The sequence below is a fragment of the Sulfurimonas sp. genome, assembly GCF_029027405.1.
Classification (GTDB): Bacteria; Campylobacterota; Campylobacteria; order Campylobacterales; family Sulfurimonadaceae; genus Sulfurimonas.
Window position 1 is genome coordinate 173,015 of sequence record NZ_CP093396.1, and the last position, 57,671, is coordinate 230,685.

53 protein-coding genes and 1 pseudogene (2 of these 54 running past the window's edge) are annotated in these 57,671 nt (G+C 31.4%); 21 read left to right on the forward strand and 33 right to left on the reverse strand.

The genetic code is table 11. From position 1 onward, the window contains the following. The 6 genes from MOV42_RS00855 to MOV42_RS00880 all read right to left on the reverse strand — a co-directional run. Window positions 1-218 carry the 5' portion of a thioredoxin family protein gene (locus MOV42_RS00855; RefSeq protein WP_324171933.1) on the reverse strand. It extends 172 nt beyond the left edge of the window, so 218 of the gene's 390 nt are visible here — the first part of the coding sequence; the start codon lies at window positions 216-218; the stop codon falls past the left edge of the window. After that, a complete protein-coding gene (locus MOV42_RS00860) occupies window positions 219-2,054 on the reverse strand; it encodes a multiheme c-type cytochrome (RefSeq protein WP_324171934.1) in 1,836 nt (611 codons plus the stop codon). It lies immediately after the preceding gene. After that, on the reverse strand, window positions 2,051-3,268 hold the full coding sequence (locus MOV42_RS00865; protein WP_324171935.1) for a cytochrome-c peroxidase: 1,218 nt from the start codon (window positions 3,266-3,268) through the stop codon (window positions 2,051-2,053). The genes MOV42_RS00860 and MOV42_RS00865 overlap by 4 nt, the downstream gene beginning before the upstream one ends. A 45-nt stretch (window positions 3,269-3,313) precedes the next feature. Then, window positions 3,314-4,132: an SDR family NAD(P)-dependent oxidoreductase gene (locus MOV42_RS00870; protein WP_324171936.1), complete on the reverse strand. Its 819-nt coding sequence runs from the start codon at window positions 4,130-4,132 to the stop codon at window positions 3,314-3,316. A gap of 104 nt (window positions 4,133-4,236) precedes the next feature. Continuing rightward, window positions 4,237-5,157, reverse strand: a complete 921-nt coding sequence (locus MOV42_RS00875) for a helix-turn-helix transcriptional regulator (protein WP_324171937.1) — start codon at window positions 5,155-5,157, stop codon at window positions 4,237-4,239. A gap of 10 nt (window positions 5,158-5,167) precedes the next feature. Further along, window positions 5,168-5,992: an SDR family oxidoreductase gene (locus MOV42_RS00880; protein ID WP_324173040.1), complete on the reverse strand. Its 825-nt coding sequence runs from the start codon at window positions 5,990-5,992 to the stop codon at window positions 5,168-5,170. Window positions 5,993-6,072: 80 nt separating this feature from the next. Here MOV42_RS00880 and MOV42_RS00885 point away from each other — a divergent pair, with 80 nt between their 5' ends. Continuing rightward, window positions 6,073-6,966 (forward strand): glycosyl transferase, encoded by an 894-nt coding sequence (locus MOV42_RS00885; RefSeq protein WP_324171938.1) that lies wholly within the window; start codon window positions 6,073-6,075, stop codon window positions 6,964-6,966. A gap of 164 nt (window positions 6,967-7,130) precedes the next feature. On the opposite strand, the gene MOV42_RS00890 is transcribed toward MOV42_RS00885, so the two are convergent. The 4 genes from MOV42_RS00890 to MOV42_RS00905 form a co-directional block, all read right to left on the reverse strand. Continuing rightward, window positions 7,131-7,427 carry a hypothetical protein gene (locus tag MOV42_RS00890; protein WP_324171939.1) on the reverse strand — a complete coding sequence of 99 codons (297 nt, stop codon included), beginning with the start codon at window positions 7,425-7,427 and terminating at the stop codon, window positions 7,131-7,133. A gap of 225 nt (window positions 7,428-7,652) precedes the next feature. Beyond that, on the reverse strand, window positions 7,653-8,021 hold the full coding sequence (locus MOV42_RS00895; protein ID WP_324171940.1) for a hypothetical protein: 369 nt from the start codon (window positions 8,019-8,021) through the stop codon (window positions 7,653-7,655). A 37-nt stretch (window positions 8,022-8,058) separates the two neighbouring features. Continuing rightward, complete coding sequence (locus tag MOV42_RS00900; RefSeq protein ID WP_324171941.1) at window positions 8,059-8,931, reverse strand: hypothetical protein; 873 nt, start codon at window positions 8,929-8,931, stop codon at window positions 8,059-8,061. 149 nt (window positions 8,932-9,080) lie between these two features. Then, a complete protein-coding gene (locus tag MOV42_RS00905; protein WP_324171942.1) occupies window positions 9,081-9,386 on the reverse strand; it encodes a hypothetical protein in 306 nt (101 codons plus the stop codon). A gap of 287 nt (window positions 9,387-9,673) precedes the next feature. On the opposite strand from MOV42_RS00905, the gene MOV42_RS00910 reads away from it, so the two are divergent. Next, window positions 9,674-10,879, forward strand: a complete 1,206-nt coding sequence (locus MOV42_RS00910) for an MFS transporter (RefSeq protein WP_324171943.1) — start codon at window positions 9,674-9,676, stop codon at window positions 10,877-10,879. Here MOV42_RS00910 and MOV42_RS00915 read toward each other — a convergent pair. Then, a complete protein-coding gene (locus MOV42_RS00915) occupies window positions 10,876-11,274 on the reverse strand; it encodes a hypothetical protein (protein WP_324171944.1) in 399 nt (132 codons plus the stop codon). The two genes, MOV42_RS00910 and MOV42_RS00915, sit on opposite strands and share 4 nt — an antisense overlap. After that, window positions 11,271-11,867: a bifunctional precorrin-2 dehydrogenase/sirohydrochlorin ferrochelatase gene (locus MOV42_RS00920; protein ID WP_324171945.1), complete on the reverse strand. Its 597-nt coding sequence runs from the start codon at window positions 11,865-11,867 to the stop codon at window positions 11,271-11,273. Before MOV42_RS00920 ends, MOV42_RS00915 begins: the two co-directional genes overlap by 4 nt. Window positions 11,868-11,970: 103 nt before the next feature. Between MOV42_RS00920 and MOV42_RS00925 the strand changes: the two genes are divergently transcribed. The 6 genes from MOV42_RS00925 to MOV42_RS00950 all read left to right on the forward strand — a co-directional run bounded on the left by MOV42_RS00925 (window position 11,971) and on the right by MOV42_RS00950 (window position 14,827). Continuing rightward, window positions 11,971-12,981, forward strand: coding sequence for an Lrp/AsnC family transcriptional regulator (locus MOV42_RS00925; RefSeq protein WP_324171946.1), 1,011 nt, complete (start codon window positions 11,971-11,973; stop codon window positions 12,979-12,981). Continuing rightward, the gene (locus MOV42_RS00930) at window positions 12,982-13,365 is read left to right on the forward strand and encodes a hypothetical protein (RefSeq protein WP_321779502.1); all 384 of its coding nucleotides are present in this window, start codon (window positions 12,982-12,984) and stop codon (window positions 13,363-13,365) included. It begins immediately after the preceding gene. Beyond that, window positions 13,366-13,527 carry a hypothetical protein gene (locus MOV42_RS00935; RefSeq protein WP_321779503.1) on the forward strand — a complete coding sequence of 54 codons (162 nt, stop codon included), beginning with the start codon at window positions 13,366-13,368 and terminating at the stop codon, window positions 13,525-13,527. It abuts the gene before it with no gap. Beyond that, the gene (locus tag MOV42_RS00940) at window positions 13,524-13,817 is read left to right on the forward strand and encodes a hypothetical protein (RefSeq protein WP_324171947.1); all 294 of its coding nucleotides are present in this window, start codon (window positions 13,524-13,526) and stop codon (window positions 13,815-13,817) included. The genes MOV42_RS00935 and MOV42_RS00940 overlap by 4 nt, the downstream gene beginning before the upstream one ends. Beyond that, window positions 13,814-14,509, forward strand: coding sequence for a hypothetical protein (locus MOV42_RS00945; RefSeq protein WP_324171948.1), 696 nt, complete (start codon window positions 13,814-13,816; stop codon window positions 14,507-14,509). The genes MOV42_RS00940 and MOV42_RS00945 overlap by 4 nt, the downstream gene beginning before the upstream one ends. 63 nt (window positions 14,510-14,572) lie before the next feature. After that, window positions 14,573-14,827 (forward strand): hypothetical protein, encoded by a 255-nt coding sequence (locus tag MOV42_RS00950; protein WP_324171949.1) that lies wholly within the window; start codon window positions 14,573-14,575, stop codon window positions 14,825-14,827. A 247-nt stretch (window positions 14,828-15,074) separates the two neighbouring features. On the opposite strand, the gene MOV42_RS13970 is transcribed toward MOV42_RS00950, so the two are convergent. From MOV42_RS13970 to MOV42_RS00970, 4 genes are all read right to left on the reverse strand, one after another. Next, window positions 15,075-16,007, reverse strand: coding sequence for an IS256 family transposase, variant Zn-binding type (locus MOV42_RS13970; protein WP_416385452.1), 933 nt, complete (start codon window positions 16,005-16,007; stop codon window positions 15,075-15,077). Window positions 16,008-16,358: 351 nt separating this feature from the next. Next, the gene (locus MOV42_RS00960; RefSeq protein WP_324171950.1) at window positions 16,359-17,951 is read right to left on the reverse strand and encodes a phospholipase D family protein; all 1,593 of its coding nucleotides are present in this window, start codon (window positions 17,949-17,951) and stop codon (window positions 16,359-16,361) included. Between the two features lie 345 nt (window positions 17,952-18,296). Next, window positions 18,297-19,079, reverse strand: a complete 783-nt coding sequence (locus MOV42_RS00965; RefSeq protein WP_324171951.1) for a patatin-like phospholipase family protein — start codon at window positions 19,077-19,079, stop codon at window positions 18,297-18,299. A 331-nt stretch (window positions 19,080-19,410) separates the two neighbouring features. Beyond that, entirely contained in the window at window positions 19,411-19,665 is a 255-nt protein-coding gene (locus MOV42_RS00970) for a type II toxin-antitoxin system RelE family toxin (RefSeq protein WP_324171952.1), read from the reverse strand. Between the two features lie 366 nt (window positions 19,666-20,031). Between MOV42_RS00970 and MOV42_RS00975 the strand changes: the two genes are divergently transcribed. The 11 genes from MOV42_RS00975 to MOV42_RS01025 all read left to right on the forward strand — a co-directional run bounded on the left by MOV42_RS00975 (window position 20,032) and on the right by MOV42_RS01025 (window position 45,805). Further along, window positions 20,032-20,196, forward strand: coding sequence for a hypothetical protein (locus tag MOV42_RS00975; RefSeq protein ID WP_324171953.1), 165 nt, complete (start codon window positions 20,032-20,034; stop codon window positions 20,194-20,196). Window positions 20,197-20,363: 167 nt separating this feature from the next. Beyond that, the gene (locus tag MOV42_RS00980; protein WP_324171954.1) at window positions 20,364-36,767 is read left to right on the forward strand and encodes a C80 family cysteine peptidase; all 16,404 of its coding nucleotides are present in this window, start codon (window positions 20,364-20,366) and stop codon (window positions 36,765-36,767) included. A 179-nt stretch (window positions 36,768-36,946) separates the two neighbouring features. Next, complete coding sequence (locus tag MOV42_RS00985; RefSeq protein WP_324171955.1) at window positions 36,947-37,213, forward strand: hypothetical protein; 267 nt, start codon at window positions 36,947-36,949, stop codon at window positions 37,211-37,213. 70 nt (window positions 37,214-37,283) lie between these two features. Further along, on the forward strand, window positions 37,284-37,553 hold the full coding sequence (locus MOV42_RS00990) for a hypothetical protein (RefSeq protein WP_324171956.1): 270 nt from the start codon (window positions 37,284-37,286) through the stop codon (window positions 37,551-37,553). Then, window positions 37,553-38,032, forward strand: coding sequence for a toxin-activating lysine-acyltransferase (locus MOV42_RS00995; protein ID WP_324171957.1), 480 nt, complete (start codon window positions 37,553-37,555; stop codon window positions 38,030-38,032). The genes MOV42_RS00990 and MOV42_RS00995 overlap by 1 nt, the downstream gene beginning before the upstream one ends. Before the next feature lie 5 nt (window positions 38,033-38,037). Then, complete coding sequence (locus MOV42_RS01000; protein ID WP_324171958.1) at window positions 38,038-39,264, forward strand: beta-ketoacyl-[acyl-carrier-protein] synthase family protein; 1,227 nt, start codon at window positions 38,038-38,040, stop codon at window positions 39,262-39,264. 9 nt (window positions 39,265-39,273) lie between these two features. Continuing rightward, window positions 39,274-39,507, forward strand: a complete 234-nt coding sequence (locus MOV42_RS01005; RefSeq protein WP_324171959.1) for a phosphopantetheine-binding protein — start codon at window positions 39,274-39,276, stop codon at window positions 39,505-39,507. 37 nt (window positions 39,508-39,544) lie between these two features. Beyond that, window positions 39,545-40,852 carry a TolC family protein gene (locus tag MOV42_RS01010; protein ID WP_324171960.1) on the forward strand — a complete coding sequence of 436 codons (1,308 nt, stop codon included), beginning with the start codon at window positions 39,545-39,547 and terminating at the stop codon, window positions 40,850-40,852. Beyond that, window positions 40,837-42,933 (forward strand): type I secretion system permease/ATPase, encoded by a 2,097-nt coding sequence (locus tag MOV42_RS01015; protein WP_324171961.1) that lies wholly within the window; start codon window positions 40,837-40,839, stop codon window positions 42,931-42,933. The genes MOV42_RS01010 and MOV42_RS01015 overlap by 16 nt, the downstream gene beginning before the upstream one ends. Beyond that, on the forward strand, window positions 42,934-44,352 hold the full coding sequence (locus MOV42_RS01020) for an HlyD family type I secretion periplasmic adaptor subunit (RefSeq protein ID WP_324171962.1): 1,419 nt from the start codon (window positions 42,934-42,936) through the stop codon (window positions 44,350-44,352). Between the two features lie 148 nt (window positions 44,353-44,500). Beyond that, complete coding sequence (locus MOV42_RS01025; RefSeq protein ID WP_324173041.1) at window positions 44,501-45,805, forward strand: IS4 family transposase; 1,305 nt, start codon at window positions 44,501-44,503, stop codon at window positions 45,803-45,805. 330 nt (window positions 45,806-46,135) lie between these two features. On the opposite strand, the pseudogene MOV42_RS01030 reads toward MOV42_RS01025, so the two are convergent. Next, a pseudogene (locus MOV42_RS01030) lies at window positions 46,136-46,366 on the reverse strand (integrase core domain-containing protein); the annotation flags it as partial. Window positions 46,367-46,534: 168 nt separating this feature from the next. Then, window positions 46,535-47,284, reverse strand: a complete 750-nt coding sequence (locus MOV42_RS01035) for an IS3 family transposase (RefSeq protein WP_324173006.1) — start codon at window positions 47,282-47,284, stop codon at window positions 46,535-46,537. A 105-nt stretch (window positions 47,285-47,389) separates the two neighbouring features. On the opposite strand from MOV42_RS01035, the gene MOV42_RS01040 reads away from it, so the two are divergent. Then, window positions 47,390-48,574, forward strand: a complete 1,185-nt coding sequence (locus MOV42_RS01040; RefSeq protein WP_324171963.1) for an IS3 family transposase — start codon at window positions 47,390-47,392, stop codon at window positions 48,572-48,574. Here the strand turns inward: MOV42_RS01040 and MOV42_RS01045 are convergent. The 4 genes from MOV42_RS01045 to MOV42_RS01060 form a co-directional block, all read right to left on the reverse strand. Next, on the reverse strand, window positions 48,555-48,779 hold the full coding sequence (locus MOV42_RS01045; protein WP_324171964.1) for a hypothetical protein: 225 nt from the start codon (window positions 48,777-48,779) through the stop codon (window positions 48,555-48,557). The two genes, MOV42_RS01040 and MOV42_RS01045, sit on opposite strands and share 20 nt — an antisense overlap. A 423-nt stretch (window positions 48,780-49,202) precedes the next feature. After that, window positions 49,203-49,838 carry an antA/AntB antirepressor family protein gene (locus tag MOV42_RS01050; protein WP_324171965.1) on the reverse strand — a complete coding sequence of 212 codons (636 nt, stop codon included), beginning with the start codon at window positions 49,836-49,838 and terminating at the stop codon, window positions 49,203-49,205. 1 nt (window position 49,839) lies between these two features. After that, a complete protein-coding gene (locus MOV42_RS01055; RefSeq protein WP_324171966.1) occupies window positions 49,840-50,079 on the reverse strand; it encodes a hypothetical protein in 240 nt (79 codons plus the stop codon). A gap of 3 nt (window positions 50,080-50,082) precedes the next feature. Further along, a complete protein-coding gene (locus tag MOV42_RS01060) occupies window positions 50,083-50,274 on the reverse strand; it encodes a hypothetical protein (protein WP_324171967.1) in 192 nt (63 codons plus the stop codon). Window positions 50,275-50,431: 157 nt separating this feature from the next. On the opposite strand from MOV42_RS01060, the gene MOV42_RS01065 reads away from it, so the two are divergent. Further along, window positions 50,432-50,626, forward strand: coding sequence for a hypothetical protein (locus MOV42_RS01065; protein ID WP_324171968.1), 195 nt, complete (start codon window positions 50,432-50,434; stop codon window positions 50,624-50,626). Here the strand turns inward: MOV42_RS01065 and MOV42_RS01070 are convergent. From MOV42_RS01070 to MOV42_RS01120, 11 genes are all read right to left on the reverse strand, one after another. Continuing rightward, the gene (locus MOV42_RS01070; RefSeq protein ID WP_324171969.1) at window positions 50,623-50,847 is read right to left on the reverse strand and encodes a DUF7220 family protein; all 225 of its coding nucleotides are present in this window, start codon (window positions 50,845-50,847) and stop codon (window positions 50,623-50,625) included. The two genes, MOV42_RS01065 and MOV42_RS01070, sit on opposite strands and share 4 nt — an antisense overlap. A gap of 198 nt (window positions 50,848-51,045) precedes the next feature. Then, on the reverse strand, window positions 51,046-51,429 hold the full coding sequence (locus MOV42_RS01075) for a hypothetical protein (protein WP_324171970.1): 384 nt from the start codon (window positions 51,427-51,429) through the stop codon (window positions 51,046-51,048). Next, a complete protein-coding gene (locus tag MOV42_RS01080) occupies window positions 51,426-51,632 on the reverse strand; it encodes a hypothetical protein (protein WP_324171971.1) in 207 nt (68 codons plus the stop codon). The genes MOV42_RS01075 and MOV42_RS01080 overlap by 4 nt, the downstream gene beginning before the upstream one ends. Before the next feature lie 10 nt (window positions 51,633-51,642). After that, entirely contained in the window at window positions 51,643-52,584 is a 942-nt protein-coding gene (locus MOV42_RS01085) for a hypothetical protein (protein ID WP_324171972.1), read from the reverse strand. Further along, complete coding sequence (locus MOV42_RS01090) at window positions 52,575-52,775, reverse strand: tail protein X (protein WP_324171973.1); 201 nt, start codon at window positions 52,773-52,775, stop codon at window positions 52,575-52,577. The genes MOV42_RS01085 and MOV42_RS01090 overlap by 10 nt, the downstream gene beginning before the upstream one ends. After that, the gene (locus tag MOV42_RS01095) at window positions 52,772-53,131 is read right to left on the reverse strand and encodes a phage tail protein (RefSeq protein WP_324171974.1); all 360 of its coding nucleotides are present in this window, start codon (window positions 53,129-53,131) and stop codon (window positions 52,772-52,774) included. The genes MOV42_RS01090 and MOV42_RS01095 overlap by 4 nt, the downstream gene beginning before the upstream one ends. Next, window positions 53,132-55,306, reverse strand: a complete 2,175-nt coding sequence (locus MOV42_RS01100; RefSeq protein WP_324171975.1) for a phage tail tape measure protein — start codon at window positions 55,304-55,306, stop codon at window positions 53,132-53,134. A gap of 227 nt (window positions 55,307-55,533) precedes the next feature. Further along, a complete protein-coding gene (locus tag MOV42_RS01105; RefSeq protein WP_324171976.1) occupies window positions 55,534-55,809 on the reverse strand; it encodes a phage tail assembly protein in 276 nt (91 codons plus the stop codon). Window positions 55,810-55,811: 2 nt separating this feature from the next. Further along, window positions 55,812-56,306, reverse strand: coding sequence for a phage major tail tube protein (locus tag MOV42_RS01110; RefSeq protein WP_324171977.1), 495 nt, complete (start codon window positions 56,304-56,306; stop codon window positions 55,812-55,814). Window positions 56,307-56,317: 11 nt separating this feature from the next. After that, entirely contained in the window at window positions 56,318-57,514 is a 1,197-nt protein-coding gene (locus MOV42_RS01115; RefSeq protein ID WP_324171978.1) for a hypothetical protein, read from the reverse strand. 51 nt (window positions 57,515-57,565) lie between these two features. Continuing rightward, window positions 57,566-57,671 carry the 3' end of a hypothetical protein gene (locus MOV42_RS01120; RefSeq protein ID WP_324171979.1) on the reverse strand. It continues 551 nt past the right edge of the window, so 106 of the gene's 657 nt are visible here — the last part of the coding sequence; the start codon falls outside the window, past its right edge; the stop codon is at window positions 57,566-57,568.

Sequence of the window (57,671 nt, forward strand, 5' to 3'; positions counted from 1 at the left end):
ATATAATCTTTGTTAATATTTTCTATATAAGTTTGATTTAAAAATGTTGTTTTAAGTGTTTGTTTACATTTTGGACAATCTTTTTTGATAAGCAATACCATAAGCTTTTTGTTCTGCTTTAAAGCTTCTTGATGTGCTTTATCAAAATCTCCATACCAACTTACATGATTGGCATAGACTGATGACAAGAGTAAAAGGAAAAGTATAATAATACGCATCTACTTAGCTTTTACAAACTCTTTTTTTACAGTTTGTAGCGTTATAACAGGTGGATTTGGCAGTTGTGGATAAGCTCTTTTAACTATATCTGTTGCCCATTGTGGATAGATTCTAAAGTTTAGTTTTGCTTCTACACTAAGAGGATACTTCAAATTCTTATAGTTAGAAATATCAAAAGATTCTACCCTTCTTTTACCAGCAGGAATTCTTGTATCGCTTATGAGTTTTTTATATCTCCAAAAAAGCAGTCCCACAGGTTTAGAGTTTTCATCTCCAAAAACCTTCATAAAAGGTCTGGCATCTGTGTCTAAGTTCCCATCGTCTTTTAGTTTTCCGCTACTAAACACAATCTTAGAGTTTTTATCTTTGATAGTAATATTAAGCCAAAGTTCTCTAAAGTCAGAAACACCTGTTGGTAAGTGATGACCAGCACCAATATTTTTAACACCAACTAAAATTTTTCCTTTTGTAATTTCAACATCAACTTTTGCAGAAGTACGAAGAAGCTGAATGGTCTGGTCCTCATGTTCTTTACTCTTTAAACCAGATAAGAAATGATTTGCTCCTGCAAAATAATGAACTTTTATATCATCTTTGATTGTCCCGCCAGTAGTTGAAGTTCCTCTTAGTGGTGAGTGTTTGTTATCTTTTAAGTAGGTCATATGACAGTCTATGCATGTTTTATGTTTTGTAGGGTCTTTTGGGTTGTTAAAGGGTGATTTTTCCCATTCTTTAAAGGTTGAAACGATAGGGCGTTTTGAAGATTCTGGTAAAAACTCATCATGGCAAGATGCACAGTAAGAACTCTTTTTATAAAGCTCTTTTGAGTAACTTTGTTTATGGACTAGAGGATTTGAATTTATAAATTTTTCACTTAAAAAGTTAGCTACATCTGAATTGCTATCTTCAAAAACATACTTTTTTCTGTTTGTTAAATCAAGAGAATAAGAGCTATTTCCTTTAGAGTCAGTTTTTGTTATTCTATGACAAGTCACACAAGAAACACCTTGTTCTAGTCTTGAGTTTCCATGATTTTTCAAATCACTTATCAAATCTTTTGCCCCACTCTCAAAAAGAAAATTTGGCATATGATTTCCGTTCATATTGTGAGTTGAGCGTTTTTGTTTTGTAGTAACTGCACTTGGGTTATGACAACCCATACACCACTGTCTAAACTCATCGCCCATGTCCGCTCCAGCTAAGTTCTCCATAACCATATAGTAAGGGTTTGAACCTGTAAGGTGGCGATGATTTGAGTCTGCCCATTGGTTGAAAATCTCTGTATGACAAGACTTACATTTTGCGGAATTTGTCCAGTCTTCATTATGATATCTGCTTACCCCATCTTCTAGTTTTATATTTGTTAGTTTTTGGACATCATCGCTATATGAGAGAGTTGGATAGGAGATGCTAAGAAGTAAAGCGAGAAGAAGTGTCGGGTTCGCATTTGTAGCTATTTTTTTCTTTGCATGTAAAAATAAAAAGAATAGTAAAATAAATGAGCCATATAGATGAGTATAGTAAGAGTAGATGCCAAAGGCATCTGAGCCTCTATTTCCAACTAAAAACAGGTAAAATCCACTAGCTATGATAAAAAATAGCAAAAGACCAAGCAGTACGCCGCTTGTACTTTTTGCTTTTTTAATAATCATATATTCATAAGTATGAAGATTTACGAAAGGTAAAAGAAGAAAGATAGCTACAAAAGCAGAGCTTAAGATGTGCACGGCTTGAGCCATTCTAAAATATTCCCAACTTAAACCAAAGATGCTAAGTTGAAAGATTCCACTTACAAACATTAGTATGATATATATTTTCATATGTATATTTTTCATGATTTAACCTTATCAACTATTTTATAATCAACTATATCGCCCTCAAGAGCTTTTAAAAACTCTACTATCTCATCAATCTGTTTATCTGTCAAGTTCATACCAAGCTGATGTTTCCCCATAAGATAAACTGCTTCTCTAATTTTTTTAATAGCTCCATTATGAAAGTAAGGTGAAGTTTTTGTAACATTTCTTAGCATCGGAACTCTAAAGAGTCTGTCTCCATCTTTACCCATAAAACCACCCTTATTTTCAAAAGGAAAAGGATGATACATTTTTGCATTGAAGTTAAACTGGCTAACTTCTCTAGCTTTTTCATTTTCATTAAAAGAGTTTGTTACATCAATGATACTATTGTAATCTCTTAGAGGAAATTTTTGTATGCTTTGTCCTCCGACGGTTACTCCTGTATGGCAGCCTTTACAGCCGAAGTTTAAGAAATTTGCTAAACCTTTTTTGGCTGTTTGACTCATGGCATCGTTGTCCCCATCTAAAAATCTATCATAATCACTTCTAGTAACAAGTGTTTTAAGGTAAGCACCTATCGCTTTTTGGATATTTTGGAAGTTTATATTTTCATCTTTAAAAGCAAGGGCAAATTTTTTTAGATAAACATCATCTTGAGATAATCTTTTCTCAGCCTCAGATGCTGATAGGTTCATTTGTTCTTTTGCTTGTATAGATGCTCCAACTTGCTCTTGGACAGTTTTTACACTTCCGTCCCATGTTTGGTACTTTGCAAGAGCTGCATTTAGAGTTGTTAAAGTATTTAGATGAAAAGGGTTTTCTCTACCAGCATCTCCTACTGCTACTTCAAATCTATCAACTCCACTTTGGTCAGAGAGATGACAAATAACACAGTCTGTTTTATCGTTTTCTTTTGAAGTAAGAGCATTTAGGTATATATTTTTGTCTTTTTGATTTTTACTTATAACATGACAAGTTGCACAGCTTATATCTTTACTTTTTGATAATATTTTATCAAAGTACAAATCTTTACCTAGTTCTATTTTAGCTTTAGAGAGGCTATTTTCTTCTGTGTTAACAAGCTTTAAAAGTTCTTCATAAGTTCTAGGTATACTTGACATATCTCTTGAAAGTGCAGCTTCTCTTAGCTCGTTATCGCTGTATTGAGGCTTCTCTTTTGTAGGTAATAATATAGATATAACAAAGATACCTATCAATAAAGCAATAAAGACATAAACAAAAAATTTCATAAATTTTTCCTAAAATATTTTTATATTATACACTAAAGAGATTTTTTAGATGTCAAAAGTTTCTTTTACTTTTTCTTCAAACTTTTCATCACTTAACTCTTTTCTAAGAGAAACAACTGTTGTAGCTTCTATACCAACTGGTACAAAAATTTTAGAATTTTCATTTTCGATAATATTTTTGACAGCATCTGCTATTGGTTGTGGAGAGGAACCTTCGTTTATAATTGGTACAAAGTGAGATATTAAATCTTTATATGGTGAATCTTCAGAAGTTGTTTGTGCATTTACAAGAAGTCCATTTTTTACAAAGTTTGCACCAAAAAGCCAAGCTTGAATGGAGTGAACTCTTACATTGCAAGGAAGTGTTTCAAATCTCAAAGAATCAACTATACCCTCTATCACTGCATGTTTTGAAGCGTTATAATGTGCTAAGAAAGGAAGACCGATTCTTCCTAAGAATGAAGAGATATTGATAATCACACCACTTTTTGCTTCTCTCATTTTTGCTTCTCTCATATAAGGAAGAACCGCATGAGTGACTTTTGAAAGACCAAGTACATTTACATCAAACTGGTTAAATATTTCTTCATCAGTTTCATCCTTAGCAGTCGTTAAAAGACCGTAACAAGCGTTGTTTACAAGGACATCTATTTTTCCTTCTTTTTTGACAATCGCATCTACTGCTTTAGTGATACTATCTGTTTTTGTTATATCTATATAGATGCTCTTAAGTGAAGAATCATCTGGCACAGCATCTATATCTCTTGTTCCAGCATATACAATATATCCATTATCAGCTAAACTTTTAGCTGTAATCTCACCCATATTTGAAATAACACTTGTTATTAAAACTACTATTGACATTTTGAACTCCAGATAAGATTTTATTTATTAGAGTATATATCAATAATAATTTATCATCAATAGTTTTTTAGCAGTAGAAGAATTTTATTTTAGCAGAGGAGGGATTATTTTTTTAACAAATCTTTTGGATAAACTCCATAAAATTCATAAAATAGCTTTGAGAAATGTCCTTGATGTTTGTAACCAACTTCTTTGGCAATCTCACCAATATTTAAAAACTGCTCTTTGAGAAGTATGTTTGCTTTTTCAAGACGCAGTTTTTGAATATAGCCATAAATGGTGGTTTTATAGACTTTTTTAAATACTTTTTTTAGTTTTGATTCATTTGTCGCACACAAATGAGCCAATATACTTATGCTAGGTGGACTTGTAAAACTACGCAGTAAAATAGCTTTAGAAGATCTTGCAATGCAGATTTCATCATTGCTAAGTTCATCATTTTGCATATCTACTAAAGCAAACCTATGAATCATAAACTCTAAAATATTATGCTCACACTTTATGCTGTTCATATAGTTATCACTCGAACTATTTATGATTTTCTCTATGATGTATAAACTTATGGCATCTAATGGTTGAGTATGTATAAGTTCACAAGAAACTTCATCTTGAACTTTGTTGTATAAAAAATTTATGACTTCTTGTGAGTTTGAACTTAGATATCTTTTTAGAATAAAATCGGCTATAAAAAGTACAAATATTTTCGTATCATCACCTTCGTTTATACTAAGTTTCAAATCCTGTCTTGAAGAAGTGAAAATATTTATACTATCTTCTTTTGCCACAAAAGTTTTTTTTGCAATATTATCTCTAATACTAAAGTCGCCTTTTTTACAAACAGTAATGACTACCATCCTATCAAGGTTTTTTACTTTAAATTCTTTTTTGGATTTTAAGTCTAGATGCACATCAAAAAAGACTATGCCATTAGATATGTCAACTCGCGAGATATGCTCTTTTTTATGTTCATATAGTTTAGTTATTTTGTAGTTAGCGTCTGTAATATTAAAAAAGAAACTATCCATTAGATGCTCACTATAAGTTATAGTACTCTATAACTCGTCGCTCAAAGTCTTCATCGCTTAATTCTTTTCTCATCGGTATAAATTTTTTTGCCTTATCGCCAACAGTAGCACGAGCTGGAAAGTTGTCATTTTGAATTATTTCTAAGATTATATTAGAGATTCCTTGAGGTGAATTTCCATTATTTATTTGTGCAACTATCACAGGTGCGAGGTTTGAAACAAGAGATGCATAAGGAGAGTTTTTGTCAAAAGTTTCAAAGTTTGTAACAAGGTTATCTCTTGCAAATTTAGTGTCAAAAAATCCTGGCAAGATAGAATGAACTCTTATATTAAAATCTTTCAATTCATAACGAAGAGAGTCTGTAATGCCTTCAACCGCGTATTTACTAGAGTTGTAGAGAGTTAAAAGAGGAAGCCCGATTTTTCCTAAAAATGAAGAAATATTTATGATGATGCCATTTTTATTTTCTCTCATAATAGGAATGACTGCCTTACACATTCTTAAAACTCCAAATACATTTACATTAAATTGAGAAAACATCTCTTCTTCGCTAACATCTTCAACTGTTGAGACTAGCCCGTAACCAGCGTTGTTTATAAGTATATCTATTTTCTTGTGCTTATCATAGATGCTTTGAACTGCTTTGTTTACACTAGCCTCATCAGTAATGTCAAGATTTATGGGTATGATATTTTCTTCTTGTAAATCTTGGAGTTTTTTAATATCTCTTGTTCCTGCATAAACTAAAAAATCTTGTTTTGATAAAAACTCTGTAGCAGCCTTGCCCATGCCTGAACTGGCACCTGTTATTAAAACTATTTTTTTAATGATAATACCTCATTGTAAATTAAGTATATGAGTATATCATACACAATTATAAAATCACTATATATATCAATAACGCAGGACAAAAAATGGACTTTTTTAAATATATACACGCAGTAGGAACTGGACCTAAGGGTAACAGAGATTTAAGTTTTGAAGAATCAAAAGATATGATGGATCAGATTTTGAATCAGAGTATTCCAAGTGAACAAACAGCAGCCTTCCTTTTAGGTTGGAGACTAAAACCAGAGACAATAACGGAGTTTCGTGGAGCGATAGAAGCTTGTGACGCTTACATAAAAAAAACTACAGTTGCCAACTCTTTAGAGCTTGGTTATCCCTTTGATGGAAAAGCTAAAAACCCTTATATTTTTCCTCTTGTAGCAAAAGTTCTTGAAGAATCAGGACTTAACCTTGTTGTTATTGGAGATGAGCTTACTCCTGCAAAAGGTGGGATAACTATCAAAGATATCGTTACAAACATAGACCTACACAAAAATGCTCACTACTTTGACCGTGCAGACTTTTTCCCTAAGATAAGTGACCTTACCGAACTTCGTATGAAACTAGGTCTTCGCAGTGGTTTTAACACTATAGAAAAACTTCCTGGTGTTGCAAACAGTGAGTATGCTATCACAGGTGTGTTTCACAAGCCGTATGTAAAAAAATATGTAAAGATATTCTCTGATAGATATAAAAGATTTGCACTTATCCAAGGAAATGAAGGAACACCTGAGCTATTTAGTAAAGGTCGTTTATGGATTTCAAATGGTGATGAGGTAGAAGAGATAGTAGTTGACCCAGCAAACTACGGAATTAACTATGCAAAATCATCAGATGCTATAACTTTAGAAGACTCACTAAGTCAGCTAAATAACCCATCTGATGAGTATATGAAACTTGCAAAACTAAACGCTGCAGTTTATCTTTTTGTAACCCAAAATGCTTCTAGTATTGATGAGGCTTGGGAAAAACTAAACTAATTTTAAGACTGTTAAATAAGTACAATTTTTTTAGGAAATGGGACTTTTAAACTATGCTTTGAAATGGCATAGTTCACATGAGTCCCGCAAAAAAGGCGAGGCTAAAGCCTCACTTCCTAAATTCAGCTAGGATGTCAGCATTTGTTAGCTTATTTACTTAAGTCTTATTTTGATTCAGCAATTTCTTTTACCTTTTTCCAATCCATAATAGATTTTGAAAAAGGCCACGATTTAGATAATGTTGATATCCATGCAAGGTCTTGAGCAAAACTACCAATTAGTATACCTGATGCAAAGATAAGGTAAGATGCATCAGTTTGAAAAAAATATATATATAAACATATCAATAAAATTATTGAACGAGCTATGAAAATATTTTTCAAGCTATAAAGATAATCTAAAAATATATTATCAATTTCTTTTTTTGATAAAGTTAATATTGCTTTTTCTTTGTCAGTCATTTTAATTCCTATAGCTAACGGAACGTGAGTTCAGCTCTGTTTTGTTGTGTCTTTATTAAAATATTGTGATTTTCTAAATTTAAATCTAAAATTTGAAAAAGATTATTCTGCATATTTGGATTTTAACTCTGTAAAAAAGCTATTCATTTCTTTATCATATTGCCCTTCTTAACTTTTGTTTATTAGTATTTAGTCTCTTAGAGGTCTGTACTTTAGATATGTCATCTATTTTGACCATATAAACAGTTTTCTTTTTACTTTAATATTGTTGTCTTCATTTGGGTTAGTTTCTTCGTACACATACAGGGCTATAAATAAAGCAACTGCAAATATATGAGCGACAAGACCAAATAATGCCCAAAGAATATTCCTTTGATTCATTTTTTTTGCTAAAAAATATAGCCAAATAGCTACAACAATACTGTGGACATGATTTAGTAACAAACTGATAGCAAGTATTCCCCAAGTTAGCAAAGGTGTTGCTCCATTGATTTGTTTAACTTGTGCAGTTACAGCGGTTCCTAAAAAATAGGTAATCATTATTGCTGGTATATACCAATATATTAATTTTTCAATTTCTTTTCGTAAGTTCATTATGTTCCTCGTTTTTGTTATCATCATCATCATTTACCTAGATGGTATCTTTTTTAATATAAGCATAAACTTTTGTGCCTAAATTTATAGAAAAATACGCTATGTAAGCTGTCATGATGACTTTTACTATGAAGAAAGAGCCCATTATCTCTAAAGTATTTCCGGGAGTAAAAGGCATTGAGGGTAGAATAACGCCCATAGTGATTAAACGCGTCAATATAGAAGGATTGGCTTTTTTCCAATATCCTATAGCCATGCTAAAAGGTAATAATACAATAAGTGAACTAATAAATAGACTAATAGATAGGTTGGCAATAATAGCTACTATTCGAAATTTTTCATTAGGATAGTTCCCTTGAATAAGTTCTTTAATATCAATAAACGATATGTCCAGTAGCATTATAACGATGCCAATGACTATGGATAAGATAATTAAAGTTATTTGAAAGTTCCATGAGATTGTATGCGATTCTTTTTTAACATTAGAACCTTCCATTGCACAAAACCACTCTTGTGATGACTTCATGAATAGCATCACATAGGAAGTTGCAACAATGATACTAAAAAGTACTGTTTCAATAATAGTGAAAGTATCAAGCATCGGCTTTTGTAACATAGCCACCGATCCAATAGCAAGAATTAAAAGAGCAGGTATGGAGATAATGAAAAAGATATTTCGAACAAGAATTTTCCCTTTAAACATACCAAATAATACAGCGCAATAAACCATTATGTTAATTAGAGTTATAAAATCAAAAGTATCTTTGGTGATTTTAAAAACAAACCCATAAAGAGCTGTCATGAAAAGTATAGAAAGTGCATAGTTTACACTCCATGGTCTTTGAGGAAGTTTGTTTTTAAGAGTATCTGTAGAAACAGAAGTATTAGGCTTGGTATTTATTTTATACAATATCAGCTTCCTTAGTGTCTAACATTTGATTTGTTATATATTTCTGCTGATAAAATTCTTTGCCGAATTTTATTAATTATATCTTGATATTGTTCTTGTAGTTCTATCTCCATTTAAACTATTTCTCTCCTAGTAATTGTTATACAGTTTTATTTGTACCATTTTATTATCTTATATTTTTTCATATCAAATAATTTTGTTGTTCTCTCATTTACAAGAACTTTTTTACCAATATTGAGTCCTGAAGCTAATTGATAGTCTATTTTAATAGTTCTGTTGTTTTCTAACTTGACCATTAAAAAAGAGTGAATGCCTGTATCATCTGTTGTTGCTCCAAAATCAACTACTGTTCCTTTTATTGTTAACTGAGATTTTGTTGATACTCCAAAATATATTATAAAGGGGATACTAATAATAAACAGGATAATAAAAATTTGTTCAAGTTTAATTTTCAATGCACTTCACCTTTGTATCACTATTTATTCAAAATCATTATATATAGAATAACCTTAAAACAGATAATTAACTATCATGGTTTATGATTGTTAATTATAAGTATTTAATATATTGGGAATGCATACTTAAGTTAATCCGTTTTAAAATACATTTCCAAGCTAGATTGCTTCGTTATGCTTCCTCGCAATGACTGTCATACAAGAGGTGTATCATAAAACTAAACATCTACACACTACTTTAGTAAACTTTCCACTATAATTACAAAAAACATTTTTAAAGGTCTTTGATGGATAAATTTTCCAACCATATTAGAAACATACTTCATGGATTTTTTCTTACTATTGGTACTACGATAGCTGAGCCTTCTACTATCTTACCTCTTATAGTTAACTACTTTGGTGGTAGTTCTATTTTGGTTGGTTTTTTTGCGGCTTTACTTCGTGGTGGGGCTATTGTTGTTCAGCTTTTTGCAGCATTTCAGGCACAGAGTTACTCTCTTATGTTGCCTTATCTTAGACGGGTTTTTATAGTTAGGTTTTTTGCATGGTTTTTTATCGGTGTGGCAATCATCCTTTTTGGAGAAAATTCTCCGAATTTGACGCTTTTTTCCATTGGTATTGGTCTTTTTATATTCTCATTTAGTGCTGGTTTTGGGGCGATTTATTTTAAAGATATCATAGGCAAGATATTTTCTCATAAGTTTCGTGGAAAGACTATGGCTTATAGACAGTTTTTCAGTGGGGCAGGTGGACTTCTTAGTGGAGCACTAGCTGGTTGGATTATTCATGCTTTTGAAGCACCATATAGTTATGGATATCTCTTTATTATTAGCTCATTTATCATGGGTTTTGGCTACCTTTCTTTTGGTACCGTTGATGAACCTGTAAAAGAAAAAGTAAGCCAACGGGAAGACACTTTTAAAAAGTTTCTACACAACTCTTGGATGACTTTAAAAGGAGACAAAGACTTACAGATACAACTAAAGACTTTTCTTTTGGCCTATGGCTATCTTTTAGCTCTGCCGTTTATTATCCTAGATGCACAGACAAAAATCTCTCTTGATGGTGTAGCTATCGGTAGTCTTATTACCACTCAAATGGTAGGGGCTATGCTTAGTAATTTTTTGTGGGGAAGACTTAGTGGCAAAGGTTTAAATAAACTTACAGCAAATATATCTATATCTTTACAAATTATCGCAATCTTTATAACATTTAACGCATCTACGCTTTATGAATACATGTTAATCTTTTTTCTTGTTGGAGCAGCATTAGATGGAAATCGCATAGCATCTGGAAACCTTATCTTAGCTCTTGCTCCTGCAGATAAAAGACCAGTTTATGTTGCTTTACAGATAAATATTATCTCTTTTGGATTGTTTTTTTCACTTATAGGGGGAGTTATTCTACACTTCTTTAGTTATACAGTGCTTTATAGCACAGCAAGTGCCATGCTATTTTTGTCTTTATACTTTTCTTTTAAGCTTAAGGATTAAATACCAAAAAAGCTTTTTATGAAAGCTCTCTCTTTTGGTGTTTCTATAAGAATCTTTACAGTCTCATCATCATTAGTTGTAATAACAAGATCATTACCTTCAACACTTAGATGCTCTTTTGCCCATTCTTTATCAAGCTCATCTAAGCGGTGTAAAACTTCAGCGTTGCTAGGTTTTTCTTTTTCATCTGTTTGTGTGTTTAGAATCTCTAGTCCACCCATTCTCTTTTCTAGTTTATAAGGACTGTAAACTTTTATGGCTTTATAAATTCTTTCTTCTTTTGGTTCTGGCATTGCTCTTTTCATAGACAAAATACCCATAATTAAAAAACCTGATAGCAAAGCAAATACAAAAATCTTTTTTACTAAACTCATTTCACTTTTTTCTTCACTCATTTACTACTCCAATTTTGTATATATTTTTGTGCTTTTTCATCAAGCATTTTCATTCTTTCTTTACCTTTTGGTAATGTTTTTCTTAAGTTTTTCATCTCTTTTAAAAAGTCGCCAATAGTATCTGGGATAAGATTTTGCAAATAAATTCTTAGATGCTTTGCCATCGCTGGAGATGCCCCTGATGTTGAAACAGCAATAGTTAAGTCATCTTTTTTGATATAAGATGGAAAGATAAAGTCACAGTAGTCTACTGAATCAACAGAGTTACATAAACAGTTATACTTTTTAGATTCGGCAAAAATTTTTGCTTGAAGAGGTATGTCATCAAGAGCAATAATAACAATGCCAAATTCTGAAATATCACCTTCTTTATAAGCTCTTTTCTCATAAGATAGCTTGTTCTTTTCTATACACTTTGACATATCACCTGATAAATCTAGAGAAATTATCGAAATATCTTGTGTAAAGTCTAGTAAATGCTCTAGCTTTTCATAGGCTATATGACCACCACCAACGATAAGTATTTTTTGATTATCAAGTTTTATAAAAGCAGGAAAGTAAGCCATAAATCTCTTTTTATTTTTTAATGACATAATAGCATAATTTGAAAAGTTCCAAACTTGATAGACATCAACTAAAATTAATTTAAATTAGCTAAAATCCTAAATACTAAAATTAAGCACAAAGACAATTAATATGAAAGATGAAATACTATCAAGAATACAAAAAAAGTTTCCACTTGTTGCAAAACCTTTTGAGGTAATTGCAAATGAACTAGGAATGAGTGAAGATGAAGTTTTATCTATCTTGCAAGAAGAGAAGCACAATGGAATCATACGCCAAACATCAGCTATCTTTGATACTAAAAGATTAGGTTACAAATCGTCTCTTGTCGCATTTAAAGTTGCCCAAGATAAAATAGATGATGCAGTAAAAATTATAAATTCTCATCCAGGAATTTCTCACAACTATGAGAGAAACCATGATTTTAACATATGGTTTACACTTGGTGTTGCTCCTGATTCTACACTAGGACTTGATAAAACTGTTGAGATACTTGCAAAACTAACCCAAGCAGATGATTTCATTATGCTTCCAACTCTAAAACTTTTTAAAATTAATGTTAAATTAAACACAACTGGCAAAGATGAGAAAAAGGAAAAAGTTAAAAAAGTTGTTCATACTGAGATAGAGATGACACCCCTTCATAACGCAATAGTAAGAACGGCACAATATGATATAGAAATGATAAGTGAGCCATTTAAAAAGATTATTGATGATTTGAATATTGATTATGATAAATTTTTCTCTATTTTAAAAGAACTTCAAGCTGCTGGGATAATGAGAAGATTTGCGTCTATACTTAATCATAGAAAAGCTGGTTTTAATGCAAATGCAATGGTTGTTTGGGATGTTGATGAAGGAGAGAAAGGCGAAGCTATTGGAGAAATAGCGGCAGCCTTTAGTGCTGTTAGTCACTGCTACCTTCGACCAAAGTATCCAAACTGGCAATTTAATCTTTTTACTATGGTTCATGGAAAAACAAAAGAAGAAACTAATGGTATAATTGCTGAAATGGCACAAGAAATAGACTCAAAAACTCATATGCCACTTTATAGCTCAAGAGAGTTTAAAAAGATACGCATAGAATACTTCACCCCAGCAATTAAAGCTTGGGAAGAACAATATAGCAAACAGGGGAAATAAATGGAACTTTTTTTTGAATTAGAGATAGTATATCTTATCATTGGTGCTTTTATATTAACAATAACAGCAATTGTAACTACTAGAGATTTTATGCCAAAGGTTGCTTTTAAAAGAGGCATGTTAGGTGTTGGAGGATTTTTAACTTTGATGATTTCTTTTCACTTCTATATGACAACCACAAGAATGGAAGGCGTAAAAGAGATTTTTAACAACAATGAAACTATCATTTGTGAAAACAAAATGCGTAGAACTATTTCAAGATCAGTTTTACTTTCTAAAGAATTAGGATGGAGGCTTGAAGGCGATAAGTTTAAAAATGATGGTTATGAGCGTGATTTTCATACCTCAAGATGTATAGAATTTGATGGAATAGTACCTAAGTAGATGCTAGCAATTTTAAAACGATACTCAATGGCACTTATTTTTCTTTTTGTTGTTGTTGTACTTATGTTAGCAGGAACTTTTGGTGTTATGAGTTTTGCCAACGGCATGGTTAAAGAGATGGGTATTGAGATGAAACCAAGAGGGGAGGATATGACTAAATGAGTTTAAATATCATACTTGTTATCGCAGTAATTTTAAGTATAGGTTTTCATTTTATAGGTGTTTACGCAAATGCAAAAAAAACTGTTTGGGTTATGATAGTGTTAATGTGGGCAGGAGCGATAAGTATTGCCACAAATGAAGTAAAGCCAAGTGCTTATATAGAAGTTAAAAAAATTCAAGGTCAGTTTGAAGATACAGATAGCCTCATACAAGAAGCTGGTGGAACTATGTCTTTATACGAATTTTTACTAATCAAGAAAAGCTACATTAAAAATAATCCAAAAAAATGACACACTTTAAAAGCATCTCTATCATTGGCTGTGGTTGGCTTGGAAAACCACTCGCCAAGACTCTTGAAAAAGAGTTTGATGTTGAATGCTTTAATAGAGAAAAAACTTTAGATAACTCTTTTTTTTGGAAAAATGACACAATAATAATTGCTATGAATACAAAAGACAACTATCTAGCTACTTTACAAAAAATTGCAAAATTAAGCGTAGCATCTACAAATATAATCTTACTAAGTTCTATTTCTGTATATAGAGAGTTTAATATTAATGTAGATGAAAGCGTAAACATAACAAAAAAAGGTCTTCAAAAAGAAGCAGAAGAACTAATGCAAAAACTAAGAAAAAATATTCTTATTTTGCGACTTGGTGGTTTAATGGGTGAAGATAGAATCGCTGGAAAGTGGAGCAAAGTATCTGCGTTTAAAGATGGTCCTGTAAATTATATTCATCGTCAAGATGTTATCGGAATCATAGAAGAGTTACTTAAAAATAATATAAAAAACGGTATCTTTAATCTTGTTGCGCCAAGTCACCCACTTCGTTCAGAGGTACATAAAAATAATGCTAAAAAATTTGCTTTTAAACTAGGAACTTTTGAAGATAAAACATTTAAAATAATTAACTCAGAGTTAATAGTAGCAAAACTAAACTACACCTTTTTATATCCAAATCCATTAAATTTTTGGGATTAATCAACTATATTATAATAAAATTATATTATAATTATAAATATAAATTATCAAAAGGAAAAATTGATGAAAAATATTTTTATATTGCTCATAATCCTCAACTCATTTTTATTGGCAGTAGATGCTAAGCAAGAAACTAAAATGGATAAAGAAATTCAAAAACAGATAGAACTAGAAAAAAAGTATGCAAGAGAGCAAACTTTTTATAAAGGTGAAGACTTTGATTTGAAAAGTTTTGAAATTAACCCTGATTCTATAAAGTCAATACCTGATTCAAATATTGACTATTCAGATGGTGATGATGTTTTAGAAATGGACTAATTTTTGATGCGTGAAAGCTTCTTTTAAAATCTAATTCCCTTTTACGCCCAAATATAAGCTAATTTATCATAATCCTTCACATCAGTATTTAGCTCTTTGGAGTGGTAACCTAAATTCATACAAAGAATTTAAATAATTCTAAGTTAAAATAAAATAAATAAAGGTAATCCATGAGAATAAGTAAGTACACCAAAGAATTTAAAGATTCAACAATCCGATTTAAAGTAAATTTTTTTAGGCTGAATAATTATTTTTTCTTATAGTTTAATAAATAATCATCAACCATTTTTAACTTCAAGCTTTTGCTTAATCCTCTGTGGATTTTAATGAGTATTTTCAATGGAGAAAAAGTTCCACCATCGAGAGTATTTGTTGTGTTTGGAATCTTGAAATTTTTATATTTATTTCTTGTAAAAAGATATGAAAGATTAGCTCTTAAACTTCTATATGCAGCTCTAACTTTTTGATGAGTGTAATATGATTTACCAGTATCATTATTGATACTTTTTTCTTCTATAAAATTTTTATATGTTTCATACCATTCATCAAGCTTTTTAGTAAATTTTTTTTCATTAGTTTGAGTGAGTCGATACATGATTTTCTTCAAATCTTTTCCAGCTTGTAGTCTTGGTCTTTTAGTTATATATCTTCTCACAGTCTTTGCCTGATGGAAGTGACACATTTGTAGTGGAAAGTCTTTAAAAACCTTTTGTAAGCCTCTTTTGCCATCTATTGTGACTGATAGAACTGTATAGCCAAGCTCTAAAAGTTGATTGAGTAATAGTTTATAGTCAGCTGATAGTTCACTTTGAATATGTTTGGATAAAAGTATCTCTTTGGTAATGTCATCTTTAAAAACTAGCGTTCCAAGTTTATCTTTGCGTTTGCCATAAAAAGTAGCATCACAGATAAGAACTATCGCTCTAGGTTTATGATATTTTATATTTGGTTCATATTCAAATATTTGCTTCTGAATCCATCGAGAACTTTTCTTATATTCCTCTGCTAAATCACTTAGTGTTTGTCTCTTATAAATATACTTTTTAAAAATAATTTCTTGTAATTTATCTGGTCGTCTTTTTGATGAAAAATAACTATTACAACTTGAGCATTTATATCTCTGAATTCCACCTAATTCACCATTTTTTTTAGTCTTTTTTGATGTACAGTGTGGACAGATTTTTGCATTTTTTTACAGCTCATTGTAAATAAAACCTTTTTAACCATTACTATACAGTAGTTTCAAGCACTTTTCAGCCTAAAAAATTTTACTTTAAATCACTTGTTCAGAGAGTTCGATTATTAATATCTGACCATGTAACAAGTTCTTCTTGATCCATATCACTTGTGTCTACATCCAGTGTAAATTCCTAAAACTTTAAATTTACCTAATTTATGAAAAATAGGCATATTCAAATTTCATTTTTAGTATAAGGTTACTTGTTTATCTCCTAGGAAACTGTGTTTTTTCACAGTCCCTCATACTTGTTATGCATCAACTGCAAGATACTACTTGTTTTTTACACCTTCTCTACAATATTGGTTCTAGTGGTAGCAACTTCATAAAAAATAACTTTCCACGCTTCATTATAGATGTATCATTATTACGTCCATCCTTTCTCACATTCCAACTATTACCTTCTGACATATCAATTTCAATTTCACGTTTTACTGCACGGGCAAGCTCATCATGTTTTGCTATAATGCCCACTTCCGTATTCAAGTTTTCAGAGCGTGGATCAAGATTAAATGTTCCAATGAAGACAATACTGTCATCAACAACCATGGTTTTTGCATGCAACGAAAATATAGGTAGCTTACCTTCTTTGTATTGAGAATATTGTTTAACTAAATCATATCTTCGTTTAGCGTCATGACGATATTCATACACTTCAATACCTGCGTCTAGTAATTTATTAATTTGAGAGCTGTAACCACTAAACGCGGCTAAATTGTCACTTGCGGCTAATGAGTTGGTACAAATTTTAATCGACACACCTCTAGCTAGTGCCGCTTCAAATAAATCCCATGCATCTGAACTTAAAATTAGATATGGTGATTGAATAACCACATTATCTTTTGCAGAGTTTAACAGCTGAGCCAGTGCTGTTGTGGAATCACCACCACCACCCAAATTAAAATTAAACCAGGTATTATTTTTCCCAGGCCTGTCACTAATAAAAGATGCGTCTAACCAATACGCTGACTCTGTAATGGCCACCACTTCACTGGTAATGCCAATCATAGACTGCCGAACTTCCGGCAAATAATTAGATTTATCTTGCGCATAAGCATGTAAATTTTTATATATAGAATTAACTTGTTTGCGAGTGTGGATATCTAGCTTATTTAGAACTTCTTCATGATTAACATCCAGCTTATCTCCCCATTCATCTTCTGGTGACCAGTCAATATCAGACTTAAAGGGGTTGCTAACTAATTGTTCAACAGGCTTTGCCAGATCGCTATTCCAGAACTCTTCAAATGTATCTGACAGTTGACTGATTACATCACCTACCAGTAACACATCTCTATCCCGATAATTATAGGCATGACCAAAATCAAAATATTGATCTTCCATATTTCGCCCACCGGTAATAGCTATCATGTTATCCACTACAAACATCTTGTTGTGCATGCGCTGATTACTACCACGAAAATCTATTACCATTTCAGTCAATCTTTCAAAAAAATTAACGCCTATAGAATGTACTGGATTATATAATCGAATTTCGACATTTGGGTGATAGGCCATGGCAAAAATTTCATCCGTTTCTGCATCCATTAAAAAATCATCAACTAGCACACGTACGTGTACACCACGCTCTGCAGCTCTAAGCAAGGTCTCAGCCGCAAGCTTGCCGATATTGTCATTACCCCAGATAAAATACTGCACATCGATGTTTTTTATTGCTCTATCTGCCAACCATCCTCGTGTAAGCAAAGCTTCGCCACCTTTCTCGAGCACATACAATCCAGTTTTATCTGGATGTTTCTCAACTAAAGGAACAACAATATTTTCAATAGTTGCGCTTTCTTGAGCAAGCAATTGTGAGACAAACAGAATTGTCGCAAGAATAAAGGATTGTATTAGCACTTTATGGCATTTAACAGATTTTTCCATATCAAACTTCATATGGTGTGCAGAGCTTTGTTGCGAATTTTCGATGAAGTTTTCCAATGATTTTCAAAAACATCCAATTCATTATCAACTGAGTATACGTGTTGTACAGATTCAGTTTTATTAATAAAATTATCTTCATTGAACCCTCCTAGACTCATAACGGTTGAGTACAAAAATATGTTACCTATCTTTGTAGTCTTTGAAGTTCTACAATGGTATCTAAATCTTTGGAGTTTTCAAAGCTAAAAATCGGCAAAGGTAACATATTTTCTTGCTCAGTTTTGTTATATTCTTTGTCCTAAAAGTGGAGATTCACTCATAGGGGGAGTAGTGTGATTTGCAAATCTATAGTAAACCTAAACCAAGTTCTCTAATTTCTTTATATTTATGAAAATGAAATGTTTTGTAATCTTTTGTTGTTGGCTCTAGGATATGTATGTTTTTCTTAGATATTGATAAAGAAGTTTTTGTTTGATTGTATATGAGTATTCGCATGGATTTTTCAAACATATCTAAAACATTATTGGTCTTAAAAAAATGATTTGGCATATTCTTATTAAAAGAATTTTTACCAAGTACATCTATTGCTAAAATATCGTCATAACTTGATTGATTTATACCTAGATTTTCACATAAAAATCCATCACTATATATTATATTGTCTATTTTTTTTTCTTCAAATATACCAGGAATAGCCATACTAGCTAAGAGAGCATCTTTTATCTTGACATCATCAGTTGAGTTAAAAACTTTTATATTTCCATTTAGTGTATTTGTAGCAATTACTTTAAGTGGGATTTTTGTATCTTTCATTTTTATATCAAAGAAAATATTATCTAAAATTTTCTCTATTTTTTTACTGCTAATTATAGAATTACCAGTAAAAGACAGTTTAACCCAATTGAAAATATTTGCAAAGTCTTTAAAAAGATAAAATATTTTTCTCTCTTTCATCCCTATACTAAGACATGCACCAATTATAGCACCCATACTAGTACCTACGATTTCAGATGGAGATAAATTCATTTTTTCTAAATCATGGAGAACACCTATCTGTGCTATACCTAATGCACCGCCACCAGAGAGAACCAAGCAAAATTCTTTATTTTTAATCTCTTTTTGAATCATATATTCTAATTTCCTTTATAGGCTTTTATTTTATCTCAAATAATAGATGAGGGTTTAGAGAAACGACATAATATATACCATTAACATTAACAATTGTATCTCTTATAAACTCATTTATTGCTTCTACTGAGTAGCCGTTTGTTTTTTATCCATCCCTACGGATTTTGTAAAATAGAACTTAGTTCATCAATATCTTTTTTATTCTTTTTAATATAACGTTTAAGGAGCCAATATAAACTCGCTTGCGGGTTTATATTGGCTCCTGCGAGACTGCTTTGGGTTTAGTTATTTCACAGTCTCTATATTTTGTTATGTGTTAGTCATAAGCTTCTTATCTATGTTTAAAATCAACAACGGCTATAATAAGCTTATAATCTTCAATAAGATAAAAAAATCTATAATTCCCAACTCTATATCTATAATAACCTTCTAAATTGTCTTTATATTTTTTTATATTAGAACCATAAAATGGATTTTCTCTAAGTTGGGGATAAACAAAATTTACAATCTTTGAATACAGTTTTTTGTCTATCTTTTTTTTAACTTTTTCAAAAGTTTTAGTTTCCGCAATTTGATACTTAAACAATTTTATAATCGCCTTTTTTGAAGTCTTCTAATCCATTCATTAGATTTTCTACAAGCTCTTTATCTTCTAAAATTTCAGTCATTTTATCTTTTTCTACAAATTGCGATGAAGTTTGAAAGGTTTCTTCTTTGACCTTGGGCTGCAAGCTTAATCATATCATAGATAGAATCGTCAACTCGCATTGTCACTGTTTTCATAATGAAATCCTTTGAATATTTATATTCAATTATATTCACTTTGTCAAATCATTGAACTGTTATATAACGTTTGAATAGAACTAGGAACTAATAAAAAAAGAACAAAAAAGAGACATATCCTACAAATATAAGTTGAAATATAGAAAATAAACTCAAAAGTCTCTTAAAAATGCTAGAATGTCAAAACAAAGAAGAATCAGCTGACTTATTCAGAGGGTTCAATTATAGAAGATTTCATGAGACATTGAAATATAATAAACCTATGAATATTTATTATGATAATTTAAAAGTAAATGATGAGAACTATATTAAGTTTAGTGAAAATGTAGCATAGGGTAGCGGGTGTTTAGAGAATTAAATTTTTGAAAAAATTGTCTTGACATATTGGGGGATTATATAGTCTAGCAATTGAATTTACTAGACTTTTCTTAGTTAATTAAACATGTGTGGACTTGAGTGTATTACAAGTAGGCACTTAATATAAAGTCATAGGAAGAGGTTATGTCAGCAGTAGTAAAGTTTTTTAAAAAGGTTGTTTCAGCAGCAAGGTACTTAGTTACTGGTACGTATTCCGGTACTGAAGGTAATGATAATATTGTTGCAGTCTCTTTAAGTTTAGGTTGGGGAGATGGAATTATCACTAAAGGTGGAAATGACATAGTAACAGCTGCGGCTTTTAGCCTTAAAGTAAAAGATACCTGGGGGAACCTCACTGTAAACGGGGCAGGTGGATATACCCAAATATATAAAAGTGCTAATGGTAACCTAAACTACTATGGAGCTTCAGGAGCTTTGAAAATTGAGCATACTGGAAATACTGGAAATGTAAATCTCTATGCAATTGCAGCCTCGAGTACCGCACTTAGAAAAGGTATATCAGGGAATATGAATGTATGGTCTGCTGCTGCACATACTTCCTATAAATTATTTACAAAAACTGGAAACATGTACATAAAAGCTTTTTCGGCATATTTATCAGTAAAAAGAAGTAGCAATGGGCATAAATATTCATCAGGAAATGTAGAGTTAGTAGGAGCTGGTGCTTATGTAAACGTATACAGTGATGTGGATACTGGATCATTAACAGGATATGCACTTAGTGGTAATGGTGTATTTAAAAGATATGGACGAAACTCAGAAGTAGATTTAAAGCTTGTGGGTATGAATAATGAAGTCTATCATAATTCAACGAAGGGTAATACAACAGTATACGCAGTTGGTGGAAGAAATTATATAGAGAAAAAAGGTCGTTCCGAAAATGATTACTCAACAGGAAATCTAAATGTAACGGTTGCTGTACTTAGAAATAATATTATACATGAGACAAGATATGGTGATACTACAGTTACTGGCCTAGCCGCTAGCTCCAAGATTACAAGAATTGGGGAAGAAGGTAATGCTACAATATTTGGATTGGGTATAGATAATGAGATAAATATTCAGATGAAAAAAGGACATTTGGATTTTACAGGAGCAGGTGGCTCAAATAGAATAAATATTAAAGGTTCAGGTAATAGTGTCTCTAGTAGTAGAACAGTTTCAGTAGAGAGTGTAGGTGCGTATATTTCAGATGGAATGAAATTTATACTTACCCTTCCTGATAATTTTAAGAGTGGAGATACTATTTGGGCTAAGTTTCAAGATGGACAATATGTAAAAGGGATTAAGTTTCGATTAGATATTACGAATAATAATATTAAAGCAACTACCTTAAAAGCTAAGTATGTAACCAGTACTAATATAGATTTTGATTTTGAAAGTGGAGGGAGTAGTCAACTATTAGCCAATATATCAACGGGGGCGGGGTATGGATTGAAAAACCTATCCTATGAGGGTATAACTGAAAGTGGAATGATTACAAATGGAGAAGATTCAAAGTTTCAATATATATTAATAAAAAAAGAGATAACAGACGAATCAGGCGATAACAAAACAATAAATCTTAGCGAAGTTAATATAACTGCTAATGGACAAGATATATGTGGCCAAATAGTATCAACTACAATGTCATCTGTGTATAGTAATAGTTATAGGAGCAATAATCTATTTGATAATAACAATAATAGTTTTACACATACAGCTAGTAGTAATGAACAATGGATACAGATAAAATTAGATAAAGCATATAAAATAGATGAACTAGAAATCATTGGACGAAGTGGCTACGATCACAGAAATAAAAATATAAGTATTTATTTGGGAAATGAACAACTTTCAAATAAAAATATTGATTACTTAAATAACAGTAATGACATATCGTCATCTGATATAGTTTTTAATGCTGGAAGAGTAGGGAAAATTATTTCTCCTACGTTAGAAAAAAGAGGCATCAAGCTTAGTGAGAAATTAATAGTGCTCAGAGATACCTATTTAATTAATTCTAATTTGGAATTAAACACTTTGTCAAATTCAGCATTATCCCTATCGAATATATTAAAATCTCATAATGATATTACCTTAAACACAAAAGATGGTGCCTGGACAAATAATATTATTCTTCCAGATGATGCAAGTATTGGAGATATAGTTACATTAAAAGTGGATTCTTCTCGGGCTGTAAATATAAATGTAGATGGTAATGTCAAATCCGTTAGTACCGGAAGTGAAGTTACTTATATAAAATCAAGTAATGAGTGGAGAGAACTGTATGGAAATGTTTCTTCAATTAAAGAAGATTATTCTTCAAATATTAAATTAGTAGGATTAGCGAATATTATCTCTCATACTACTGCAAAAGGTGATATTATTGTCAGTGGAGGTGGAGGATATACCGAAGTTACAAGAATAGCGTATAATGCTTCACTAACTGCAAATCTAGGTGGAATTGTCAATAATGTTTATTTGAAATCTAATTATGGAAACTATACCTTTAATGGTGTAGGTGCTGGAAATATCTTAAAAAACTATTCTAAAGATGGTTTCACAAAAGTAATTGCGGGTGGTCTTGGAAACAGCTTAACTCGAGTAGGTCATGGAAACGGTGATATCATTATGGTTGGTGGTGGAAACCATATTAACTGGACAGGTAATGGAAATCTAAAAGCAAAACTTGGAGGACTTACCATTAATCATCTGACACGTAGAGGTGATGGAGACAATGAATTTATCTTAGTAGGCTTAATAGGAAATATCGCTAATATTTATGGGACAGGTAATCTTACATTAGGTGGCTTAGGACTTGCAAATGTCATAAAAAAAGATGGTAATGGTGATGCTACAATCATTTTAGTAGGTGGAGCAAATATCTATCACCAACAAGGGAGTGGTTCTCTAAAAGCCTTTATGTTGGGTGGTGCAAATGTTTTATTGAAAAGAGGAAATGATAATATTTATGCCTTCATGGCCGGTGGAGTAAACTATATTGGGCAAGTGGGACGTGGAAATCTGTATGCTGGAATGCTGGGCGGAGCTAATGTTATTACTAAATTTGGAGATGGAGATGCTTATGCTTTAATGGCAGGGGGATTAAATGTTTTAGTTCAAGTCGGAAATGGTAAAACAATAGCTGTTATGTATGGTTATGCGAATATTTTAACAAAAATTGGTGACGGTTTAACTATAGCTGCATTATTTGGTACAGCAAATGTATTTACACATATTGGAAATGGAAATACAATTGGAGTTATGATTGGTGGATTCAATGTATTTACCAAAGTTGGAGGAAAGAAAGGTGATTTAACCATTGGTGTAATGGTTGGACTGGGCAATGTATTCACTCATAAAGGAGATGGAGACACCTTTGCTTTAATGACAGGTGGCGTTAATGTCTTCACAAAAATTGGTGGTAAGTTAAATGGATCTGGACTTGAAGATGATGACTTAACAATTGCCGCAATGTTCTCAGCTGGAAATATATTTACCCATATAGGAGATGGTATAACTGCTGCGTTAATGGTAGGTACTGGAAATGTCTTGACTAAAATAGGAAATGGGTTAACCATTGGTGTTATGGTTGGAACTGGAAACATATATACTCATGTAGGTAATGGAACTACACTGGGATTAATGATTGCAGCAGGAAATATTTTTACAAAAGTTGGAGATGGAATAACGATTGCAGCTATGTTGGGTTCTGGAAACATCTTTACTCATGTGGGAGATGGTCTCTCAGGTGCAGTGATGCTAGGACTTGGAAATGTATTTACTAAAGTAGGAGATGGAGTAGCCTTAGCAATTATGCTAACACCGCCAGTTGGTCCTACGGTAGGAAATGTTTTTACCCACATAGGAGATGGTCTAAGTGGAGCGTTAATGTTTGGTGGACAAGCAAATATTTTTACCAAAGTTGGAAATGGATTAACTGTGGCTGCTATGATAGCTGGAAAAGGAAATATATTTACGCATGTAGGAGATGGAACAACTATTGCGCTTATGATACTTTCTAAAGCAAATATATTTACCAAAGTTGGAAATGGATTAACCCTTGCATTTATGCAAGGTGACGCAAATATTATGACGCATGTGGGTGATGGACTTACTGTTGGGATTGCCATTGGTAAAGTAAATATTATCACAAAAGTAGGTAATAATGAATTAGTAGTTGGGCTATACGGCAAAGCCAATATTGTAACACATGTAAGTAGCGAAGCTAGTAATACATTTGCACTCGTTAAAGGAAACCTAAATGTTATTACTAAAGTAGGACCAATGGATGGATTTACTGTAACTGTATCTCCTTTAGATAGTATTGTTTCAGATACTGTTTCTCCAGAAGATCGAATACTTGCAAGGGGAGATATTACGAGTAATCCAATGGGGGTTATTTCTAGTGTATTAGATGGCATGAATACCCTAATTAGTTCTACCTATAATGATATTGTGAGTAGACGTGGTAGCATGCTCGCTGGTGTAGCAATTGGTGATGCAAATATTATTACCCATGTGGGACGTGGATCAACCAACCTTTTAGTACATGGAAAAGCCAATATTATTACTAAAGTAGGAAATGGAAGATCTATTGTACTTGCTAATGGAAAAGCGAATATTCTAACAGTGGTAGGAGATGGAGATAGTATACAAGCAGCAAAAGGGGAAGCCAATATTATTACTAAAATTGGCTCTGGTTCGTCTGCCGTTTTAGCAATTGGAAAAGCAAATGTTGTGACTAAAGTAGGCGATGGACTACATATTGGAGTCATGCATGGAAAAGTTAATGCGCAAACTGTAGTAGGTGATGGTATGGTTATTTCTGCTCAAAATGGTAATTTTAATTTAAATACACGAGTTGGTAATGGTACAAATATTAGTGTTGCAAAAGGAAAATATAATCTCAATGTTCAATTTGGGGATGGACTAGGGATTTATGCTGCAGCAGGCCGAGGTAATGTATCAATTAAAATTGGTAACGGAGATTACTATGGAGTAACTATTGAAGTAGGAAAAGGAAGTGCCAAAGATAAAGTAAAAGCACTCTTGTCTGAATTAAAAGGTACAGGAATATCTGTACTTGCAAGTGGAACAATATCAAGAATTGTCAATGGAGATGAGGGAGGTACGGTAACCAAACATGGGCATACAACACCCACAACTTCCATTCCAACAGATTTAAAAGGTATCAAAGTTTCTCAAGATGAAGATTCAACTACAAATACAAATGATTTTAGTAAAAACGTAACAAGAACAAATGAAAATGGTAATAATGAAGATTATAACTCTAGTGATAAGAATAATATAGAAAATAATAGTAAACAACAAGCTCAAGCGGCTACGGATGCACAAAATAATGCAAATAGTGATTCAAATAAAGTAAAAGATGATGTAAATAGAGGTCAAGAAAAAGTAGAAAAAGAGAAAGAAAAAGTAGACAGTTTCAAAAATGATATAGAGAAAGTAGATACTGATAAGTTAAATGAAAATGCAATAGATTTAAAATCATTTATAGAAACTCAATTAGGCAGTGAGGGTTCAAATTATGATAAAGCAAATGTAGCAACGGAAAGTGAAGTATCAGGGCAATATACAGTTTATTCAAAAGTAACTGCTGATGGAAGTTCTTTAAGAAGTGAGTTTGCAGCTATCAATACAAATGTGAATCAACATTTAGATACTTATGGACAACAAGCACAAGATGCCATAACACAATCAAAAGAAGAGAGTTTAAAAGTTGATATTCAACAATCAATTGATGCTGCGAAGGAAAAATACACACAAGCAAAATCTGATGAAATAAAAGCTAACGATGATGTAGTTAGTTCACAAAGTGAAGTGCAAAATAGCAAAAATAATGTAAATAGTGCAACAAGAGATGCAAATAGTAAAAGTGCAGATGCACAAAATAGAGCTACTTCTGCTTCGAGTGGTACAGCAGATAAACGAAAATCAGATGCCACGAGTGTTGAGAAAACTATAAGTACAGGGTTTAGCAGTAAATTGAAGGACAGTGCTACTTTACTTACGTCAGGGGTTGTCCCTTCAGGTTTAAATGCAGATGTGGATCAAAATAAAGTTGAAGATGAATTAGAGGCAGGTATAAATGCGTTAAGAATCAATTCTCGAAATCCAAATGTAAACCATGGAGATAAAGTTCAAACTTTAGAAGAGAAGTATACTAAAGGTAAGGACTTTGTTAAAGGGTTGAGTGAAGTTGAAAAAGTAATAACTAGAAAAGAAGAAACTACACAAAATAGTGAAGATAGCGATAAAATATTAAAAACACGGTATCAAATTGGTGATTTACCTGAAAAAGACAATGGAACACCTGTTGACTTTAATGGGGAGCATTTGGGTAAAACTAATTATTTAAGAAAACTTATAACTCTAAGTTCTTTTAATAAACTTGTGCCTATAAGAAGTTTAAAGGGGAAAGATAAATTAGCTAGACAGATTTATGATTCATTGGGAAGTATTGATAAAATTAGTTTTGAAAAAACAATTAAAATAATTGATAAATATAAAGAAAGATATCCTGATTCACTTGAAAAAATATCTGAATTAAAACGATTAGTTGTTAAGGGCTTAAAATATTATGAAGATGGTACAAAATATACTACCCAAGAAAGTCTTAATGCCTTAGATGAACAAGAAATACCTTTTAATAATAAACATATGAAACAAGAATTACTAGATGCGAAACAAGTTGGTGAAGAAGTATATGATAAAGCAAGTTTAAGTAGTAAAGAAATAGACGCTATTCAATGGTATACGAGTGTTGGCTTCCAATATATCAACTCTTATCTTCGAAAAAGTGAGAAACTTATACTTCTTATGAAAGACAATTCTATTAATGCGATTAAAGGTATGAGCAAAATGCAGACTTTCGAAGGGACTACTTACAGGGCATTTTTGCCCGGTGCTACTTTAGAATCCTTAGAAAGAAAAATTGCTGTAGGGAAATTAGTTGGTGATAAAGGGTTCTCTTCTACATCTACTAGTGGAGATTTCGCGAAAAGTTTTCGAAGTGGAAAAAAAACTGTTATTCTGACTATTCTTGATGCTAAAGGGGTCAATATTGCAGGACTTGCACAATCGAATCAGGCAGAAGTTTTATTATATCCAGGTTCTCATATGCGTATAGAGGCGATTAAAAGAACAGATCAGAATTTACATATTATTGCTAGATATACGGAAAATTTTAAAGCAGGTGAAAAAGTACTTAATCTACATGATGGCAGTGAGATTGGTACGGCTATAGATAAAAACACCTCTACTGTACGTGAAGATGCAATTAAGTCGATTGATGATAAGGAAGTTACTGAGATATTAAGAGGGGAAAATGAGTTAAATATTAACCATTTATCCCGTAATCCGGATAGTTTTGAAGACACAACATTAAGCCACTGGGATAAATTAACAACAACTCAAAAAAAGTCAATAGAATACTCTACTCTTAGTGATAAAAAAACGAAAATGCAAAACTATGATCATCAAATAATCGTGCAACTAGAAGATGATATAACAGTAAGAGATTCAAGCTTTAAATTAGCACTAAAACACCCAGACCAAACAACAATAATACAAATGAGCAAAGATGGGTCGTACAAAGTTATTTATGGAAAAGCATTATCAGATGTAGATGGAAAACTTAGAATTTCAGGTGTAGGTTATGGAAGAGAAAATTCTGATGGGGTAAAAACATTGGGAGGAAGAAATACAAATGATTTTGTAGACAATATTAAATCTTTAAAAAATGACTTGAAATCAATAGCTACCATAGATAGAGTAAGTCTCATTGGATGTAACCTGGGAGTGAATAATCATATAGATGACAACAATAATGATTATGGAAAAAATTTGATTACAGCACTGAAAGACAATGGCATCACCACTAGTGTATCTGTAAGAAATGCATATGTTGGGATTACTGATGATGGTAGAAAAGTTATGTCAGAGGATGGTTCTACACAATGGAAAAATAAAAGTGCTGACGATAAAACTGTTTATCGTTTTGATCCTGATACTAATAATGTAATTAGTATTGTAAATGATAGAAACAAAGTCACTGTTTATAAGTATACAGGAGGGCACTTAGGTACCGTAGATATACCAAAAATTGTATCATTTGTATGGGTAGGAGGAAGACTATCCGACAGTGATTTAAAGAATATGAAGTCTTTTGTAGATACCGCATCTGATGATACTAAAAGGTACTTATATTATGATCCAAATGCATTGATGGCTAATTCAGTTAAAAAAGCTATTAATGCTTATGCTAAAAATATATCTGATGATGCAGGCATCCGAATACAAACTATAATTAAATTGGAAGAACAGTATCTAAGATATTTAGAAGCTCATGGAGCTACAGATGATTCTAGAATCTCTTTCATGGTCGACAATTTAGCCGCTGAAAGGGGAAAACTTAATAAATTTTTAAATGGGATAAAAAAATTCTGGGATGTTGATTTTGATAAAAATTCTGAAGGAAAAATAGAATTAAAATCTGTTGAAGAATTGTTTAGAAGTAGTGATCCGAAATTAAAAGATGCATATAATAGAGAATTAATGTATAGGGGGGGTGTTTTAGCGGGAGCTTCAGATGTTATAAGGATCGCGGCTTTAGATAAGCATGGCGGAATTTATACAGATGTTGGAGCATATCCTAGAACTAAAAATCATGGTTATTCATCAGAATCTTTGAAACTTGCATTTAAGAGTGTTGAGGATGATAAACCAGCGCCTCATCCTTCGACGGTTATTACATTATTCAAACTATATAATAGGCTGGTTCCTAATAATTCTTTAATGTATGCTCAAAAAGATTCTACTTTTACAAATTTTTTAGTTAATGCTGTGATTAGAGAACATAATAGTATAAAAAATGATATTTTTAGAGAACTTCAATATAAGGTGAAAACAACATATCTTTTAGATGTTTTTACTGTAACTGGACCAGGGTTACTCGCTGAATATCTTAATGTTAATAATATAGGCGATCTAAGAGATTATGATGAGAATATTTCTATAAAGAATAAATCATCTTGGCAGAGTAATAGTAATACAATAAAGAATACTCTTAGATATAAAGTATTTATTCTAGACCCTGATGATTTAACAACCACCCAAAAAAAAGAATTTCATGATTATATATTAGCTAATTATACTGATAGCATGGATGTTACAAAAATAGTGGTCTTGGATTCAAAAAGTTTAGATAAAGAAAAATATCGACCTTTGTTTACTGGATCGAATCTTTCAGATAAATATTGTTTTTTTGATGTAGATGAAATATTACTAAATAGTTCTGAAATAAGTGTATATGGATCAAATGATACTTATAATAAAATAATAAGTAAAGTAGGGACAATAGATAAGGATATAAGCAGACAAACCGATACTTCTAATTTTATAGGTGACATTAAAAAAAGTTCAAAAAAACCTACAGATGTACTAGTTATGATCTCAGATAAAGATGGTAATTATGACAGTTTAAATGACATAGATTCTGTAAGATTTCATGATAAAACAATTGTTCAATACGATAGAAGAACAGAATCTTTTACTGTTATTCAGGGAAATATAGAAGATATTAGTCCAAGATTTAGATTAAATATTATTGGTACATATGATACTTTGTCTGACGATAGTTTAGATTTAAAAAATATTGCTAAAAATTTTAGAGATAAGATACCAAATGCTATTGAGGAGCTAAGAATATTGGCTACAGGCATAAAAGAGAATAATGATGTTCTTCCATTAGATGGAGTTGAAAAGTTCAATGAATTTATTGTCGGTTCTTATAAACCAAGTCTAAATTATTTTACTTCCAAGCCCTATTATGATATAAAATCTTATTATAAATTTAATACTTATACTAGTCGCTATCGAGAAGTTCATTTTAGTTGCACCATAAATAATGTTGGTTTAGATAAAATTTATAATATATTTTCTCAAGTGAATAATTTATCAAAGGATGATTTTTTACTTCAGCTGAATGTTCTTTTTAATAAATCAGATGCTGCAGACTTAGATCGTCTTACTAAATTACAAGCAAGTATACCTTCTCCTGATATATTGTATATTAATAAAAAACCTCTTATTGATATAGATGCTTATCCTGATATTTTGAAGGATTCAAATAGTTTTAATAGGAAACTTCGATCTTTATTTAAGAACAATTCACTTTTTAGTGATGAATATGTATATGATAAATATTTACTAGAACAAAAAAAGACAAAACTGTTAGAATCTAATAGTGATTATATGAGGTTAAGAACAAATAGTGATCGTTGGGACGAGAATAAAGTTACTGAGTTATTTAAAATTATGTATGAGGCTCATTCTGAAGCATATAAAGATCTATATGGTAACGATTATGGTTACTTACCTGATTTAAACATATATGATATGCAAGATAAAAAAAATGACTATATTGGATCGTCTGGGATAAAGATAAGCATGGATTTAAGGAATATTACAAGTGAAGAGGTAGTATTAAATTTAAAAGCTGTACTCTTTGCAGTAGAAAACAATGAATTAGATAAATCAAGTGATAAGATAAGTTCAAATGACTTCAAATTAATAAAATTAAAAAAATATTGCGGTTTAATATCAAGCAGAGGAACTGCCTTGAGTACAAATAAAAACTTTTTAAGAACAAGTTCAGAAAATAAGCAACTTGAAAGCATTTTACTGAGAAAGAAAGAATCCCATGCATTAACAAAATTATTTACAGATGGGTATAATAGGTCAACCTTGCAAAATTTAGTGAAATTAAAATATTTTTCATACTATTTGCCATGTAAGTACTATAGTCAAAAAAGTAAACTTGCCAGAGAAATTTATAAACACCTTGACAGTCCAGATGTAAACAGTATTAATGCTCTTAAAATATTAATGAATGATTTTAAAGAAAAATATCCTAGTTCTAGTAGAATAGATGCACTCACACAACTTGAAAAACAAATCAATGATAGCGTAGATTATTATAATAGTATTCAAAGTGTATCAGATGACAATTCTGTCTCTAATGATTCTAGTTATTCTACAGATTTAATTGAAATTGTAACTGAATTTGTTGATGCTAAAATTGAAGAAGCAACTAAGACTTCATTGATAGATTCACTAATTGATGCAATAGATGATAAAAGTGAGTCATCATCTTCTTTTGAAAATAATTGGAAAACAAAATTGAAAGAATCATTGCAGTTAGCAAAAAATGAGTTAGATGTCGAGCATTTAGATAGTAATCCTGATTCTTTTAAAAATACAACATTAGGCAATTGGGATAAATTCTCAACAACTCAGCTAGAGTTAATAGAATACAGTGCAATAATAGATAAAAATCCAAAAATGCAAAACTATGACCACCAAATCATCGTGCAACTAGAAGATGATAAAACAGTAAAAGATTCAAGCTTTAAATTAGCCCTAAAACACCCAGACCAAACAACAATAATACAAATGAGTAAAGATGGGTCATACAAAGTTATTTATGGAAAAGCATTATCAGATGTAGATGGAAAACTTAGAATTTCAGGTGTAGGTTATGGAAGAGAAAATTCTGATGGTATAAAAACATTGGGAGGAAGAAATACAAATGATTTTGTAGACAATATTAAATCTTTAAAAAATGACTTGAAATCAATAGCTACCATAGATAGAGTAAGTCTCATTGGATGTAACCTTGGAGTGAATAATCATATAGATGACAACAATAATGATTATGGAAAAAATTTGATTACAGCACTGAAAGACAATGGCATCACCACTAGTGTATCTGTAAGAAATGCTTATGTTGGTATTACTGATGATGGTAGAAAAGTTACGTCGGAAACAGCAGAACAAGGATCATGGCGAAATAAAAATCAAGATGGTAAAACAGTCTATACAATAAATAACAATGGTGATGTTGTAAGTAATAATAATAATTATATAGGAACAGTCGTAGAGTATGGGGGGAATCATCTGGAAGGGAACATGGAAGTTAATTTAGAACTTGTTAATAAAAAATATAAAATATTAGAAGACATGAAAGTATCATTAAGTACAATAGACAAAGATATTGCAGCAAGAAAGATATTGTCTCAAGTTGAACAAATACATCAAACTGTAACTGATAAAGACCTTCTATCACTTATGTTTAAAACACTAAAAGATATCGATACCTACCTTATTAATAATCCTGATAAAAAGAAAAAAATATTCAGCACGGGTAATCAAAATAGAATAAATGAAAGCTTGAGAACACTAAGGTTTCAATTAAAAGGACCACTTACCTATACTGTCTCAAAAACAGATAATATAGATAAGCAAAGAATGTTTGATAATCAAAGAAGTGAATTTATTTTATATGAGTCTAAAATATCTTCTACTCAAGAAATCAAGGTTAGAGATGTAGATGTGAAAATCTATTATGATCAATTTACTACCACTGATGAAGATAAATTGTTAGTAGAAACAGCAGTAAAAAATGCAATAGAAAAACATATGAAATTTGGATTATATTTTGATTCTTTGCCTAGAGATATAGATGTTATTATAAGAAGAGATGGGGGTGTTCAAACGCAATTCTTTGCAGGCAGTTTAAAAAATACAATAATTTTAGGAAAGAGCTTTTTTGAATCCACTGATTTAGGAGGCGTAGCCAATAAATATATGGATACTGCTAATACTAATAATGAAAAACTATATAAAAAAGCTGAGGCAACTATTTTTCATGAATTAGTACATGCCGCACAGGAGTCTTCGAAAAGTAAAAAGTTCTGGAGATTAAAAAGTAATAATACTACAAAAGCAATTGATATATCTTCAGATATTAGTGCTTATGCAACAAGTAATCCTTTAGAATTTGTGGCTGAAGCATTAACATACAAAGCTTATATAGGAGATGTTTCAGACGAAATAAATACTGAATTATCAAAATATTTCAGAATTGAAGACAGTATAAATATAGGTATTCCGATAAAACACTTAGAGAATATTAATAATTTTAAGGACACACAATTATATGCATGGGAAGGTTTGACACTAAGAGAATTTGTTAGATTACAGGATAAAAAACAAACAAAAGTTATGCAAAGTTATGACCATCAAATAATAGTACAACTAGAAGATGATAAAACAGTAAAAGATTCAGCTTATAAGTTAGCATTTAAACACCCAGATCAAACAACAATAATACAAATGAGCAAAGATGGGTCGTACAAAGTTATTTATGGAAAAGCATTATCAGATGTAGATGGAAAACTTAGAATTTCAGGTGTAGGTTATGGAAGAGAAAATTCTGATGGGGTAAAAACATTGGGAGGAAGAAATACAAATGATTTTGTAGACAATATTAAATCTTTAAAAAATGACTTGAAATCAACAGCTACAATAGATAGAGTAAGTCTCATTGGATGTAACCTTGGAGTGAATAATCATATAGATGACAACAATAATGATTATGGAAAAAATTTGATTACAGCACTGAAAGATAATGGCATCAGCACTAGTGTATCTATACGCAATACTTATGTTGGGATTACTGATGATGGTAGAAAAGTTACGTCGGAAACAGCAGAACAAGGATCATGGCGAAATAAAAATCAAATTCATAAAACGGTATACAGTATTGATGAAAATAGAGATGTAACAAGTAGCAAACAATCCATATCAGGAGATTTATTACATGCTAATACATTAGAAGATGCATCAGAGAAACTTTTACTAGAAGATTCAAATAGATTAGTTTCAAATGACAGAGGGAATATTCAAGATGTTGATTTCAATAAAGTTGGAGACTCCTTGAGCAATGATAATGTGAATCCAAACGATCCGACTGGAATCAATAACAAAGTAATAGATAGTGATAAAATAACTGAGATTGATTCCAGTGTTAAAAAAATTGGAGACTCTGATAGTGCTCAAAGACAATTAAAAAAAGAAAGATTTGATCAGTCCATATTTGATGCAAAAACAACGAAAAAAACAACGAAACAAAAACTGGCATCAGTAGGTGCTAATATTCAAATAAATGTGGGAGATGGAGAGCATACAACACTTTATTATGGAAGCAATAATATTGATATAAAAATAGGGAATGGTGGACATAAAACAGCTATGTTTGGAGATAATAATGCCTTGATGAGTATTGGAAATAGAGAAAATACGCATACAGCCTTTGGAGAAGCTTCCCATACGGTTGAAGTTGGAGGATACACTGCCTTTGAAGGAGTTCAAATATTAGTGGGACAAAGAAATATTGCTTATAATTATGGGGATAGAAATGATTTTATTGTTATGTTAGATAAATCAGTACCTATTATTCCTCTTCTAAACCCCTTTGAAGGTGCTTCTGGTATTTCTTCAACGTTAAAGAAAATAGCAGAAACTAATAGTGATGAGAGAGAAGCGTTATGGACCTTTGATAAAGCAAAAACATTCTCAACCAGTATGAGTGTTTTAGATATAACAAGTACAGTAGAGTATACAACTCTACTTGATGTAGGAAGTGAAAATGACATCTCTGATAGAGGAATCAAATATGATACAGAAGCCTCTTTAAATAATGCAATTAATGGTGGGGGATCAACAGCCCCTGTTTCTAAAGAAGAGATGAAAAAAATGAAGCTTAAGGATAAAGCAAAAGCTAAATTGAAAAATGCAAAAGCAAGTGTTTCCAATACTTCTATAAACTTTATCGTTACAGGTCGTGGTTCAGATATCATCTTAGCCAATGGTAACTTCTCTTTCATCTTTGGAGACAATATTCAATCAGCACTTGACACAACTGTGGCATCGTTGTTTGGTGTCATGCAACAAGGATTTACATCCACTGGAGCACCCACAAATACATTTACATTCTCTCCTGCAGATTTAAAAACACAGTTGGGAAATAATATTAAAAATAGATTGGCAAGTTTAACGGAGGATACTACGGTTGGAGAAATGATGAACTATGCTTATACACAAGATGGACATGTCTATTCCCAAGATGGACAAAAAGTCGATGTGGGGAATATGGTAAGTGAATTGTTTACTACCATACTTAAAGATAGCTATAAAGGCTTGATTAAGACCTTTACCAATCCTACTAAAATCATTAATACGATTAAAGAAATGGGAGGTGCTGGCGTAGATATGATTAAAAATGGGTTAGGAGCACTTGGCCTACCGGTAGGGACTGAGGATGAAGATAGTACCGAAACTACAACAGTAACGACACCTATAACACAAGAAGATGAAATAGAAGGAAAATCCTTTGGATTTTCTGGATTAAAAATGCCTTCGTTCTTTGATATACTGAAAATTCCAACAATGCTTACTAAAATACCTGCACTTGTAGAAGATTTAGGAAAAACCTTAACAGGTGATGTTAACAACATGAAAGACAAAATGTTGACTTTTTTTACTGAAACGGGATATATGAAAGATGATGGAGATTTAATAGTCAGTCTAGGTTCTCAAAATTTTGTTTGGGGTGGACACGGCAAAGATCTTATTGCTTTACTTGGCGTTAATAATAATGTATGGGCAGGGGAGGGTGATGATGTTGGATACTTAATGGGGGAAGGAAATACCTTTAGTGGAAATAACGGAAATGACACGGCTGTGATGATGGGACAAAACCATATGTTTATTGGTGGAATGGGAAATGACCTTGCTATTGCATCAGGAAGATACAATAATCTATTTGGCGGAGCAGGAAATGATCAATTGTGGGTCTTTGGTAGTAGAGGATTAATTACTGGTGGTGAAGGTGATGATTATATTGTGGCAACTGGAAATAACCATGATATCAACGCAGGAATAGGGAATGACTTCTCTGTAACAATGGGTTCAGGGAATAAGATTTACTTAGGAGTAGGTGATGACCAAGCTAAAATATTTGGAAACAAAAATAAACTCGTTGCAGGCGAAGGTAAAGATATAATTGATATTTATAGTTATGACAGTGTTATTCAAACAGATAATGGAAATGATACGGTAATGGCCAGATCAAAATCTAAAAATAATAAAATCTATACAGGAGCTGGTGACGACACTATTTTTATAGGGGGATTAAATAATGAATATTCAGCTGGTACGGGACAAGATATTTTTATTATGACCAAACAGAATATAGAAGGGCGTATTACTGATATAGAAGCCTCTGATATGATTGTATTTAATAATTTCTCTTATAAAGATTTATGGTTTGAAAGAAGTTTGAATAATTTAATTATTCATAATTACAATGGAGGTTCCTCAAGTGTAGGTACACAAGATTGGTTTGAAGAGTTTGGCGCAATAACAGTAGATGATTACTTTAAATCTGATAATAAGCGAGCTTCGATAGTTACTTCAGTTAAAACTGATCTTAATGGTAAGATCGTAGAGTATGAATATTTTGATAATAATGCTTTCGATAAGTTAGTAGAAATTATGGCTAGTTCAGATAGAACAAAAGGAAGTGATGGATTTATGACAAATAAACCCTTGGACTTTAAAAATGATATATCTCTAGCGTGGAATAACAGAAGCGATGCTGCAAGAGTGATAGCTTAGAAATAAATAGGAAAGAACAAAAAGAGAGATATGTCCTACAAATATTAGTTGAAATTGCACTTATTTTTATAATTGTCGCTCAAAACTCTCTTTATAATGCTAGAATGTCAAAACAAAGAAGAATTAGCTGACTTATTCAGAGGATTCAATTATTTAACTAACAAAAAAAAGGAAAAAAAATGGAAGAAATATACGCAGATACGATAGTCGGAATAAATTTTAATAACGGTGTTATAAAAATGATTCTAGCCAATCAAGATTTAGAAAATGTATTATTAGAAGATAATAATAACTCAGGTGAAGTAAAAATGAAAAGTAACAGAGTTATCAATATGTCCTTACCCGGATTTTTATACTCTGTTTCAGTTATAGAGAGTTTACTTAAAGACCCTCAAATGATTAAAACCATAGAGGCCTATAAGAAAGCAGGCATCATAAAAGAATAAGTAAAGAGAAAAATAAAAAATCTGATACTTTTGAGTGTTTAACAAAAAATTTCATAAAAGGAAGATTGAGATGAAAAAAATACATGTAGATACTTCAATGGGGATACACATGCAAAATGGAATTGTACATATTATTTTAGGAAGTGATGATTTATCACAAAAATTCTATAAAGAGAATGATATAAATGAAGGAAATACAAAAGCTACAAGTATCATATCTATGCCAATACTTGGATTTATAGAAACACTCAATATCTTCCAGAATTTTGCAAAAGAGCCACATATTAAAATGATTTTAGATTCTTATGCTGATGTTGGTGTATTAAAAAAGGATAAATAGTGGAAACAAGTAACAACTTAAATCGTATGGATATTGAAATATTAAGTGATGCACTTTTTCTAGCTTTACACAGTGAAGATTATAAAGATGTCACTATCACAAGTTTTTATAATCGATTTATTGAAACCATTAAAGTTGGAAACTTTCAATTATTAAGAGAAAAAGAAAGTAATCTTTCTATTGCCTTTACTTCATGGGCATTTGTAAGTGATGAAGTACTTTCAGAGTTAGTAGAAACAAGAAGAGATATAAAAGAAGAGGAAATCAATAGTGGAGAGAATCTATTGTTTATTGAGCTTTTTTCTACCAGTAATAATTATTGGGATTTTTTTGATTTCTTAACTAATTATTTTAATAATGAATATCAAGGAGAATATTCTGTAAATAAAACAAAAATATTTACTTGTTGTGGAATGAAAATTGGTTTTGAAAATGATACGGTAAAAATAACCAGACCTGATGAACAGTTGAGCTTATAAATAGTATGAAAAGAAGAGTTGTTATAACAGGAATTGGAATTAAAAGTCCTATAGGAAATTCATTAAGTGAATTTCAAGAGAATCTATTTGCAAAGAAGAGTGGCATTCAAACAATGAATTGCTGGGATCCTATAATTGGCTTAAAAACAAAAGTAGCTGGAATTGTTGTAGGTATAGATGAAAAAGAAATACCAAGAAAAAACAGACGATCTATGGATAGGGGCTCTATTTTAGCAGCATTGGCAAGTAAGGATGCCATTTTTGATGCAAAGCTAAGTCAAAAGGAAATTTCCTCTTATCGAACTGGTATTTCCTATGGTTCAACAGTGGGTGGAGGTGCAACTTTAGAAAAAGTTTTTGGTGATTTAAGAGAAGATAAGTCCTATATGAAACAAACATCCATGGATTTTTTAAAATACATGTCCAATACTGTATGTGCGAACTTATGTTCTTATTTAAATATAAAAGGAATAAGTATTCCTATATGTTCTGCCTGCACCTCTTCTTCTCAAGCTATAGGAATGTCTTATGAATTAATACAAAATTCTCAAATGGATAGAATGATTTGTGGTGGTGCAGAAGGGATGCATCATTCACTGGCATCCATCTTTGATGTGATGGGTGCTGCTTCCTCTGCTTATAATCAAACACCGGAACAATCTTCTCGCCCCTTTGACAAAAACAGAGATGGGGTTGTAGTGGCAGAAGGTGCGGGTACTCTCATACTTGAAGATAGAGATACAGCTCTTAAAAGAGGTGCCAAAATTTATGCAGAAATCATATCTTATTCAACCAACTGCAATGGTAGTCATATGACCAATCCAAATGAAGACAGTATTATTCATGTGATGGAAAGAGCAATAAATAATGCAAATTTAAAAGCAACTGAGATTGATTATGTTAATGCCCATGCTACATCAACATATTTGGGTGATATTGTTGAATCCAATGCAATATATAAACTATTCAAAGATAAAGTTCCGGTTAGTAGTCTCAAGGGTCAAATAGGACATACTTTAGGTGCCTGTGGAGCAATTGAGTCTATAGCAGCTATTTGCTCCATTATCCAAAATAAATTACCTTCAAATATTAATATTGACAACTTAGATGAAGAATGTTCATCTTTGGATTATATTAAAGAAGTAAGAAAACAAGAAGTCACTATCGTACTAAAAAATAATTTTGCATTTGGGGGAATTAATACTTCTCTTATTTTTAAAAAATATACTTAAGGAACTCTAATGACTAATGAAATTATTTTTAATCAAATTGTAGAAATATTAGTTGATGAATTTGAAGTTAAACGCACTCGAATCAAACTCAGTAGTAGTTTTTATTTCGATTTAGGACTTGATAGTTTGGATTTAATCGATTTATCTCTTTTATTAGAAAAACAAACTAATAAAGTTATAGGAGTGGAAAAATTGAAAGATGTCACTAAAATAGAAGATATTATTCTGCTTTTCCAAAATTGATAATTCCATGAAGTACGAAAGCATGGTAAAGACTTTATTGATAACAAGTTTATTTTGTACAAATACTTATTCAAACAGCATATTATATGAAGAGATAAAAGAAATCATAGAAATTGATTTAAAAGATCAACGAACTGAAATTAGTTTCAATGAACTGTTTAAAAGATCACTTAAATATAACTTTGATATTCAACAAATAGAAAATAAAAAATTAACCATTAAAGAAGATATAGATATGGTGAAATTAGGGTACTATCCCCAAATTAATTTAGATTATAACAAATATAAATCTTATAAAGACTTCGAGGGAGATACTAGTGCGTATAGAACTACTAAAGCAACTTTTTCCATTAATAGCACTTTAAAAGTATATGATTTTGATGCTAAACAAACACAAATAGATATCCTAAAACAAGACAGTAAGATTAGTGATTTAGGTATCTGTGAAGCTAAAATACAATCCTCCTTGCAGCTTTTAGATGCTTATTACTCTATTCAAATTAGTAGAGCTTCTATTATCGTTTTAAAAAAGTTAATCCTAGAGCATAAAACAAGATTTGATATGAAAACAAAACTTTATGAACAAGGTTTATTAGGCGCCATACAGCTCATCACTGATAAAGCCACACTCTTAAATGCTATAAATGCCTTAAATACCCAAGACAATATAAGAGAATATTACACTGCAATTTTAAAAATAAAAACTGGTTATTCGTTAAATTCTAATATAAAACTGGCTCCATTAACCCATCATTATAATAGTGAAGATAAAAACTATGAACTTAATTACATTAAAAGCAAAATTAAAGATGAAAAAATAAATAAAAATAAAAAAGAAATAAAATTTTATCAATACTCTGCAATGCCAACAGTAGATGTGTATTTTAACAATGATTTTTATAACGAATACTCAGAAGGATATCCTAAATACACTAATAAAAGAGATTATAGAGTTGGGCTTAATTTAAAATGGTCTTTAAATAGTATTTTTAAGTATGAGTCCAAAAAAAGAAGAAAACTATTAGAAATAAAAAATGAGGAAATTCTATATAATAAAGTCAAACAAGAAACAAGCATTGAACTTAACAGAAGATTTATAGAAATAAAGAACTATGAAGTCTTTAAAAGAGTTAGTGATGAGAAAATTTATACTTTCCTCGATGAAATAGATAAAAATACCCGAATGTATAATGAGGGTTTGGAATATAAATATAAAATAAGTGATTCAAAAATTAAAATATATAATGAAGAATTGGATGTAATTAAAAGAAAATTTCAAAATATTTTTTATAAAAAATATATTTCTATTGTCTTGGAAAAGGATAATATATGCACTCTTCTTTAATCTCTTTGCAACTCATTGGACGTTTTTATGATGTACCTATTAATATAGACAGCATTATTAATGAATATGCTATACAAGAAGAAATATCCATAGAAGAAGTGATTTTAATTGGAAAAAATGAAGGTTTTAATATTAAAGCTAAAAACATGGATCTAAAAGTTCTAGTTGAACATTATCCTTTACCAATGATGGTTCAACTCAAAGATAATACTTATGCAGTTATTTTAAAAGCCAATATTGAAAGAAATGAAGTTGTTATCTTTTATACTAATGAACATGAACCAAAGCTTATAGAGTTTGAGCAATTGGATCAAGATAAAGAAAATTATCTTATACTATCCGAAAAATATTTTACTAAACAAATTAAATTTAGTTTCTCTTGGTTTTATCGACAAATACTACATCATAAAAAAGTGATGTCCGAAGTACTCTTGGCTTCCTTTGTTATCCAACTCTTTGCATTAGTCACACCACTGTTTACTCAAGTTATTTTAGATAAAGTCATTGCCCATGGAAGTTTATCAACTTTAAAAGTGATTGGTATTGCATTTATCACTGTTGGAGTATTTGATTTTCTACTCAATGTAGTAAGAAACTATGTCTTCTTTCATACTTCCTCCAAAATAGATGCTACTTTAGGATCTAAGTTATTCAAACACCTTTTGTCTTTACCCATAGCCTATTTTGAAAGCAGACAAGTGGGTAATATTTCCGCACGGGTTCGAGAGCTGGATGAAATTCGAGATTTTATTGCTGATAAATCTATTAATGTATTGTTAGATTTACTTTTTTCTATTGTTTTTGTAGTGGTAATGTTTTTTTATAGTGTAAAGCTGACTTTCATTGTATTGGGTATTGTAACACTTATTGGACTCATCTATTTAATCTTTACCCCACTGTTACGAAAAAAATTAGAAGAAAAGTTTCAAATGGCTGCTCATTCAAATTCATATTTGGTTGAAGCCATTACAGGCGTGCAGACAGTTAAGTCACTAAATGTGGAAGGATCTATGGAAAAGAAATGGAATAATCATCTTGCAAAGTACGTGGAAGCAGGTTTTGATCTATCTAAACTCTCCAATATCTTAAGTGGTTTCAGTGCTTTTCTTCGACAACTTATGACTATTGGTATTTTATATTTTGGTGTCCTTTTAGTTATTGATCAAAAACTCTCAGTAGGACAACTTATTGCTTTTCAAATGTTTGCCAATCAATTTATAGGTCCTATTTTAAGACTGGTTAATTTATGGAATGACCTTCAACAAGCATTATTATCCGTTGATAGAGTAGGTGATATTTTAAACACTCCAACTGAGCAAGATGTGGAAAATGCTATTACTTTGTCCAAATTGGAGGGAGACATAAAATTTGAAAATGTTAATTTCAAATACTCTTTAAATACTCCAAATATTTTAAATAATATTTCATTTACAGTAAAATCTGGACAAACTATTGGCCTAGTTGGACGAAGTGGCAGTGGAAAAAGTACAATTACTAAGCTAGTACAAAGACTCTATGTGGTGAATTCCGGAATGATTTATATGGACGGAGTAGATTCTCGACACTTAAACCCTAAATGGTTAAGGGGACATATAGGTGTGGTATTACAAGAGAACTTTTTATTCTCAGGAAGTATCAAAGACAATATTACCTTATCTAAACCGGCAGCTACTATGGATGAGATTATTGAAGCTTCAACCATGGCAGGAGCGCATGAGTTTATCAGTGAGTTTTCTGAAGGCTATGATACCGCTGTTGGTGAGAGAGGTTCTGCACTTTCAGGAGGTCAAAGACAAAGGGTGGCTATTGCACGAGCACTTATTACAAAGCCCAAACTATTGATCTTTGATGAAGCAACCTCTGCTCTTGATTATGAAAGTGAAAAAATTATTCAAGATAATATGAAAATTATTAAACACAATAGAACCATGTTAATCATCGCACACCGCTTATCTACTGTAAGAGATTGTGATGTAATCTATGCTTTGGATAAAGGAGAAATTTTAGAGTTTGGCTCACATGATGAACTCATGGAAAAAGAAGGGTATTACTACAGTTTAATTACTCAACAGGGAAGATAAATGAAAAAGATATTTTTAAAAACCAAAGAAATCCTCATTATGGGAATAGCCAATAAAATTGTAAAAATAGCTCTTAAAACCAAAAAGTATTTGGGGTTAAAGATGTCTAGTAATAAATATCTCTTACAAGATAAACACACTTTTAAACCTCTACTTATAGAAATAGAAGACAGACCCGCAAGTCCTGTAGGACATTTTATCCTATGGGCAGTCATTGGGGTATTTACTGTAGGAGTGATATGGTTAAGTGTCTCTGAAATTGATGTGGTAGTAACAGCACGGGGAAAGCTAGTCCCCAGTGGAGATATTAAAACAGTGCAGTCCACTTACAATGGAAATATTCTAGATATCTTAGTAAAAGAAGGGGACAGTGTCAAAAAAGGACAATTGCTTATCATAATGGATACGAATATCATAGAGACACAAATGGAAGCCAAATCTGAACTTATCAAAGAATTTGATGTTAAGATGTTACGACTTACTGCATTGATTGGAAATGAAGTTTTTGAATATAAAAACTCTATGAATGCCCAATATTATAAATATGAAAAAGATATATATAACAATGAAAAAAATTCTTATAATCAGCAACTGTCTATGTTGGAAGAAAAAATTAATGATGTCTCACAAAAAATGAATATTGCCAAACTGGAAAAAGAAAACAAACTTACAAATCTGGACGAAGAAGAGATTAAACAGGCACATTATAAAAAAGTCATTGATATTATTCCTCGAATACAATATATCCAAATACAATATAAAGTAGTTTTTTTAAAAAATGAAATAAGAACCTATGACAATAGATTACTTGGGTTAAATAATAATCTTCAAGAACTATCTAAACAAAAAGCACTCATTAGATTTACTAATAATGCTAAATACTATAAAGAATTAAGGGAAATCGACCAAGTTAAAAAAAAACTTATTGTTGAAGTTCAAACACTTCTTTTACAAAAATATAAATATAATATTGTTTCACCTGTGGATGGATATATCCTAAAGCTAGATGTGAATACCCAAGAAAGTGTGCTGACTTCAGCCCAAAAGCTCATGACAATAGTGCCAAGTACCGTCAAATTAAGAGCTAAAGTAGATGTAGAAAATAAAGATATTGGATATGTCGGAGATAAAATAGAAGCTTTACTTAAAATTGATACCTTTGATTTCCAAAAATATGGATTTATACACTCAAAACTTTTAAAAATATCCAGCAGTTCCATTGAAAAAGAAGGGGTAGGTTTAGTTTATGAAGCTGTGCTTGAATTGGAAACAAATTATTTTCTTTTTAATGGGAGTAAAAAACGCTTAAAACCAGGGATGACTGTAACTGCTGAGATGAAAGTAGGGAAAAGAAAACTCATTGAATTCTTTATTTATCCTGCTATTAAGTATTTTAATGAAGGTATGAGTATTATTTAGGCTTAATGAAAAATACGGGGATTAAGGGACTGTATACTACCCCAACTTGCAACCCCATTGACTTAAGAGAATAAAAATTGCTAGAGAAGTTTCAAAAGTATAAAATAATGAAACAAATAAAAAAATCACAAGAGCAATTAGAAGAAAAATTCTTTCTAAAGAGTTTAAAAGTAGTAGCAAGATGAAAGACACAGATTTTACAAGAGAAAGGAAACTAAATTTTATAACAATGATGAATATAATGATTAAAAAAAGTAGTAAATCTTTACAGAATACTCTTAATGAATCAAAAGAAAAAATATATGAACTATGCCATAGTGTTTATGTAACAGTCAGTAGTGGTGCGTACACAAGAGCTAGAGCGAAGCTAAATTATAAAGCATTTATAGAACTATCAGAATTAGTAAGAGATGGTTTTTATGAGGATGGTGAGTATCAAACATACAAAGGCTATAGATTGTTAGCAGTAGATGGCTCTATAGTAACTCTGCCAAATACAGATGATGTAAAAAAAGAGTTTACTGCAACTAAAGTAAAAAATCAGAAGCCAGAGTTCTCAAAAGATGTAGTCTTAGCAAGAGCGTCAACCTTGTATGATGTTTTAAATAATATTGTCATAGATGCAAGTATCAATGATAAGAGTATCGGAGAGAGAAAGTTAGCACAACAACACCTTCAATATTCAGATAAAAAAGATTTAGTTATTTATGATAGAGGGTATCCATCTTATGAACTCTTTGCAGAGATAAATGAGAAATCCAATTATCTCATGAGAATAAGAAAAAATAGCTTCAATAAAGTAAAATTCCTATTTAATAAACACTCTAAAATAAAAGATACTATTTTAGAAATCAAAGCTCCTAAAAAAGTAAAAGATAAATTAGAGAAAAACAATCTTCCAACAATTATGAAAATAAGATTCGTACAAGTGATGCTAAGGACTGGTGAAGTAGAAGTATTGGCTACAAATATTTTAGATGATGATATATTGCAAACATCAGACTTTAAAGAGTTATATGCTTTAAGATGGGGTATAGAGACTTTTTACCATATTATAAAAAATAGATTATCATTAGAAAACTTTACAGGCTATACAGCTCTATCAGTAAAGCAAGATTTTCATATAACAATGTTTTTATCAAATTATGAATCACTCTTATCTTATGATGTAAATATAGAACTGAAAGAGAAAACACTGCAGAATAGATATTCTCAAAAAGTTAATAAATCCATATCTTTCAATACAATAAAACAAAAGAGTTTTGAACTTTTTTATAGCAATAAACATATAGATAAAATACTTGAAAATATGCAAACTCTGTTTATGACTAATACAGTAATTATTAGACCAAATAGAATGAGTAAAAAAAGACTGGATAAGGATAAAGACAAATCTACAATCTATGTAAATTCTGCTAATTTCTTTAAAAGAAAGAAAAAGGCAATCGCATGATTTTAGATGGTTTTTATGCTTAAGTCAATGGGGTTGACCCCAACTTGTCAAGACAACTGAGAGTGTAAAGTAAACTGTGTAAACCTTAAAAATTAGATTCATTTGATAAACTAATCAAGTGAATTATTTACAAGGATTTACACTGGAATGTCCCCTATAAACTAGACACTAATTAATCCAATAATTTAGATAGTATAATGATATAACATTATGAAAATTATAGGGTTGAAAAATGGCAAGAAAAAGATACAGTGAAGAGTTTAGAATAGAGGCAGTAAAACTATAATGCCCCTAAAAATCAAGACAATAATTTCATAAGCAACTGCTACTTTATTCTACACTTTTTAAATAATCAAGATAGACATTCATAGGTTTTCTATAATCTAAACTTGAATGAAATCTCTTAAAATTGTATTTGTAAATATATGATTTTACTCCTTCTTTTAAATCTCGAATTGTCTCATAATCGTTGATGTAAATATTGCCATGCTTGAGAGTTCTAAAAAATCTTTCAATTACAATATTATCTATACTTCTGCCTTTGCCATTCATAGATATTTTTGATTTAAAGTAAAATTTTTTAGGCTGAAAAGTGCTTGAAACTACTGTATAGTAATGGTTAAAAAGGTTTTATTTACACTGAGCTGTAAAAAAATGCAAAAATCTTATACTACCCCAATATGTCAAGACAACTTTTTCAAAAATCTAATTCCCTAAATACCTGTTACCCTATGCTACATTTTCACTAGATTTAGTGTAATTCTCATCATTTATTTTTAAACTATCATAATAAACATTCATAGGTTTTTTATATTTCAATGTCTCATGAAATCTTCTATGATTATAAAATTCTATATAATCCTTAACATCACTTTTGAGAATTGATACTCTCTCATATTCATTGAGGTATATTTTTTCAACTTTAGCACTTCTCCAGAACCTCTCAATACAAATATTATCTGTTGCTCTACCTTTACCATCCATAGAGATAATTATGTCATTATCTTTTAATGTTTGAGTGTGGATACAGCTTGTATATTGTGACCCTTGATCAGTATTAAATATCTCAGGCTTACCATAGAGTGCGAGTGCTTCATCTAGTACACCCATGACTAAATCTGTATCCATTGTGTTGGATATTCGCCAAGATAATATTGCTTTAGAATACCAATCAATTATGGCAGCCATATAGACCATACCACCTTTAATTTTAATATAGGTTATATCTGTTGACCATACTTGGTTTGCTCTTACGATATCTAATCCTCTTATTTTGTAAGAGTATTTATGATGTTGCTTGTCCGCCCAGCTTGTATTTGGTGGTCTTACAGCTAAAACAGCCTGTAAACCTAACTCTCTACGGTATGCCAGCACTGTGTTGGGACTGACACGAAAACCATCCTCTAGTAGTTGATGATACACTTTCATATAGCCATAGCTTGGTATCTCTTCAAATACTTTTTCTATATGTTTTTTAATTACATTTTTAGCAAGATTATACTACCCCAAGAAAATCAAACAACTATTTCTAAAGTTTAATTCTTAAAAGAGTAAAATTAAACAATAAAAATAGAAGGTAATCTTATGAGTCGAAAAAGAACAACATATACAGCAGAATTCAAGACAAAGTTAGTTTTAGAAGTTTTAAAAGAAGATAAGACACTAAATGAAATAGCAAGTGTAAATAATATCACACCAAAAAACTTACAAAATTGGAAGAAGATATTCTTGGAAAATGCAGAAGTTGCGATGGAACCTGCAAAAGTAATTAAAGAGTACAAAGAAGAGAATGTAAGATTACAAGCTAAACTTGATGAATATGCAAAGGTTGTAGGTCAACTAACAGTAGAGAAGGACTGGGCGGTGGGAAAGTTAAGCAGCTTGGACTCTAGCTATAAAAAGGAGTTGATTGATAGAGATGAAAATAAGGCATTATCAGTTGTAAAACAATGTAATCTTATTAACTATAACAGAAGTAATTTGTTCTATGCACCAATGGTAAATCTTGCTAAAAATGTAATTAAAAAACATATAGAAAAAGTATTTGAAGAGATACCAAGCTATGGCTATATGAAAGTGTATCATCAACTACTAGAGGATGGTTTTCGTGTCAGTCCCAACACAGTGCTGGCATACCGTAGAGAGTTAGGTTTACAGGCTGTTTTAGCTGTAAGACCACCAAATACAAGCTGGGCGGACAAGCAACATCATAAATACTCTTACAAAATAAGAGGATTAGATATCGTAAGAGCAAACCAAGTATGGTCAACAGATATAACCTATATTAAAATTAAAGGTGGTATGGTCTATATGGCTGCCATAATTGATTGGTATTCTAAAGCAATATTATCTTGGCGAATATCCAACACAATGGATACAGATTTAGTCATAGGTGTACTAGATGAAGCACTCGCACTCTATGGTAAGCCTGAGATATTTAATACTGATCAAGGGTCACAATATACAAGCTGTATCCACACTCAAACATTAAAAGATAATGACATAATTATCTCTATGGATGGCAAAGGTAGAGCAACAGATAATATTTGTATTGAGAGGTTCTGGAGAAGTGCTAAAGTTGAAAAAATATACCTCAATGAATATGAGAGAGTATCAATTCTCAAAAGTGATGTTAAGGATTATATAGAATTTTATAATCACAGAAGATTTCATGAGACATTGAAATATAAAAAACCTATGAATGTTTATTATGATAGTTTAAAAATAAATGATGAGAATTACACTAAATCTAGTGAAAATGTAGCATAGGGTAACAGGTATTTAGGGAATTAGATTTTTGAAATAGTTGTCTTGACTTATTGGGGTAGTATAGATTTACCATTGGTGCATAGAACAAATTACTTCTGTTATAGTTAATAAGATTACATTGTTTTACAACTGATAATGCCTTATTTTCATCTCTATCAATCAACTCCTTTTTATAGCTAGAGTCCAAGCTGCTTAACTTTCCCACCGCCCAGTCCTTCTCTACTGTTAGTTGACCTACAACCTTTGCATATTCATCAAGTTTAGCTTGTAATCTTACATTCTCTTCTTTGTACTCTTTAATTACTTTTGCAGGTGTAAAGGAATGTAAAGAATATCATAGATGTAAATTTGAGGCTTACCTTTTTAAGTGCCAACTTTATGGGCTTTAAGAGGTTTTGTTATGACATTTTTAAATAACTGACATTTATAACACGATTTTTAGAATTTTTAGTACAAACACTTTAATTTCTGATACAACTTTTAAACGAAACTTTACACTAAAATTTAAATACTATTTAACCTTTAATTAAATAGTATTTAATCAGGCTTTAAAGCTTGGAAATTGTAGCTTTATTTTTATTAAAATATAATTATTTTTGATTTTTGGAGAGGGAAGAGTGGCTAGGATTTAGCTACTCTTTTTTGGCTTTAATCTTTGTAGTTGAGCATATAAAGCCCCAAGTGTTCTACCTAGTCTATTAGCGATATCCTCGGCTTTGTAGCCTTTTGATTTCATATCTTTCATAGTTTCTCTATCTTCATCTGTCCATCTTGAGTTTAATTTAAACTCCTTTGGTGGTTTAGGAATATTTCTCTCTTTGGTTCTTTTTTTTGAGTGTGGTTGCATTTCAAAGTTCTTTAGAAGCAGTGCATTAGTTAGTTCTAGTTGCTCTATATATTTATCTTTAAAGTGCTGTTCATTGGTTGGGTGGATATATGCTTCATTCATTTGTTTTTCCATCTCTATGAAATAGGCTCTTACCTCCTTACCTTTGGGAGTTCGTGAAGCCATTGCTATATGTTTGGCTGTGTCTGTTGTGATGATGTAGTCTTTTGCATTTTGACCACCATTAACCGCTCCCCCTAAATGGGGAGCGGTTATATAATCCACATTATCATCTAGTCCCAGTGTATCAATTTGATTTTTCATCCAAGTTGAATAATCCCTACCAATCTCCAAAGTCTGGTGCAGTTCTCTACTGTTTACAGAGTTTGTTGTCTCTGTGCCTATGATGGTTTGGTTTATTTTTATAAGTTCTTGCATTTTATATCTCCCTTTCATTAGTTATAATATCATATATACCATCGCACGCCATTCTAATATCATCAATGATGGCATCTGCTCCATATATTTCATCATTTTCCTCATTATCCGCTTCTATGAGCATAAATGACTTTTTTATAAATTTTAGTTTTGCACTGGTGTTTAGCAACTCTACACAAATTTTAGAGTATATCTTTTCAGGTAATATATAGCCATTTGGCACTTGTTGTACTCTTTGCATCTCTTATCCTTTTTTTATGATTTTGAGTTTTTGAACTCTACTTGCAAAATTTATAAATCTATTGTCATTTTTAAGTTTTGTTACTACTTTTTTAGTGGTGTGTATGTGAAGTTTTGCACCTGTGCTATCTACTAGCTGAACTATTTTTGAAGCTAACTTGTAGCTTAACTTTTTTGTCTTGATTTTTAATGTCATTTTGTAACTCCTTTAATTTAAAGGTTTTATATATTAAACCTTTTTGATAATTGAAGTATTACACACATAACCTTATAGTATTATTAAATAAGGTATTATATATTAAACTTTTTAGTATTTAAGGTTTTACATACATATCTTGTGTTAGAATACATACATGAAAAATATAAGATATAAAGATATAGCAGAATTTATAAATAAATCAGAGCAACAAATTAAGTGGTATAAAAGTAATAATCCCGATATGCTAGAATTGTTAAAACTCGGTGCATTATGCAAAAAAAATAACCTTGACACCGAAAAAATAAAAAAGCTAATAGACCTCCAAAACATCATAAAAGAGAGTGATTAGCTACTACCTTTTTTATTGAGAATATAGTTAAAAAACCTTCTAATTCCATAACCTCGTATCATACTAACTACTGTAAAAATAAAAGTGATAGCTACACTTTGACCTAGCTTTACATCAAAATCATATAGTGGTAAAACTATGTTTACCAACACTAAAGAAATCAAAAATCCCACTGCGGTTCCTGCGACTGTCTCAATTAAACTCATTCTTTTATTTTGCATTTATATCTCCCTTTTTTCATTTATTGACATACTTTAATAGCTCTTCTTAGCTCTTTATTGCAAAGTAGAAGTTCCTCTTGTTGTGAGTCTAAAGTATTTTTAAATCTGTTACAATCTACATTCGGTACTATGCACTTTACAGGTACTTTTTTTTCTTTATACTTAATGACTATTCGCTCTTTGGCAGAGCAACCTGTACTACTTATTCCAATCAAGCATATAAGTGTTAGACTCAATAGTTTTATACTCTTCACAATTTCTCTCCTTTCTAGTTTTTGTTGTGTTTACATCACGGTATATGATGATTCTCTCTTCTTTGATTTTCACTTTTGCTGGAAGCAACTTGTACTCATCGAATTCTAAAATAGATTGATTATAATCAACCTCTAAATTCTCAATAACTGTATTTTGTTTTTTGATAGTTTCATCGCACTCAATGTAATTTACATCTGCTACTAAAATATCTTTTTTTAGACTATCATTTTCTGACTCTAAGTTATTTATTTGCCAACTTGTAAGTCCCATATACGCTAAAGCAATTAATGCTAAAGCTATGTATATATATTGTTTTATTCCTATCATTTTTCCACCTTTGAATTAAAGTGAAAACCTAGTATCATACTTAGAGAACCAAAGACGGCACCTGTTGCAACTTGTAGTACTCCAGCTTTATTTTCACCCAAAGCATTAATATATTCTATGCTTGTTACCATATATGCTAAGTACATTATAAAACCAATTATTATGTATCGAACGCCTACCTTTATAATCTCTGTATATTTCACTTCTTACTCCTTAGTTTGAATTTGAAAATGTCACACTCATATTCCAACCACTATCATTTAATGTATGCAAAATAGTGTCTATATGATAAGTAACATCATCCTCTTGTTTTATGTTTAAAAACCTCAGATTACTTCGTGCATAAATTCCAAATCCTGCAATTTTAAAACTACCCGATTTAACACCTTTATTTAGTTGTGTTAGTTTCGCTTTTGCTTGAACTTCCAAGTTGCTTTTATTTGTGAATGTTTCTTGTATTTGGTAGCTTGGTTTTTCATCTCCAACTCTAATAGTTTGTATCTTATTTTCTTTAGTATCTTGGTATTTACAAGTTGCACTCTTATAGTATGTTTTATTGGAGTTTTTGATAGTTAAGCTATCACAATTTTTAGCATCTATTGTTACAGTTTTTAAAGTGCTTTTTTCATCTTGTCTTAGAAAGATAATAGTTTCATTTTTAATACTATAAACTGCATTTAATTCTTTAGCCATACGACCTAAAAAAGCTATATCACTCTCATTGCTTTGTGCTTTATATGGATAAAATATATCATCATAATCACACTTAACTTTTAGATTCTGCTCTGATGCGATTTGAGATACAATATTTTTCATACTAATCTCTTTAAAACTTCTATTTCTAAGTTCTTTGAGTGAGTTACTAAAGTTAGTTGCAGTTGCACTTATAGTGATAGAGTTGTCTATGTTCCATGTAGTGTTTTGAACGATGAATAGACCACAGTAAAACTCTTTACTTTGCTCTTGGTAGTACAGATATAGTTTTAACTCATCTTTGTATTGTGGGCGTTTAAAATCTCCATATACACTTATATCTATCTTGTCGGACTTGAGACCATCTTCATCACTAAATGAGATACTTTTTAAGTTAGAAGCAATATGAGAAGTTACATCTTTATCATTTGCAACAAGTCTAAAAAGAGGTGTTAATCCCATAATGCACCATCTTCAACTTTTTTAGTGATTTGGATAGTTGGAAGCATCACTTTATCGCCTAGCTCTAAAATATATTTATTTAGTAGGTGTGCATTGATTTCTAGTACAGTCTCATAGACATCTAAAGTCTTATAATGCTCATAAACAATAGTATCTAATCTCTGAGGTTCTGTTACGATATATGTAATCATTTAAAATACCTTTTTAATGTAATGTCAAAACCTTGTTTAATAAATCCACCACCTTTTAAAAAGAGGTTTTTCTTAATACTCAATCCACTTATTAATACTTTAAAATGACTATCTTTTTGCACAAACCAAATAGGCTTTTTAAGAAATGCAACATCTTTTAAAGGCTCTAACTCTTTAAGTTCTTTTAGTACAAAATATCCACTAAAGCTAACCTCATGTTCCCATCCATTTGTACTTTGATAAGTTGGATTATTTCCTACACGATTAACCTTAGCAAAGTTGAAAATAAATTTTTCAAGAACCTCCTCTACATTACTATCAACTTCTAATACCACATCATCAATTTGAGCTAACATTTAGTGTATATCCTCCATAGAGTTTTCTCTATTTTCATCTTCAATATCTTTAATTGCCTGTTTAACTACATCAGCTATATCTATGCTTGAGCTTGGATTTTGTACCATGACGCTAATGGTGTAATTTTTATGTATTGGTGTAATATTAGAGTTATTATTGAACATAGTTTGAGTGTTGTTTTCTCGTATGACTCGTATCTCTTTTTGAGTAGGGATATTCAAACTTTGAGTATTTATTTTATGTTCTGGGATATTCATAGGATTAGCAGCTAAAGCTGTACTAATTGCGATAGGAGCTACTGCTCTAAGAGGACTTTTTTTATCTTCATCTCCAAATCCAAAGAAGTTACTAACGCCACTAAATGCATCTGTTGCAACACTTAGTTTATCTCCTATCCATCCAAAGAACTTTTTAGCATTTTCCCAAATCCCATCTATAAGGTTTGTAAACGGTTCAAAGTTTTTATATAAATAAATTGCTCCAGCACCTAAAGCCATTACACCTTTAATAACCCAACCTATAGGATTATTAGCAAGAACGAGATTAATCGCTTTTAATCCAAAGGCTAAAACTTTACTACTAAATGCACCAGCTCTTTGAGCTGCTGCTAAAGCTTTAGTTTTTGCAGTAGCAAAACTTGTAGCAATACTTACACGATTAAAGCTCATCATATTCGCATAGTTTTCAGCTGTACTTAGGAGAACTGACTTTCTAACAATATTGGTTGCAAGTGAAAAACCAAGTTTAGCAAGACTTCCCATTTTTAAAATAGTTGCTAGTGTTACAATCCCAACACCAAGACCTACGACTGTAGGTAAAAGCCAACCAGCTTTTTCATCAACCCAGTTAATACCCATAGCCATACCACCAAGACCTGTAGCTAAAATATCCACAGCTGGAGATAATACTTTACCAACAGTATAAGCCATATAGCCCATGGCATTACCCATCTTTTCAAAACCATAACCTTGGTTCATAGCTTGAGCCATTTCATCGGCTTTATTGCTCATCATCGCTTTTTTAAGCTTTATTTGAGCATCTGACAACTTATCAGTTTTATTGATTAAGGCATCTATAATTGCAGTAGCTTCTCTACCACCAAAGGCGGTTGTAAGTTCATCTTTTTCAGCTAAATCTAAATCACCGTACTTATTTTTTATTTTTTTTAAAACTTGAACCATTGGAAGCATCTTGCCTTGCGAATCAACAAAGGTAAGTCCTAGTTTTTCTTGTGCTTTGCCAACACCACCTAAAAAAGCCTTATAACCAGAACCTGCCTCACTGGCAGTTTTAAACGCTTTCTTGCTCATACCAATAATTGCAAGTTCTTCTTCAAGACTTACTCCCATTGCTTTGGCTTGAGCACCTACATTTGCCATACCATCTGCTAAATCTTTACCATCTGTTTTAAATGCTTGTACCGCACTAGCTATCATGTTACCAAATTTCTTACCAAAGCCCATATCTGAACTAAAATCTTCTCTAAATATCCCATATCCTAAAGCATAAAGGCTTGTCATATCTGCTACACTTGCTTTAGTAGCGACCGCAGTTGTTGCAGCCATCTTAGTCATCTTCATAACACCCTCATCACTTAGAGATGCGATACCCGACTTGATGTCATAAGATGCCTTGATAAATGCTGGTCCATCTATTTGACCAAACTGTAAACTCATTTCATGTCCAGCTCTGGTAATAGATTTTATACCCTGTGCAGTAATGCCTAACGATTTTATCTCCCCTTGAGCTTTTATGACATTGTTTGCACTGCCTATTATTTTTGTTACACCATAAATACTAGCACCAAGTCCAATTATTGAAGCCTTTTGTTGTGCAAATTGTGCTTTATTACTATCTATTTTTATTTGAATTTTAGAAGCTTTTTTGAGGTTTACTAAAGAGTGGCGGAGGAGTCTTGTATCTTTATCTAAGTTCTTAGTATCTATACCAGCATTTTTTAGTGATCTTCCAAATTGAGCTAACTTAACACGGTTCTTTGAAGCGTCTTTACTAAGCTCTTTAAAAGTCTTTATATTTAGTTTAGTTTTAGATAGCTTTTTTACATTTTTATCAATATCTGATATACTTGTATTAGCATATTTAACAGAGGACTTAAAAGATGAAGCAACTAGACCACCTATTAGCACTCCTAATCCAAACTCTTGCAATGCCATCTTTAACCTTCTTTATTGTATTTATTTTAATGCAAAATAGCGGAAACTTTGTAGCTTTTTTAGTAGCTCTTGGTGTCTCATCATTTCACATTTTTTTAAGAGGTGGATTATCCCACCTCAAGCATTTCTCATTTTCAAAATCTCTATAGACTCATCTACAAAATATTTAAATTCATCTATATCCATATCTAAAATATCTCTATAGGAAAATCTGTGAACACTTGCAATTAAGCTAATGCCTCTTCTCGCATCTTCCCAACTCGGTATAAAAAAGAGTTTAATGGCACTGCAATAGATGTATATTCATCATACAGCATACCTTCAAGCTCTTCAACTGATATGCCTGTTATACTTGAAATCAAATGTGCTTCTTGTTCTGCATCATCTTCAAATTTTTGAGCTGCCTTAACTTGCAACATAGTTGGTTTAGCAATTTTTACAACTTTTCCACCATCTAAAGTGACTGAACCTAAATTTTTTTCATTTGTTTTTTCATCTGCCATAATTATCCTCCTACAGCTTTTCTAATTTCTTCTAAGACATCTTTACCCATTATTCTAACGATGTCTTTTTTCTTATCTATCTCTATTACAGGGACACCACTGCTTTCTTTTAACCAATAATGAGGACTCATACTAATTTCTGATTCTTTAACTTCGCCCGGTTTAGATTCACTCTCTTTTATATCAACAGCACCTATCAATACATCTCTGCGACCTTTAGCACCATCTTCAGTGGCTAAGGCTTCACTACAAATAATAGTTGCATTATTTAATAGTAATGCAGCTTCAAAAAGAACATCATTTGTTACAGTAAACTTCATACTAGCTTCAAGTTTTTCAACTGCACCATAAACAAGGTCATACTCTCCAGCTGCACCATTGTTAGTTATTTTTTTCCATTTTAACTCTGGAGAGGTATATGTACCTACACCTATAAAGCCAACACCAACTACAAAAATATCTGCCCTTGCTATTACATGACTTACTTGATTTTTCATTTTTTACTCCCTTAGTTGTCTAACATTTTATAAACGACACTAGCGTATCTATCAACACGGTTGAAAGTTACATGGATAAGTTTTGGACTTGGCATCTCTTGGTTGTCGATGATAAAGTAAAACTCTCCAGCTGTGATTCTCTCTTTGGTAGTTCTCTCCAAATCAAGTTCTACACTAAACCCTATCATCACATCATCGCCAACAAGCGAGTTCATAAAACCTCTCATGCTATCTTTTGCAGAGTTAAGCTCATTCATGCCTTTATCTATGGCATAAAAGATACCATTTAGTACGGCTTCTATTGCAAGGTCTGTGATTCTAACTCTTCGGGCATCTTGCCAAATTGGGTCTACTGATGTAGTTGAATATTCCCATGTTCTAAAGCCACGATGTTGTATGAAACTCATAATCTGATTTTCTGTGGTTGGGTCGGTCTCATCCAATGCACCTGCATAAAATTCTGATGGACTTGCAACACCACTTACGGTAAGAACACGATTTGAAATTGATTTACTATATCCTATGCCACTCTTATCTCCATCTACAAAACATCTCAACCAACCAAGAATGACACTACTGTCATACTCCTGTGTAGATGCGGTGTCTGTATTGAAAATTTCTAGGCTACATTTTGCAACGGTTACTCTGTCACTTCCAAAACCATTTCTTTTAGCAATAGCATCACCATTACCATCTGCATATAAATTTATATGAGTTCTTGCGTTTAAAGCAGTACATACATTTACATTTGCATTATTCACATCCATATCAAAGCTATCAAAGGCACAAGCAACTATATCTGCTTTATAACCTATAGCACTGTTTTTACTAGAAGCTAAGTTTGTCATTGAAGCTGATTTTTTAATCAAGTTTGTTGCATTAATAAAATTAGCTTTATGCAAGGCTAAATCTGCATCAACTTCACTTACACTTACAATTGTTGGAACACTAAGGTTAAACATATCTTTGCCTAATTCAAGATACTTAAATAGATTTCCACTATCTGGTTTTGTAGCAACACCCTTTTTATCTAGCACTAAACTCTCTTCAAAAAAGCCTAAAGCTTTGCTTGGAGAGTCAAATCCATACACTCCAGCTACAACTACACTACTTGTAAGAACTAACGCTATTGGAAGTGTAGATTTTACACTTATTGGTCTAGCACTAGAACTTGTACGACTACCTACGACACCTCTTTTAATACTCATTTTTTTTCCTTTATTTTTATTTATGCAAAAACTGGAAGCTCATCAAGAACTTCATCTTTTGTTGGCATCGCTCTTTTCCCAATTTATCTCCACCAAGTCCTCAACCTTCTTCGCGTAAAGAATCGCACTCTTTAATAATGCACATTTTTGAAGTTGT

Bases quoted from the DNA above. Each gene is read 5' to 3' on its own strand.
- MOV42_RS00860 (WP_324171934.1), bottom strand. From the start codon at position 2,054: ATGAAAAATATACATATGAAAATATATATCATACTAATGTTTGTAAGT.
- MOV42_RS00865 (WP_324171935.1), bottom strand. From the start codon at position 3,268: ATGAAATTTTTTGTTTATGTCTTTATTGCTTTATTGATAGGTATCTTT.
- MOV42_RS00870 (WP_324171936.1), bottom strand. From the start codon at position 4,132: ATGTCAATAGTAGTTTTAATAACAAGTGTTATTTCAAATATGGGTGAG.
- MOV42_RS00875 (WP_324171937.1), bottom strand. From the start codon at position 5,157: ATGGATAGTTTCTTTTTTAATATTACAGACGCTAACTACAAAATAACT.
- MOV42_RS00885 (WP_324171938.1), top strand. From the start codon at position 6,073: ATGGACTTTTTTAAATATATACACGCAGTAGGAACTGGACCTAAGGGT.
- MOV42_RS00890 (WP_324171939.1), bottom strand. From the start codon at position 7,427: ATGACTGACAAAGAAAAAGCAATATTAACTTTATCAAAAAAAGAAATT.
- MOV42_RS00895 (WP_324171940.1), bottom strand. From the start codon at position 8,021: ATGAACTTACGAAAAGAAATTGAAAAATTAATATATTGGTATATACCA.
- MOV42_RS00910 (WP_324171943.1), top strand. From the start codon at position 9,674: ATGGATAAATTTTCCAACCATATTAGAAACATACTTCATGGATTTTTT.
- MOV42_RS00915 (WP_324171944.1), bottom strand. From the start codon at position 11,274: ATGAGTGAAGAAAAAAGTGAAATGAGTTTAGTAAAAAAGATTTTTGTA.
- MOV42_RS00920 (WP_324171945.1), bottom strand. From the start codon at position 11,867: ATGTCATTAAAAAATAAAAAGAGATTTATGGCTTACTTTCCTGCTTTT.
- MOV42_RS00925 (WP_324171946.1), top strand. From the start codon at position 11,971: ATGAAAGATGAAATACTATCAAGAATACAAAAAAAGTTTCCACTTGTT.
- MOV42_RS00930 (WP_321779502.1), top strand. From the start codon at position 12,982: ATGGAACTTTTTTTTGAATTAGAGATAGTATATCTTATCATTGGTGCT.
- MOV42_RS00935 (WP_321779503.1), top strand. From the start codon at position 13,366: ATGCTAGCAATTTTAAAACGATACTCAATGGCACTTATTTTTCTTTTT.
- MOV42_RS00940 (WP_324171947.1), top strand. From the start codon at position 13,524: ATGAGTTTAAATATCATACTTGTTATCGCAGTAATTTTAAGTATAGGT.
- MOV42_RS00945 (WP_324171948.1), top strand. From the start codon at position 13,814: ATGACACACTTTAAAAGCATCTCTATCATTGGCTGTGGTTGGCTTGGA.
- MOV42_RS00950 (WP_324171949.1), top strand. From the start codon at position 14,573: ATGAAAAATATTTTTATATTGCTCATAATCCTCAACTCATTTTTATTG.
- MOV42_RS00960 (WP_324171950.1), bottom strand. From the start codon at position 17,951: ATGGAAAAATCTGTTAAATGCCATAAAGTGCTAATACAATCCTTTATT.
- MOV42_RS00965 (WP_324171951.1), bottom strand. From the start codon at position 19,079: ATGATTCAAAAAGAGATTAAAAATAAAGAATTTTGCTTGGTTCTCTCT.
- MOV42_RS00975 (WP_324171953.1), top strand. From the start codon at position 20,032: ATGCTAGAATGTCAAAACAAAGAAGAATCAGCTGACTTATTCAGAGGG.
- MOV42_RS00980 (WP_324171954.1), top strand. From the start codon at position 20,364: ATGTCAGCAGTAGTAAAGTTTTTTAAAAAGGTTGTTTCAGCAGCAAGG.
- MOV42_RS00985 (WP_324171955.1), top strand. From the start codon at position 36,947: ATGGAAGAAATATACGCAGATACGATAGTCGGAATAAATTTTAATAAC.
- MOV42_RS00990 (WP_324171956.1), top strand. From the start codon at position 37,284: ATGAAAAAAATACATGTAGATACTTCAATGGGGATACACATGCAAAAT.
- MOV42_RS01000 (WP_324171958.1), top strand. From the start codon at position 38,038: ATGAAAAGAAGAGTTGTTATAACAGGAATTGGAATTAAAAGTCCTATA.
- MOV42_RS01005 (WP_324171959.1), top strand. From the start codon at position 39,274: ATGACTAATGAAATTATTTTTAATCAAATTGTAGAAATATTAGTTGAT.
- MOV42_RS01015 (WP_324171961.1), top strand. From the start codon at position 40,837: ATGCACTCTTCTTTAATCTCTTTGCAACTCATTGGACGTTTTTATGAT.
- MOV42_RS01020 (WP_324171962.1), top strand. From the start codon at position 42,934: ATGAAAAAGATATTTTTAAAAACCAAAGAAATCCTCATTATGGGAATA.
- MOV42_RS01040 (WP_324171963.1), top strand. From the start codon at position 47,390: ATGAGTCGAAAAAGAACAACATATACAGCAGAATTCAAGACAAAGTTA.
- MOV42_RS01050 (WP_324171965.1), bottom strand. From the start codon at position 49,838: ATGCAAGAACTTATAAAAATAAACCAAACCATCATAGGCACAGAGACA.
- MOV42_RS01055 (WP_324171966.1), bottom strand. From the start codon at position 50,079: ATGCAAAGAGTACAACAAGTGCCAAATGGCTATATATTACCTGAAAAG.
- MOV42_RS01060 (WP_324171967.1), bottom strand. From the start codon at position 50,274: ATGACATTAAAAATCAAGACAAAAAAGTTAAGCTACAAGTTAGCTTCA.
- MOV42_RS01065 (WP_324171968.1), top strand. From the start codon at position 50,432: ATGAAAAATATAAGATATAAAGATATAGCAGAATTTATAAATAAATCA.
- MOV42_RS01070 (WP_324171969.1), bottom strand. From the start codon at position 50,847: ATGCAAAATAAAAGAATGAGTTTAATTGAGACAGTCGCAGGAACCGCA.
- MOV42_RS01075 (WP_324171970.1), bottom strand. From the start codon at position 51,429: ATGATAGGAATAAAACAATATATATACATAGCTTTAGCATTAATTGCT.
- MOV42_RS01085 (WP_324171972.1), bottom strand. From the start codon at position 52,584: ATGGGATTAACACCTCTTTTTAGACTTGTTGCAAATGATAAAGATGTA.
- MOV42_RS01090 (WP_324171973.1), bottom strand. From the start codon at position 52,775: ATGATTACATATATCGTAACAGAACCTCAGAGATTAGATACTATTGTT.
- MOV42_RS01095 (WP_324171974.1), bottom strand. From the start codon at position 53,131: ATGTTAGCTCAAATTGATGATGTGGTATTAGAAGTTGATAGTAATGTA.
- MOV42_RS01100 (WP_324171975.1), bottom strand. From the start codon at position 55,306: ATGGCATTGCAAGAGTTTGGATTAGGAGTGCTAATAGGTGGTCTAGTT.
- MOV42_RS01105 (WP_324171976.1), bottom strand. From the start codon at position 55,809: ATGGCAGATGAAAAAACAAATGAAAAAAATTTAGGTTCAGTCACTTTA.
- MOV42_RS01110 (WP_324171977.1), bottom strand. From the start codon at position 56,306: ATGAAAAATCAAGTAAGTCATGTAATAGCAAGGGCAGATATTTTTGTA.
- MOV42_RS01115 (WP_324171978.1), bottom strand. From the start codon at position 57,514: ATGAGTATTAAAAGAGGTGTCGTAGGTAGTCGTACAAGTTCTAGTGCT.